This window comes from Aliiroseovarius conchicola (genome assembly GCF_041403445.1).
In the GTDB taxonomy this organism is placed as follows: Bacteria; Pseudomonadota; Alphaproteobacteria; order Rhodobacterales; family Rhodobacteraceae; genus Aliiroseovarius; species Aliiroseovarius conchicola.
Genome location: NZ_JBGEHL010000016.1, coordinates 1 through 52,086, shown reverse-complemented (window position 1 = coordinate 52,086; position 52,086 = coordinate 1). Strand labels below are relative to the sequence as shown.

The following is a 52,086-nucleotide window of genomic DNA, read 5'->3' as shown; positions in this document are numbered from 1 at the left end:
GCGCAACCCGCATCAAAAACCTCAAAACTTTCTCCGCGCTCCCTTGCCGCAACTCCGTCGCGCCGCCGTCCCGCGTCCCGTTGTGCGCCATCAGCGCCGCCGGTGAAGGGGGTTCTAGGCTTATGGCCGGGTGCCCGCAAGTCCTTTTTTCCGCAAATGCGAAACTTTTTGCAAAAACCAGATTTTCCGTTTGTTTTTGGTAGGTTGCGGCAATGAAATAGCATTGATGCGGCTGATTTGCGCAATATTATTTGCCTGCTCACAGCGCCAAAGAGGCCTAAACCGGATTTATCCACAGACTCGCAGGGTGTTCGGGGAGTGAATCGCTGCGATTCACGTGTGATTTGCTGTCGAACCACCCCGAATGTGGCGCGATTCACTCGAGTCGCGCGTTTAGGACGCGACTCGGTTTGGCATATTCGAAGGTGAACGCCGTTTTTTGGACTTCTTACGAGCCTCCCAAACGCGCCATCCAAGCAGGCTCAAGATAACGGCCATATAGATCAGGGCCTCAGACTCCCAGACTTTGCCAACCATGATGTAGTGGATGCCACCCAACAGTACAGTCGGATATACCAACTTGTGGAGCTTGCGCCACTTTGGTCCAAGCTTACGCACCGACCAGTTGTTCGACGTTACCGCCAGAGGGATCATCAACAAGAACGCCCCCATGCCGACGGTAATGTAAGGCCGCTTCAGGATGTCTTTCCAAATCTCAGAGAGTATCTGCACATCAAGCACCAGCCACACCAATAGGTGAGCCGATACAAAGTAAAACGTCAGAACACCTACCGCGCGGCGGAACCGGATTAGGTTCACGCCTGCAATGGCCCGCAAAGGAGTAATCGCCAATCCGAAAATCAGTGCCTGTAACGCAAGCTCGCCCAATTCATGTTCAAGCGTCTTTACCGGCTCAGGCCCCATCGCCCCGGTGGCCGCCTGATAGAACAACCAAACGGGCCACAGCGCACCTATTATATAAAGCGCCCAGACAGGCACCTTTCGCGCGGCGGTGTTAATGTGGTCAACAACAGCCATTAGTGATTCACCGCTAGGTCCATGCCTTCATAAAGGCTGGCGACCTGGTCTTCATATCCATTGAACATCAACGTCGGCTGGCGCTTGGCAAACAATCCGCCACCGATTGGTTTTTCATAAGCCTGCGACCAACGTGGGTGGCTGACTTCTGGGTTCACATTAGAATAGAAACCATACTCGCTTGGCTGCAGCATATTCCATGTGGTTTCTGGCTGCGTGTCCGTCAACGTAATCTTCGCAATCGACTTGATCGACTTGTAACCATATTTCCACGGCACAACGAGCCGGATCGGTGCGCCGTTTTGCTTGGGCATGGGTTCACCATACATCCCCGTCGCCATCAAAGTGAGCGGGTTCATGGCTTCGTCGAGACGAAGACCTTCACGATAAGGCCAATCCAAACTGTTGGTTTTCTGACCTGGCATTTCATCCGGGCGATAAACAGTTTCAAACGCCACATATTTGGCATCGCTTTGAACACCAACCAGATCAAGAAGCTGGCTCAGTTGAAATCCATCCCACGGCACAACGGCCGACCAAGTTTCAACACAACGGAACCGATAGATGCGCTCCTCGATGGTCATCTTACTGACGATATCTTCCAGACTATAAGAGCCTGGACGATCAACCATACCGCCAATCTCAATGGCCCAAGGAGAGGTCGTGAGGGTATGCGCGTTTTTCGCTGGGTCACCCTTGCCGGTGCCGAACTCATAGAAATTGTTGTACGATGTCACGTCCTCAAGCGACGTCGGCTCCAGATCGGACGAATACTCCGACGCGGCCATCGCAGGGCCAAACGCCATACCGGCAGCCAAACCTACAGCGCCGCTCATTAATTGACGCCGGTTCAGGAAATCGGCGCGTGGTGTGACGTCCGAGCGTTTCAACTCATTCTTATAAGCCATCTGGCGATCCTCGTTGCTTTGTCTCATCTTCACCTAAGACAGGTCGGGATGAAATCCAAAGCACATTGGCTCACGTCCTCGCCAGAGGATTGTAACATTCTGCGTAATTTACATGTTGTCTTAGTAAGAAAGACCTGCCCGGCGATACAGAAACCCCAATAGCCATGCCGGGCCAACCAGTAGAAATTGTAGGTCCTTAAAGAACGATGGCTTCTTACCTTCGACCTTATGGCCCCAGAACTGACCGATCCACGCCAACACAAACAAGATCGCCGCAACTTTCCATATCGTGAAGCCGGCCGCCTCAACTAATAGGATGATCACATAACAAAGTACGATGAACAGGACGAGGCCAACGGTCAGACGCGGCGACAGACTGACATAATATATAAGCGCCAACACCAACGCGACCAACAGCCACCCCATCGATCCAAATATCGCAGGTGCGGGCAAGGCATATAGGCCAGCCATCACGGTCCAGAAGATCACGGGCACGCAGATCCAGTGCACCAGCTTATTGGTCGGGTTTTGGTGGCTTTCGCCATATTCATTTAAAAGCGCATCGATCCGGCCCATCGCAATCCATCCCTTCGGTCGTTTTCGGTGATCCTAGCCACGGCTCGATCTCACCTCCAAGCCTAACTTTGCGTTAGGCATCGCTGGTTGCAGAGAATCAATCTGCGCCCAGCGTGATTTAGCCCACCCTCCTGCACGGGTTTTTTCGGCATACCCTCGCCAATATCGAAGGCCGCACAAAGCAGGCTTTCGCCGGACACCCGCAACACAGTTTGGACACGCAAAACTTCGCCTGAAGGTAGAGGCGATTCCCGCAAGGTTGCGCCGAAACCGACCAGTTTTCAGGTATTTGCATGAAGGGCGCCAATCCTCGTGTTCCTTATGTCCCTGCACCTCGTGTTTGGGTGCGAACAACTAATCTTGGAGTAATACGAATGAAAACCACATCCCTTGCAGGCATCCTTCTGATTGCCGGTTCGACTGCACTGATGGCTGACACTGCTGCTGTGGACGCCAACGAAGATGGCCAAGTCACGATGGACGAGCTGGTCGCGGTGTTTCCCGACGTGACCGCCGAGGTGTTCTCGGCTGCTGACGCGGATGCCAGCGGCACGCTGGACGCAGGCGAGTTGGCTGCGGCCCAAGAAGCCGGAGTGATCCCCGCCGAGGGTTGAGGGCTCCCCACCTCACACCACTCACGGCAAAAAAGCCCCGCCGGTTCATTCCGGCGGGGCTAATTTACTTTGGTTTTAGAGTGGCGCTTAGTGAACCACAGCGTCCGACGGCGGTTGTTGATTCGAGGTTGATAGCCGATCACCAATGATCAAACCCTCAGCCCCTGCCGTGACCGAAATGGTGTCACCATCCATCACATCACCAGCCAACAGCATCTCGGCCAACCGATCCTGCAACGCGCGTTGGATCACACGCTTCAAAGGACGTGCGCCGAACACAGGATCATATCCTTCATCAGCAAGCCACTTGCGGGCATCGGCGTCCAGCTCAAGCACGATGTTGCGTCGCGCAAGGCGTTTGGCCAGACGCGCCAACTGGATATCAACGATCCCGCCCATATCCTCGCGGTTGAGGCGGTCAAAGATGATCGTTTCATCCAAACGGTTCAGGAATTCGGGGCGGAAGTGCGCCCGCACCGCATCCATCACATCACGCTTCGCATCCGACGCATCCGCCCCATCTGGCAACTGGCTCAGCGCCTGCGCCCCAAGGTTTGACGTCAGGATGATCAGCGTTTGCTTGAAATCAACAGTACGCCCCTGCCCGTCGGTCAGAACGCCGTCATCCAGCACCTGCAGCAGCACGTTGAACACGTCGGGGTGCGCTTTTTCGACCTCGTCGAACAGGACGACCTGATAGGGCCGGCGCCGCACAGCTTCGGTCAGAACCCCACCCTCATCGTATCCAACATAGCCCGGAGGCGCTCCGATCAGACGGGCAACTGCGTGTTTCTCCATGAACTCCGACATGTCGATACGGACCATCGCGTTGTCGTCATCAAAGAGGTATTCAGCGACCGCCTTCGTCAGCTCGGTTTTACCCACGCCAGTCGGCCCAAGGAACAGGAACGACCCAAGCGGCCGGTTCTCATCATTCAGACCAGCACGCGCACGACGCACCGCATTGGACAAGGCCGTCACAGCTGACGCCTGCCCGATAACGCGTTTATGAAGCTCATCTTCCATGCGCAGCAGCTTCTCACGCTCGCCTTCCAGCATTTTCGAGGTCGGAATACCCGTCCAGCGCTCGACCACGCTCGCGATTTGCTCTGGCCGCACGGCTTCCTCAACCATCATGTCGGTCTCGGTGCCTTCTGCATCCTCAAGCTTTTTCTCAAGCTCTGGGATGACGCCATAGGAAAGCTCGCCAGCCTTGGCCAGGTTGCCTTCGCGCTTTGCCGAATCCAATTCAGCACGCGCCCGGTCAAGTTGCTCTTTCAAGCCACGCGCACCTTCCAGCTGATCACGTTCAGCTTGCCACTTGGCCGTCATCGACGAAGATTTCTCCTGAAGATCCGACAACTCGGCCTCAAGTTTCTCAAGGCGATCCTTCGATGCTTTGTCATCCTCAAGCTTAAGCGCTTCGGCTTCGATTTGCATCTGCATGATCTGACGATCCAGCGCGTCAAGTTCTTCGGGTTTCGAATCGACCTCCATCCGCAAACGGCTGGCGGCCTCATCAACCAAGTCGATGGCTTTGTCCGGCAGGAAGCGATCTGTGATATAGCGATGGCTCAACGTAGATGCCGACACCAGCGCACTGTCCGAGATCCGAACCCCGTGGTGAAGCTCGTACTTCTCTTTGATGCCGCGCAGGATCGAGATTGTGTCTTCGACCGTCGGCTCTTCAACCATCACAGGCTGGAAGCGACGGGCAAGGGCCGCGTCCTTCTCGACATACTTGCGGTATTCATCCAGCGTCGTCGCTCCGACGCAATGCAATTCACCCCGAGCAAGCGCAGGCTTGATCAGGTTGGCCGCATCCATCGCACCATCCGATTTCCCAGCACCAACCAGCGTGTGCATTTCGTCGATGAATAGGATGATTTCGCCAGCAGCGTCAGTCACCTCGTTCAGAACGGCTTTCAAGCGCTCTTCGAACTCACCGCGATATTTCGCGCCAGCAATCAACGCCCCCATATCCAGCGCCATCAGCTTCTTATTGCGCAGGCTTTCCGGCACATCACCATTGATGATGCGCAAAGCAAGACCTTCGGCAATCGCGGTTTTACCCACGCCGGGCTCACCGATCAAAACCGGGTTGTTTTTGGTGCGGCGCGACAGAACTTGCATCGTGCGACGAATTTCTTCGTCCCGCCCGATGATCGGGTCAATCTTGCCCGCTTCGGCCGCTTCGGTCAGGTCGTGCGCGTATTTCGACAGCGCTTCATAGCTGTCTTCAGCACTGGCGCTGTCAGCCGTACGCCCTTGACGGATCGAGTTGATCGCAGCGTTCAGTTTCTTGGCATCCACAGCACCTGCGTCCAATGCATCCCGTGCCTTGGACTTGATCATGGCAAGAGCCGTCAAAAGACGTTCTACCGGGACAAAACTGTCACCGGCTTGCTTGGCTAGTTTCTGCGCTTCGTCCAGCACTTTGGCGGTGGCATTGTCCATATAAACCTGTGCCGCGTCGCCCGTCACTTTCGACAGCTTCTCAATTGATGCATCAACGGCAGCACGCACATTTTCGGGCGACCCACCTGCCTTGCGGATCAGGTTGGCGCTCATGCCTTCCTCATCATCCATGAGGGCTTTGAGCAAATGTTCTGGCACCAAACGTTGGTGATTTTCGCGTAATGCGATGGTCTGGGCAGCTTGAACAAAGCCGCGCGACCGCTCAGTGAACTTCGATAAGTCCATGTCGTTCTCCTTCTAAAGCGCCCATATTTTGGATGCCCACCTGTGCGGCACATCCCTTGCTGGGCCTTGTTTTAAAGATGGGATTTACAGCGCCAAATGCAAGATGACCTAGACCGCAATTTCAGCAAAAATCGAACGATCTACGATCCGTTTCCCAAAGCTGTGATCGGCACATGAATTGCCTTTGTATCGGGCTGCGGTTAGGACGGGGCAACCAACTGCTAGGAGCCCCAAATGTCCGATGACCGCCTAATCGTCGCCCTTGATGTCCCGAATGCGCTAGACGGGTTGAAACTGGCTGAAACGCTTGGTGATGCTGTGAATTTCTACAAGATCGGATTGGGGATGCTGACAGGAGGCGGATTGGCATTGGCAAATGAGCTTAAAGACGAATACGGCAAGAAAATCTTCCTGGACATGAAGCTTTTCGACATCGGCAACACGGTCGAAGCCGCTGTTCGCGGCCTCTCGCAATTCGATTTGGATTTTCTGACCGTCCACGGTGACCCGCACGTGGTGCGCGCAGCGCAGGAAGGTAAGGGGGGCAGTGACATGAAAATCCTGGCGGTCACAATCCTGACATCGCTGGATCGTGCCGACCTTGATGCCAGCCTGATTAAACCCGGCGATATTCAGGATCTGGTGCTGGAACGCGCAGCGGTTGCACTTGAAGCCGGTGCCGACGGCGTCATCGCGTCACCCCAAGAAGCCAAACTGATCCGCGCCCTGCCCGAAGCCGAAGGCAAGTTGATTGTCACCCCAGGTGTTCGACCTGCCGGGGCTGATTTGGGGGATCAGAAGCGGATCGCCACGCCAGCCCAAGCCGTCGCCGATGGGGTTGATCACATCGTCGTTGGCCGCCCAATTCGCAACGCGGAAAGCCCGCGCGCTGCGGCCGAGGCTGTGCTGGCCGAGATGAACTCGCCGCAGGCCAAGCAAGCGAACGCTCACTAAACGCCCGCTTAACGCCCACCGGTAAATGTATGAACCGCAGTCATGCCCCGAACGCTTGCGCGTTTGGGCATAAGGAATGAACATGGCGGGAGCCGTGTAATTGGTTCAAAAGGTGAGGTGAAAATGATCGAGCAAGAGACATCAACGGACATGCAAACGATACGTCACCAGCGCCAGATGATCGGCGCCATTGGCCTAACGCTACCATTCGTTCTGTTGATCGGCGTCTGGGTGTTCGGTGTGCCCATGCAAAGCTCGATCTCGGCCTTTTTCTATACCGAAATGCGCGAGGTATTCGTGTCAGCATCAGCAGGTGTCGGGCTGTTCTTACTGACATACCAAGGCTATCCGCGCCGCAGCGGTGAAATCCTGACCGACCGGCTGGTTTCGGGAGTTGGCGGCATTGCCGTGTTTGCGACAGCCTTCATCCCGACACTTTGTACCCGTGGTGCCTGCGACGACGCGCCAACATTGCTTGACCGGTTGCTTCCTCCGGCATTGGATGGGGTGCAAGATGCGATCCATTTGGTCGCAGCAGGAGTATTCCTGACAGCGATGGGTGTCATTTCCATCCGGTTGTTCACACGCTGCTCGGTCAAATCACCGAAACTCCATAAACAACGCCGCAATCTATGCTACCGCATATTCGGTTGGACTATCTTAGGTATGGTCGCCTTGCTTGGCATCGTAAAGTTGGGTTTTCCGCAGCTTGGCCAAGTTTGGGATACGCGCTGGAATTTCACGTTTTGGGTGGAAAGCGTTGCCTTGTGGGCTTTCGGCCTTAGCTGGCTTCTGAAGGGCAGAACATTAGCACAAGAGATGCCGTATTTCTTTTATGCAGAGGCGGACTAAGCCGCCTTTGCTCCGGTTTTTCAGTGTTCGTTGATGTCCGTATCGAAGCTCTTCGACTGGCCTTTGCGAACACCTATTGCTTGACGCAACACCAGCCACGTCACCAACGAGACACCGCCAAATATCACCAACAGCCACGGAAGGCTTGGGGCCGCCCCGACCAAAAGGATCAGCCCCGCCACGGCTGCACCAACGGCAAAGCCAAGGAAGATGAAGCCGGGGGCGAGCATCTCGAAGATGCCAAGGGCAATTGCTCCCGCGACCCAAACCCACCACGTAGACCAAAGCATTATGGTTTTCCTTTCAGCAGTTTGAATGCATCTCCAAAGGCGTCCAGCGCTTGGGTCGGCAGAATGATGGTCTGCTTGCCCTCACCTGCGCCAACAGCCGTCAACGCCTCGACTTGCTTTAACGCAACCTGATATTGTGCGGCTTCCAACCCATTGTCCTTGATCGCCTTTGCGACGACCTCTGTGGCATAGGCTTCTGCGTCAGCCGATATGCGGCGTGCTTTCGCAGTCTGCTCTGCCGCATAAAGCTCGGCATCTGCAGCCAGTTCAACAGCGCGGCGCGTACCTTCGGCTTCAGTCACCTGTGCGCGGCGCGCCCGTTCCGCATTCAATTGCTGAAGCATTGCTTCACGCGTTGCGATATCCAAGTTCACGTCAAGGATCTCGGCGCGTGTGACCTCTATCCCCCAATCATCAACAGCGTCTGCCACTTGTTGCTTGATCTGGGAAATCAGCTGCTGGCGGTTGGATTGCACTTCGTCCAACTCCATCTCGCCAATGCCGGCACGCACGATCCCGGCCACAGTGGTCGCAATAGCAGCGTCGACGTCACGAATACGATACACCGTCTTTTCTGGTTCAAGGATGCGGTAAAACACGCTGGTTTCCACCTGCACCAACACGTTGTCCGAGGTGATCGCGTCTTGGCTGGCTGTTGGCAACTGACGCTCCAAGATCGAGACTTTGTGGCGCACGCGATCCAACAGCGGTACAATAAAATTAATCCCCGGTCCAAGTACAGATTGCAAACGCCCAAAGCGTTCAACCACGTATTTCTCACTCTGAGGGACTATTTTGACGCCCAGAAAAACGAGAACAATTAGGAACGCTGCAAACAACAGCAGCACACTGTTTCCACCTAGGAGTTCTGCGGGGATATCATTCATGTATTATACCTTTCACTATCTCTGTCTGATCAACTAGATGGGGTCATTTACCCTTAATTTCAATACCATGACGCGCCAAAGCATCAAGGGCCAACCGCAACCTTGGCTTAAAATGAGGGATCGCTTGCGGATCGGCAAACCATTCATCTGGGTGCATCAAGACCCACCTTTGTCCCTCGTCTCCTAGTGTTATTTCTTGCGCTCGGTGCGCCGGTAAAGAGGCCGCAAACCAATAAGATCTGGTGCCCGGTATCGACGGGTTATCCAACACTTTTCTCCAGATTAGGTCTTCGGGTGACACAACAATCGCAAGCTCTTCTTGGGTCTCTCGCAAAACACAGGTCTCGGGGCTTTCTTGGCCTTCGCGACCACCCCCTGGGAAATCCCACATGTTCGGAAACGGAATATCGGGCCGGTCATCCCTAAGAAGGGTCGCCACCCGTCCACCGATCAGCAAAACCAATTTCGCACCACTGAATTCCAACACTTTGCCTCCTTACTGCTATCCTAGTGTTTGAGGCCGCCCAACGCATAGGTTAAATAGTCTCCATGCCCGCACTATGCCGAGAATGCCTGACCCAATTCGATAACGGTCGCCGCTGCCCCAGTTGCCGTAGCCCTCGGGTTATGTCGCATCCCGAGCTTTTCGATCTGTCCATCGCGCATATGGATTGCGATGCGTTCTACGCATCAGTCGAAAAGCGCGATAACCCAGAACTCGCGGACAAACCCGTCATCATTGGGGGCGGTAAGCGGGGTGTTGTGTCGACGGCCTGCTATGTGGCGCGCATTCGTGGTGTCCGTTCAGCCATGCCGATGTTTCAAGCCTTGAAGTTGTGCCCAGACGCAGTGGTGATCCGCCCACGCGGGAGCCTATATGCTCAGGTATCAAAGCAGATCCGCACGATGATGGACGAACTTTCCCCGTCGATCGAACCGTTGTCCTTGGACGAAGCTTTTCTGGACATGACCGGAACTGAGAAGCTTCATGGTGCACCGCCCGCTGTCATGCTGGCAAAACTGGTCAAACGTATGAATGACGAACTTGGGCTGACGGGCTCTATCGGGCTTAGCCATAACAAGTTTCTGGCCAAGGTTGCCTCGGATCTCGACAAACCGCGCGGATTCTCGGTGATCGGCAAGGCCGAAACCGCACAGTTTCTGCACGACAAGCCCGTCAGCCTGATCTGGGGTGTCGGTGGGGTTACCAAGGCGGCACTAGAGAAGGCAGGCATTCGAACGTTTTCGGATCTTCTGCGTTGGGAAAAAGAGGATTTGACCGCGCGATTTGGCGGAATGGGTACCCGGTTGTGGCATCTGGCACGAGGCGAGGACCGGCGCCGTGTATCGGCCCATGCGCCAATCAAATCGATCTCGAACGAAACGACGTTTTTCGAGGATACCTCCAACACGGATATTCTGGACGGGCATCTGTGGCGGTTATCGGAAAAGGTCTCGGACCGGGCGAAGGCGCGGGACTTGGCGGGGCGCGTGGTGTCTTTAAAACTAAAGCGTGCCGATTTTCGGGCCATTAGCCGTCAAAGCAATCTTGGTGATGTAACCCAATCGGCGGACCGTATCTATCACACAGTTCGCGCGCTTTATGACACTGTGGCCGACCAAGGCCCTTTCCGCTTGATCGGCGTTGGCCTAAGCCATCTCGGAGCCTCAGAAGGCGCAGATTTGACCGATGATCTGTTGGACCCTCAAGCTGCACAGCGACGCGCGGCCGAACGGGCAACTGACAAAATCCGCGCCCGTTTTGGGGATGACAGCATCGTAAAAGGGCGTGGCATTCGCTAGGGCCTATTCTGCGGCCAACGCGTTTCGCCCCTGCCCAATGGCCGCAATGTCTTTGATCACCGCAGCAAGCCGCACCTGCATCTGCTTGAAATTGCTGTTGGGTTTCACCGAATGCTCTTCCAAATACAACGCGCGATCAATTTCGATTTGAACCACATGTTGGCGACGCGAAGGGCGACCGTAATGCTGCGCCATGTACGCCCCTGCAAAGGGCGTATTGCGCGCGGTCACAAAACCCGCGCGTTTGAACGCTGCCTCGACACGCTCCACAATTTGCGGAGAGGCCGACGCCCCGAAGCGATCACCCAAGACGATTTCCGGGCTGGGTGTTACGCCCTTCGCAAGGCTGGTCACCGCCTCATGTGGCATGGAGTGACAGTCGATCAAGATCGCTTCACCAAACAGCGCCGTACTTTCGTCCAGAAGCGTTTGAAGCGCGTTGTGGTAGGGGTGCCAGTGGCCCGCCAGACGGGCCTGTGCCGCGCTCAGCGTCATCTTGCCCCGATAGATCGCACGCCCCCCAGCCACCACACGTGGAATGACACCCAAACCGGACGAAACCCGCGGGTTATGATCCGTTCTGCGCAAACCGCGGATCAACGCCGGGTCAAGCTCATCCGCACCGCGGTTCAGATCAACATAGGCCCGCGGCGTGTTCGAGGACAGAAGTGGCGCTCCTTGCTCCGGAACCGTGTCATAGAGCAGGTCGACATACGCATCTTCAGACGATCGCACGGCGTCCTGATCCAAAATCGTGTTTGTTAGGAAATCGGTCGGATAATCGCGCCCGCTATGGGGCGACGCAAAGACCACGCTTGTTGTGCGTGCGGCAGGTTGTATCAACGTGTAAGAAGATGTCGACATGACCAGTCCTTTGAACCATTCCTACAAAGTATATAAAGGCAAAAATTCTCTGGTCAAAAGCTCTTGCGCACAACCACGACTCCTTTTATAGAACCGCGAACAGGCGCGGGAATTCCCGCGTCGCGTTGTTTGGATTGGTCAAATTGGCTGGTTCAATAGAATTTTCAGGGCGATTAGCTCAGCGGTAGAGCACTTCGTTGACATCGAAGGGGTCACTGGTTCGATCCCAGTATCGCCCACCATGAACCGCCAGATGACCGCAAGGTCAGACGGTAAAATGAAGCTTAGGCGCAACCGCAGCGCCGCGTTGAAGGAGAAAGAACATGAAAGTTCGTAACTCACTCCGCTCGCTGAAGAACCGCCACCGCGATTGCCGCGTGGTGCGTCGCAAAGGTCGCGTATACGTGATCAATAAAACGCAGCGCCGGTTCAAAGCCCGTCAGGGCTGATCGCATCAGCAGCGACAAAGAAATAGCCGCCCGATGGGCGGCTTTTTTCGTTTGGGGATATTGATACCCTAGACTTCTAAATCGAACACCATAATGCCCTCGGCTCCGCCATTGCAAAGCTCACAAAGCCGAGCACCCAGTTTTTGATGCGTGGGGTGTAAAGCATAGGCTTCGACCGCTTCCCGATCCGCAAATCGAATGACAAACCCGGCGTCGAAACGAGCAGATTTCCCTTCGAAATCACGGTTGGGACCAAAATCAAACCCAAGCACACCCTCCAACGCCTCACTGAACTGCGCAAGAGCTTCAAGAACGTCGTTTCTCTGTGCATCCGCCGCGTCGGCTCTAAAATCACAATAGACACTGTGAAGGATCATGGTCAGTTCCCCAAAGGTGTGAGGAGCTCACTCATACACCCGTTGATCATCAATGACGATGCCATCGTTCGGTAGACTGCCCAAAGCTACAATCTCTATGTTGCCCTTGAGCTTCAGAGACTCGGCGACAGATTTAGCATAGAGCGCAGGGTCGGTCGCGTCGCTTTCGATTTGTACGGTCATCGCGTCCATCTCTCCGTCGCGCGTCGCGATAACCCGCGCTTTCGAAATCTCGGAATGCTTGGCGACGAAATCGGCGACCTGCTCGGGACGGACAAACATACCTTTGATTTTCGCGGTTTGATCCGCACGGCCCATCCAACCTTTGATCCGCATGTTGGTTCGGCCACAGGAACTTTGGCCAGGCAACACCGCGGACAAATCACCAGTCGCGAAACGGATCAGCGGGTAGTCCGGGTTGAGCGTGGTCACCACCACCTCGCCAACCTCGCCGGCCTCAACAAGATCACCGGTACCGGGGCGAACAATCTCTACAATAACGCCTTCGTCGATAATCATGCCCTCCATCGCGTCGCTTTCATAGGCGATGTTGCCCAGATCAGCGGTCGCATAGCTTTGCAGGCAGGTCACACCGCGATCTGCATACTCCTGCCTCAGGCTCGGAAAAAGAGCGCCGCCGCCGACTGCGGCCTTTGTGATCTTCAATGCCACCCCGTCCGCATCCGCACGATCTAGGATCACTTTCAGATAATCCGGCGTCCCTGCATAAGCAGTGGTGCCTATGTCCGCCGCAGCACGCACCTGAAGCTCTGTTTGGCCGACGCCCGCCGGTAGAACCGAAGCCCCCACAGCCCGCGCGCCATTTTCAAAGATCATCCCAGCAGGCGTCAAGTGATAGCCAAAACAGTTCTGCACGATGTCGTTTTCGCCGATACCACACGCATGAAGAAAGCGCCCCATGCGCCACCAGTCATGGCTGATACCACCGGGTTCATAAATGGGTCCGGGGGATTGGAACACATGCGCAGGTTTCTTGACCGCAAAGCCCCCAAAGGGCGGTTGTGCCTTTTGCCACTTGGTCAGATCAGATTTTCGCAGGACTGGGTACCTTGCCAGATCGGACAGCGACGTGATGTCGGGGCCATCCAAATTGCACGCGTCCTTTCCCTGCCTTGCACGGATAATCTGCGCCCGCAAACCGCTAATCAGGTCGCTCGTGCGTTCGTCTTCGGATCGGGTTTCAAGCGCGTCAAAATACTTGGACATGAGTGGCCTCTTGTCTTCGCGGGCGTCAGCCCGGCGGGTTCAACTATTAATCTCGGATCGTGTACAGGATCACGCCAACCAGCGTTTGCGGCGACGATACGAACGCACGTCACGAAAGCTCTTACGGCCTTCATCTGACATGCCGAGATAGAATTCTTTAACATCCGGGTTTTCACGCAGCTCAGCTGCCGGTCCGTCCATCACAACGCGTCCGTTCTCGAGAATGTAGCCGTAATGGGCGTATCGCAGGGCCACGTTGGTGTTCTGCTCGGCAAGAAGGAAGGTCACGCCTTGCTCTTCATTCAACCGTTTTACGATTTCGAAAATTTGTTCAACAAGCTGCGGTGCCAACCCCATCGATGGCTCGTCCAGCAAGATCATCTCGGGCCGAGACATAAGCGCGCGGCCCATTGCGACCATCTGTTGTTCACCGCCTGACGTATAGCCCGCCTGCGATTTGCGGCGCTCCTTCAGACGCGGGAAATAGGTGTAAACCAAGTCGAGGTCTTTCGCGATCTCGGCCTTGCCATCTGCACGCGTATACGCCCCGGTCAGCAAGTTTTCTTCGACGGTCAGGTGCTCAAAGCAGTGCCGTCCTTCCATCACTTGAATGACGCCGCGCTTTACAAGAGCCGACGGGTTCAACTCGGCGACATCATCGTTCTTGTGCAGGATTGTGCCCTTTGTGACCTCTCCCCGCTCGGATTGAAGCAGGTTGGAAATGGCCTTCAGAGTGGTCGTCTTACCTGCGCCGTTACCCCCCAAGATGGCCGTAATGCCCCCTTTGGGCACCATCAGACTGACGCCTTTCAACACAAGGATCACGTGATTGTAGATCACCTCGATATTGTTGACCTCAAGCAAGGTCTCAGCGGTCTGATCGGGGGTCTTTGCAGCGTCCAGCATGTGGGCATCCAGTTCGAATTCGTTGTGGGTTTCGCCCGGACCGTTTGGCCCGGGCGAAAGCATCCCGCTTAGTTACAGCGTTCCGCGATGTTGTTTTCGGCAGCATAGGCGGCCGAGTCTTCGTCGATCAGCGGCTGAATCACTTCCATATCGGAATCACCGAAATCAGAAATTAGCTTCCACTCACCTGCGGCCGCGTCCCATTGCTGGATCGCACCGGTGCCGGGGCCGCCGTGGTTCTCACAGCTCACGCTGAAGCTTGGTCCGAAACCACCCATGCCCAACTCGGCCATACGCTCGTCCGAAATCTCAAGCGCTTCCATACCGTCCCGCATCATCGCAGGCGTGATCTGGTCAGTGCCGTGGATCTCTTGTGCCTTCTTGGCAGCTTCCGCCATCAACATCGCGGCATAAACACCACGGTTGTAGATCGCTTTCCCGATGTTGGAGCCATCGCCAGCGGCTTTGCCGGTATCCACAACATGCTTGCGAATGTCGTCAAACACTGGGTAATCGTCACCAACTGCATGAAAGGTGACAGCTTTATAGCCATTGGCTGCATCACCGGCGGGCTGAACGTCATGGTCACCACCTGACCACCAAACACCCACAAAGTTTTCCATTGGGAAACGGATGTTTGCGGCTTCCTGAATGGCAACCTGGTTCATCACGCCCCAGCCCCACATCAGAACGAAGTCAGGTTTTTCGCGGCGAATCTGAAGCCACTGGGCTTTCTGTTCCTGCCCGGGGTGATCGACGGGGATCAAGGTCAGATCGAAGCCATACTTTTCGGCCAGACCTTCAAGGGTGCGGATTGGCTCTTTGCCGTATGCCGAGTTGTGATAGACCAGCGCAACCTTCTTGCCCTTCAAGTCGCCGCCGCTAGCATCCAGCAAGTGGTTCACGGCCAGAGACGCCGCATTCCAGTAGTTAGCCGGGAAGTTGAAGACGTTGGCAAACACCTTACCATTCGCCGCCGAAGTCCGTCCGTAACCCGGAGTGTAGAGCGGAATGTTGTCCGCAGTCACTTTGGGGATCAGCTGATAGGTGATGCCTGTCGAAAGCGGGTTATAGACCAACGCACCTTCGCCTTTGGTGGCCTCATAACACTCAACACCTTTCTCGGTGTTATAGCCAGTCTCGCACTCGATGACTTTGGCGGCAACACCGCCGATGCCGCCATCGCGTTCGTTCAGCAAGGTAAAGTAGTCGGCATAGCCATCAGCATACGGAATACCGCCAGCAGCATAAGGGCCGGTCCGGTAGCTCAGCGATGGGAACACAAGGTCTGCAAGAACAGGTGTTGCCACCATCAGGGCCGTAACACTGGCCGCTGCAAGTTTCGAATATTTCATTTGCTTCCTCCCTAGATTAGCAAATTGATGTGCCCGATTTTGGGTCACGTTGCTTTGACCGTCTGAACCAGTTCCTCTCTGGCCCCGAAGATCGGTTGAATGCGCGGGCCCTAGTGCGGGAAGGGCCACAAACGCAGCTTTTCTTTGGTCAGACGCCAGAGTTGCGCCAGCCCGTGCGGCTCGAGGATCAGAAAGATCACGATCAAGCCGCCAACGATCATGAACTCTAAATGCGCTGCCAGATCGGTCGGCCATCCAAGACCGCCAACCAAAACGTTCTTCAACAAAACAGGCATCAAGACCATGAATGCCGCGCCTGCAAACGACCCGAAAATCGAGCCGAGCCCACCGATAATAATCATAAAGAGAACGCGGAACGATTTTTCGATCCCGAACGCCTCACCTGCCTCAGCTGCGCCCAAATAGACGGCAAAGAACAGAGCTCCGGCGACGCCCACGAAGAAGGACGAAACCGCGAAGGCTGTCAGTTTCGCCATCAGCGGATTGACCCCGATGATCTCGGCCGCGATGTCCATATCGCGGATACCCATCCATTTGCGGCCCATCATGCCACGCGTCAGGTTGCGGGCCACCCAAGCCAACACAACCACGAAGACCAGGCAAATAAGGTACTTCGCCCAAGCCTCGGTGTGTGGACCGGTGACAATGATGCCAAAGACACTGCGTTCAGGTGCGTTGATCTGGCCTGATGCAGAGTAATTGTAGAACCACGGCACCTTGTTAAAGACCCACACAAGGAAGAATTGCGCGGCAAGCGTGGCCACGGCCAAATAGAACCCCTTAATCCGAAGCGACGGCAAACCAAACAGGACGCCAACACAGGCGGTGATGCCGCCCGCCAGCAGAACGTGGATCACGATAGAGACCTCGGGGAATGCCACCATCAGCTTATAGACCGAGTATGCACCGACAGCCATGAAGCCCCCTGTACCCAGTGACACTTGCCCTGCATAACCGGTCAGAATATTCAGACCCAGCGCGGCGATGGCGTAAATCAAGAACGGCGCAGCCACCGAGTTTACCCAGTAGTCATTGATAAAGAACGGGACCACACAGAAGGCAACGATCATCAGGATATAGTAGCCCATCCGATCCAGCTTGATCGGGAAGGTCTGGTTGTCGTCACGGTAGGACGTTTTGAAGTCACCGGCTTCGCGGTAAAACATTGATCAGACCCTCTCGATGATTTTTTCGCCAAACAGGCCTTGGGGCCTGAAGATCAGGAAGATAAGTGCCAGCACATAGGCAAACCAGTTCTGGGTCGCACCGCCAATCAAGGGTCCGATTAGAAACTCGAACAATTGCTCGCCGACCCCAATGATCAGACCACCAATGATTGCGCCGGGGATCGAGGTGAAGCCGCCCAACATCAGGACCGGTAGCGCCTTCAGAGCGATCAGTGACAAAGAGAACTGAACCCCCGATTTTGCCCCCCACATGATGCCCGCAACCAGAGCCACGAAGCCCGCGATCGACCAGACCAGCACCCAGATGAAACGCAGCGAGATGCCGACCGACAGCGCGGCCGAGTGGTCGTCTGCCACCGCCCGCAATGCGCGACCTTGTTTGGAGTATTGCGAGAAGATCGTCAAAGCGATCACCAGAAGGGCGGCAATCACTGTTGCCACAATGTCCAGGTTGTCGATGAAGAACCCATAACCGAACCAATTATATGTTGTTTCGTCGATGGCCAGATTGATCCCCTGCGGCAGTCCCACATCAAGCTTCTTGATCTCGGACCCCCACATGATGTCGCCGAAACCCTCCATGAAATAGGCAAGCCCGATGGTTGCCATGAACAGGATAATATCCGGTTGACCGATCAGGTGCTGTAGAACGAACTTCTCGACCAGCCAAGCAAACAGCACCATAACGGCAGCGGCCAAAATGATCGCGATGATCGAGGGCACATGCCACGGAAAGTGGTGTATCTCGGTGCCAAATATTGCGTTGATCAAGTGAGCAAAGGGAATTTGCCCCTGCTGGATCCCTACCAGTGTGAGCGCGGCAAACAGCGCCATCACACCTTGTGCATAGTTGAAAATGCCAGAGGCCTTGAAGATCAAGACAAACCCCAGCGCGACAAGCGCATAAAGCACCCCGGCCATCAGGCCGTTCAGGGTAACTTCAATCGCAAATAGCAGTTGTTCAGGCATGATCTTCCCCTTAGTCGTGCGACACGCCGAGATAGGCGTCGATCACTGCTTGGTTGTTGCGCACCTCGTCCGGTGTGCCGTCCCCAATTTTCTTACCGTAGTCCATCACGACCACGCGGTCGGACAGGTCCATGACCACGCCCATGTCGTGTTCGATCAAGGCAATGGTGGTGCCAAATTCATCATTCATGTCGAGGATAAAGCGGGACATGTCCTCTTTTTCCTCGACGTTCATGCCCGCCATGGGTTCGTCCAAAAGCAAAAGCTCTGGTTCCGCAGCCAAGGCGCGCGCCAGTTCGACGCGCTTTTTAAGGCCGTAGGGCAGACGTCCGACGGGCGTTTTGCGGATATGCTGGATCTCAAGAAAGTCGATGACTTTCTCAACCTTCTCGCGGTTCTCAATCTCTTCGCGTTCAGCTTTGCCCTTCCAGATGGCTTGCTGAAACAGGTTGGCTTTCATCTTGTTCAACCGCCCGGTCATGATGTTGTCGAGCACCGACATCCCATCAAACAGCGCGATATTCTGGAACGTTCGGGCCAATCCCTGCTGCGCCACCTGATAGGGCCGCATGGGTGGGCGTTTTTTGCCGTGGAACCAAACTTCGCCTTCCTGTGGTTTGTAAAAACCCGAGATGACATTCAGCATCGAGGACTTTCCAGCCCCATTTGGTCCAATAATGGCGCGTATTTCACCTGCGCGGATATCAAAGCTGATGTCCTGAATGGCCACCACGCCCCCGAACCGCAACGTAATGTTGCGCAAATCCAGCACCACACCGCCGATTGTGCGGCCATCTGCAGTGACGTAGCTGTCGGGGCTGTCGGCGCTTATGTCGGTCGTCATCGTCATTCTGCCGCCATCTCCTGTGCATTGCCGACCACTGCCGCATCGCGGATTTCCAGCGTGGCGTTAATCGATCCTTTGCGACCATCCTCGTAGGTTACTTCGGTCTCGATATATTGGTCCGACTTACCGCTATAGAGCGCTTCGATCAGCGGGGCGTATTTCTCTTCGACGATCCGACGGCGTACCTTGCGGGTCCGGGTCATTTCGCCGTCATCTGCATCCAGCTCTTTATGCAAGATCAAAAAGCGATGGATTTGGCAGCCTGACAGCATCTCGTCCTCGGCTATCGAGCGGTTTACCGTTTCGACATGCTCTTGAATGGTCGACAGAACGTCAGGGTGTCCAGCGAGTTCCTGATAGGATGCGTAGGCTACGTTGTTCCGCTCGGCCCAGTTGCCGACTGCGGTCAGGTCGATATTGATGAACGCGGTACACATGTTGCGTTCGTTACCGAACACGACGGCCTCAAGAATATCGGGATAGAACTTCAGTTTGTTCTCGACATATTTCGGGGCAAACATCCGACCATCAGCCATTTTTCCCACGTCTTTGGCGCGGTCAATGATCCGAAGGTGACCGTTCTTCTTGTCAAAGAACCCGGCGTCGCCGGTGGCCACCCAACCTTCGGCGTCTTTGGTGTCAGCGGTGCTTTCCGGGTTGTTGTAATACTCAACAAACGTGCCGGGGCTGCGATAGAAAATCTCTCCATTGTCTTCGATGCGCAGTTCAACCCCGGGTGCAGGCACACCGACAGTGTCGTTGCGCACTTCGCCATCTGGCTGAACCGTGATAAACACAGTCGCTTCGGTCTGACCATAAAGCTGTTTCAGGTTGATCCCCATCGAGCGATAGAACTCGAAAATTTCGGGACCGATGGCTTCACCAGCAGTATAGCCCACGCGGATGCGGCCAAATCCCAGCGTGTCTTTCAAGGGACCGTAGACCAGCACATCGCCGCAACGATACTTGAAGTACTCGTACGCCTTACCACGGTAGATGCGCAGACCCAGCGGGTCTTTGGCCTTGAAGTGTTGTCGGGCGTTCTTGCCGTGGCGTAGTTTCGCAAAGATCAACCGGATCGAGTTCTCAATGATGGTTTCCGCGGCAAACCCGACACCCAGCGCATAGCGGAACCCGTGGCGCAATTTCTGCTCCAGCGTCTTTTTCTGCGTTGTAACTTTGCGGCGTGGCATGCCGAATTTCTCGCCAGCACCGTTCTTGGCAAAATCCATGAAGTGGTGAAACAAGGCGTATTTCAGATCGCCACTGTCTTCCATGCGGATCATAACGTTGGTCAGCTGGGTTTCGAAAACACGCGGCGGCGCAAAGTAATACGTTGGTCCAACCTCGCGAAGGTCGGTCATCATCGTGTCAGCGCTTTCCGGGCAGTTCACACAGAAACCGGTCCACATCGCCTGACCAAGCGAGAAGATGAAGTCACCAACCCAAGCCATCGGCAGGTATGCCAGAATGTCTTCGTTCACACCAAGGTTGTCGAACTCCGAGGTATTCTTAGCGCTTTCGATGATATTGCGATTGGACAGAACCACACCCTTCGGGCGCCCAGTGGTACCTGATGTGTAAAGCATCACGCATTTGCTGTCGTAAGTCAGCTCGGTCTCGCGTTTTGCCATCTCGTCTTCCAGACGCGCATGGGCCACGCGGCCTTCTTCCTGAATGTCATGATACCAGTGCAGGTGGCTGTGGTCGTATTTCCGCAAACCACGTTTATCGTAGTACAAAACATGCTCGATGTGGTGGATCTTGTCCTGGACTTCGATCACCTTGTCGACCTGCTCCTGATCGCCGCAGATCACGAAACGTGCGCCACAATGGTCCAGCACGTATTCCATCTCTTCGACAACCGCATCTTGGTAAAGCGGCACGGGCACGGCACCAACCTTTTGCGCCGCAACCATGGCCCAATAGTGCGCCGGACGGTTGCGCCCAATGATGGCGACGTGATCCCCGCGATCAATGCCTAGCGCCAAAAGCCCCAGCGCGAGATTCTGGATTTCCTCGGCAGCTTCGGCCCAGGTCCAGCTTTGCCAGATACCGAATTCTTTTTCCCGATAGGCCGGGCGATCCCCGTATTCTTTCACGTTCCGCGCAAGCAGCGCTGGAACCGAGCCAAATTCGCCCTGAGCGGCTAATTTTTGTGACAAGTTGTCCTCCCACCGTCGTTTTCGGCCGACGTTGCCCATATGCAGAGCGAATCTTGCCCGATCACCCTGACCTAAAAAATTTCGCCGTCAAAGGTTTCGGTACTTTTTCCCAAACCTAACGAATTGTTACACCGGGCAACCTCACACCTCCCGTGATGCCAAATCCCTTTTCATACGCCAGCACAGGTGCTAGCGAATGACACGGAGGGGACGATCTGTTGGTACAGGATTCATCAGAAATTGCAGCGCTGACTCAGGCCGGTTTGAACCTTATCCAACAGGCTCTTTCGATCTATGATCGCAAGTTGCAACTGGTTGTTGGAAACCGCCAGTTTCAGGAAATGTTCGGTCTGCCTGACCACCTGCTTGCCCCCGGTGCACAATTTTCTGACACCATCAGCTTTTTAGCGAAACGCGGTGATTATGGTGCCGTTGATGACATCGATGCCTTCGTGCAGTCCCGTGTTGAACAGGCGAAAGCCTTCGAGCCACATTACATGGAGCGCACCCGCGCCAACGGACGCGTCATCTCGGTCGAAGGGCATCCGCTGTCGCAAGGCGGGTGGGTCACGGTCTATACGGATATCACCCCAATCAAACGGCAAGAGGCGCTTTTGCGTGCCCGTTCAGAAGAACTGTCAGATCAGGTTTTGGGGTATACCGAGGAGCTGACCCAAACCAACCGCGCGCTAGCCTCGGCCAACACGGCGCTGGAAGAAACCAAGCGCGAGCTGACCGAGATGGAAAGCCGCACCCGCCTGACCGCTGAAATGATGCCTGCCCATATCGCTCGGATTGATCATGGCCGAAAATATACATTTTCAAACAGGCGTTTAGGGTCGGTAATACCTGGGCGCCCCAGTGACCTGATCGGGCTTCATGCCAGTCAGGCCCTAGGCGATGAAGCCTACAGGCATATCGCGCCGTACTTCGCCCGCGCTTTCGATGGTGTGCCCAGCGTATTCGAGTTTTCGCATGATGGATCAGGGCGCAGGATCCGGGTGGCGCTGACACCAGATCCGACCGAGGACGGTATCTCGGGCGTCTACATCCTGTCGATGGATGTCACCGAAGAGGCGCAGGCCCGCGCCGCGCTGGCCCAGACCCGCAAACGCGAACTCGCAGCGCAGCTTACATCGGGCGTTGCCCATGATTTTTCCAACCTTCTGACCATTATTCTGGGATTGCAAAGTAAGCTCGCCCGGATGCCGTTGGGAGACAATGCGCAGGAAATGGTCGCGGCCACGACCGCCGCTGTCAGACGCGGTGGCACGCTTTTAGATCGCATCGCATCAATCTCGGGCCGGCGAGAGCTGCATTTCGAGCCGACCGATGTGCCAGACATGATGAAGGGGTTAGAGACACTTGCCCGCCCAACTTTACCCGAAAGCACCGAGCTGCTCATCGACGTAACTGATCTTGATGACCCTGTTATTCTGGATGCGGGCGCGGTGCAGGACGGACTTTTGAACCTAATCCTCAACGCAAGTCACGCCATCGGCACGGCCCCCGGCACCATCCATCTGACCGCCCGGCCCATTCGCGAAACCTGGGTCGAGTTCCGCGTGACCGACACCGGTCCCGGTTTTCACCCCGATGCGCTGGAACATGCCCTTGATCCGTTTTTCACTACAAAAGGCGGCGAGGGATCGGGGTTGGGGCTGTCCATGGTCTATGATCAGACCAAGGTTGCGGGCGGCCAAATCAAACTGTTCAATGCCGCTGACATTGGGGGGGCGGTTGTCTCGATCCGGCTGCCGTTGCGCAAACCCATGCACCCGATCTCGCCAAGGCTGGTGCTGTTGGTGGAAGACAACGAAGATATTCGCATGTCGGTGCGCGAGATGTTGACCGATATGGGGCATCAGGTGATCGAGGCAACCTCGGCAGAGGAAGCCCGTGCGTTGGCCAATCTTGATGGCTTGGGTCTAATCCTAAGCGACATTGTCCTTGAGGGCGTGCAGACAGGTCCTCAGCTTTTGAAAAATCTGAAAAAGGATGACCTATCCGTGCCAATGCTCGTCATGACCTCCCTGCCCGCAGACGATCCCCGCCGCGCCAAGGCCGGTTTTCCGGTGCTGTCAAAGCCGTTCACGTCAGGTGAACTCGCCACTTTCCTGTCCAACGAGGTATCCGCATGAACCAGCCACTGGTTGCTATTCTGGATGACGAACCTGAAATCCGCCGGATGCTGTCGGATGCCTTAGAGGACGCCGGATTTCGCACGGCAAGCTTCGCCCGTGCAACCGAGTTCGAGGCCGCCCTAAACACCATGTCACCCGACGTGTGCCTTGTCGATCTGGGTTTGCCGGATCGCGACGGCCTGACCTTGGTTCACCGATTGGCGTTGGAAAGCGGGGCGTCGATCATCATCATTTCAGGCAGAGTACAGGTCCAAGACAGAGTGACCGGACTGGAATTGGGGGCGGATGACTACATCGTCAAACCCTTTGAACCAGCCGAGGTGGTCGCCCGCGTCCGCGCCCGCCTACGCGAACAAAAACCCGGCCCGAAACTGTCTCAGACAGCCACATTCAACGGTTGGATCGCCCATTTTGACCGGTACATGCTGGAAGACGAAACCGGAGAGGAAACGGCATTCTCTCATGCCGAAGGCGAGGTTCTTCGCCTGTTCCTTGACGCCCCCAAACGCCTGATCTCTCGCGCGCAAATGCAGGAAACTCTTGGCGGCGTTGCTGGTGAAAGCTTTGACCGCGCCATGGACGTCCGCATCTCGCGCCTGCGCACTAAGCTGAAAGAAGACCCAAAAAACCCGCGGCTGATTAAGACGATCTATGGGGCGGGGTACATCTTCTTGGGGGATGTGAGTTGGGGGTAGCGCTATGTGCGACGAATGCCGGCAAGACACGCGCGTTTCGGCTGCCCAACGGTATCTTTGGCAGTGTTCAAACCGCTACCACCCCACGTGTTCGTCGACAATTGGGCATAAACAGTTATGGATGCAGCGGGGGTGGCGATCGGCTTAGTCTTGGTTCTGGGCATCTATGATAACGTAAACATCTCTTCAAACTCAGATATTGCCGCCAGAGTGCTTGCTGCAACTCCGGCATACTCAGGATTCTCGGTTGCGAACTTACCCACCGAGATTTTCAAGTCCTTAGCACCAAAAACAGTTCTTCGCGATTGCATAAATGCTTCAATTGCGTCCAACGCCAGCAGCTGAATGTCTACTTCCCTCTCGGTCAAAACTCTCCTTAGGATGCGCACAACCGCTGCTTCGTCCAGATTGTAGACTGCGGCATAAACCAGATGGCCTTGCCCTTCTTTTGGCATACCCGCTCCAAATAGACCTGATTCGATTTGATCAGCACTGAGCGCCGGAATTTTTTCATATCTCAGATTCAAATTCACCACCCCGCTGGACTTTATCATGAAAATAGAGTGTTGCTGATATTCAAGCGACGCGCCAGTATTCAAACAGTATCGGTGACAATTTTGAGTCGTAAAATCGCCCACCCAGTAGCGGTGGAGGGTAACCGCCCGACGCGTCGCGTTTGCACAGCGCTTGTCTCTACCCTTTCCCGATCGGCACCACGTTTTCGGCACCATCGGACAATTCCTCAAAATCGAAGTTATCCAGTCGAGCGGCGCGTTTGCCTGCGCGTTCGGCAGCAGTCGTAATCCCTTCAACATCACGACGCGCCTGATCGAAGTGGCTTTCCAGCTTGCCTGCGCGCTCCACCACAAGCTCCACATCCCGATGCAGGTTCTTCAGCATCTTGCGGATTTCTCCGGCCTGTTCGCGCATCCGTGCATCTTTCAAAATCGCCCGCATAGTGTTCAGCGTGGCCATGCAGGTGGTGGGCGAAACGATCCAGACGCGTGCCTCGAACCCTTCGCGGACCAATTCAGGGAAATTGGCGTGAAGTTCAGCATAGACAGCTTCCGACGGCAGAAACATCAACGCACCATCAGCGGTTTCGCCCTCGATGATGTACTTTTCGGATATCGCCTTGATATGCCCCTTCACGGCGACCTTCATCGCCTTGGCAGCCTCGTTCAATTCATATTGAGTGTCAGCTTTGCGCAAGGCCTCGTAGGCCTCGAGCGGGAATTTTGAGTCAATTACAATCGCGCCCGGAGGGTTCGGTAGATCAATCAAACAATCCGCGCGCTTGCCGTTAGAAAGTGTTGCCTGCAGCGAGTAGCTGTCGGCGGGCAGCGCTTTCGACACAATATCATTCAGCTGAATTTCCCCAAACGCTCCACGCGTTTGCTTGTTCGACAGAATGTCCTGCAGGCTCAACACATCGCCGGACAGCCGTGTGATATTGTCCTGTGCCTTGTCGATCACCGCCAGACGCTCTTGCAACTGCGTCAGGCTTTCGGTGGTCTTCACCGAGTTGCCTTGCAGGCTTTCCCTCATGCGATCCTGCAACTCGGACATCGCGCGGGCGGACTTCATTGCGTTGTCGTGTAGGCGATCATTCATTTGCTGTTGTACGTGGGCCAGTCGGGTCTCCATCGCCTGCAAAACCTGTGTTTGGCCCGTTGCCTGCGCGTCGGACACGGTGCGCAGCCCACCTGAAAGCTGATCCTGCCCAGCCCCAAGAACTTGCACCGCTTGCCCCAGCCCGCCCATCTGGCGCGCAAGGTCTTCGTTCACTTGAGCCGAGCGCCCAGCCCGGCGCAATACGACGACCAGCAGGATGAACATCAATACCGCAAGCACGATACCCCCGAGGGTCAGCAGCACCAGCGGGTCAGACAGGTCGTAGGTTATTTCACCGATCTGGATCATGTGCGCCCAAACAGCCTTTCGATATCAGCAAGCCTTAGTTCGACATAGGTGGGTCGCCCGTGATTGCACTGGCCGGAATGGGGCGTGGCCTCCATCTCGCGCAGAAGGGCGTTCATTTCTTCAGGCCGCATCCAGCGGCCAGACCGGATCGAGCCATGGCAGGCGACGCGGGACAAGACAGCCTCGATTTTGGCTTGCACCATGTTGCTGTCGCCCAAATCGGCTAACTCGTCCAGTACGTCTTTGATCATGTCGGTGGCGTTGATCTCGCCCAGAATGGCCGGAGTTTCGCGCACGGCAACCGCGTCGCCTCCGAAAGGTTCGATGACAAGCCCCATGGTCGCAAGGTCGTCCGATACATCCAGCAAGCGCGCCACATCCCCGGCAGAAAGTTCCACAATCTCAGGGATCAAAAGCGCCTGACGCGCGACCCCGTTCTCTGCCATCTGGTGCTTGAGCCGTTCATAAACCAACCGTTCATGCGCCGCGTGTTGATCGACGATCACCATCCCGGTTTCAGTCTGCGCGATGATATAGTTTTCATGCACCTGCGCGCGTGCAACCCCCAGCGGCAGAGCCTCTTGCGGGGTTTCCTGTTCTGCCTCAACCACCGGGTCGAAACGGGCCGATGGAGCAGACATCTCGGCAAATCCCGGTGCATCCATCGTGGGAGCCTGTGCCGCATAGGCCTGCTGCACAGCACCCGGATTCGGTCGGTCCATCTGATATACGCGCGGCTGCGTTGGTTCGGGTCGCATCGCACCCAAAGTCGCCCCGGCCACAGTGGTCGAAGCCCGGTGCCCCGCATTTGCCAGCGCATGCCGCAAGCCCGAAACGATCAGGCCGCGTGCAATACCGGGATCGCGAAACCGAACCTCGGATTTCGCGGGATGCACATTCACATCGACTAGATGTGGGTCACAAGAAATGAACAACGCCGCCGCCGGATGCCTATCCCGGCTCAGGAAATCAAAATAGGCGGCCCGAAGCGCGCCGGTCAGCAGTTTGTCTTTCACGGGACGGCCATTGACGAACAGAAACTGCGCGACCGCAGCCCCGCGCGAATACGTGGGCAGAGCCGCATATCCGGTCAGACGCAGACCTTCACGCTCTGCATCAATCGGGATCGCGTTTTCGGTAAAGTCGCGCCCAAGGATCGATCCCAGCCTCCCGGATAGCGCATCAAACATATCGCCAGTTTCAGGATCTGCCCTGAAGGTCACACGCCCCTCGCCGCCGCCCGAGACATCGCGCAGTGTGAAACCAATATGCGGCTCGGCCATCGCAAGGCGCTTTATCACATCCGAGATGGCCTGCGCCTCGGCCCGGTCCGTTCGCATGAACTTCAGTCGGGCAGGTGTTGCGTAAAACAGATCACGAAGCTCGACCACCGTGCCCGCCGACAACGCCGCTGGTTTCACAGCACTTGTTTCACCTCCGGCGACACGGATCGTGGCCGCATCAAATCCTGATGCGCGCGACGTGATGGTCAACCGACCCACCGCTCCGAGCGATGGCAGAGCCTCACCCCGGAACCCAAACGTGCTGATATCAAGCAGGTCCGATCCGTCGATCTTCGAGGTCGCATGACGTGATAGGGCCAACGGCAAATCATCAGGCGCAATGCCACAGCCATTGTCCGTCACACGGATCAGCGTTTTACCACCATCGGCATAGGCAACCTCGATCCGTGTGGCACCTGCATCTATTGCATTTTCGACCAGTTCTTTCACGACGGAGGCGGGCCGTTCCACCACTTCGCCCGCCGCAATCCGATTGATTGCAGCGTCATCCAATTGGCGGATAACGGGACGGAGCACCGGGTGTTCCGGGCTTATTTGGGGGTTATCCTCGGGCATACCACAAAACTTAGCATACACAGCGCCGATTCGACCATTGTGAAAACAGGCAAGAATGCGCGCGAAACCAGATCAATTCGAGACAACACCGTCCGGCTCGCCAACCACAACAATTTGAAGCGCATCCGGATCGAACAACCGTTGGGCAACACGTTTGGCATCATCCAAGGTGACCGCCATTACCTTGTCATTTCGAGTGGCGCTGTAGTCAATCGGAAGACCCTCCATCTGCATGGACACCATGATGTTGGCAATATTAGCGTTTCCGTCAAACCGCAAAGGATAGGAACCCGTCAGATAGGTCTGTGCAGTTGCAAGCTCATCTTCGGTGATGGCATCTTCGGCGATCTTCGCCCACTGAGCGCGAATGATCTCAAGCGCCTGGCCCATCGACGCATTTTGGCTGGCGAACTTTCCAACAATCGTTTCCGACAGATCAGACGGAGCCAAGAAAGTCCCGATGCCATAGGTCAGTCCACGCTTTTCACGCACCTCATCCATCAATCGCGAATTTGACCCGCGCCCACCCAGAACCTCATTCAATACAAACGCCGCGAAGAAATCTGGATCGTCCCGAGCGATCCCTGCATGCCCGAACACGGCAACAGACTGGGGCGTTTCAAAGGGGACCACTTTCGTGCCACCGCCTTTGGCAAACTCAATTCGATCGGGAAAGTCCGCCCCTTTTTGGGGTAGCCCGTCAAACAGATTGTCGATCAACACACTTAGCTCATCAGCCGTGATGTCACCAACCGCAGCGACATATATGCGATCAAGCGCGATTGCATCGTGGAATGCGTTAACCAAGTCTTCGCGGCTAAGAGCCCCTACGCTGTCTTTGGTTCCGGCATCATAGGTCCCATAAGGATGGCCGCCAAACGCCATAGCGTCCCATGTCTCGCTTGCAATCGCGCTGGGATCAGTGATGCGGGACGACAGATGAGACATCACCTGATCGCGCACGCGTTCAATTGCACCCTCGGCAAAACTGGGCTCGGTCAACGCGTCATGCAAAAGCGCCGTGGCCTCGTCTCGGTTTTCAGTAAGAAACTGGGCCGATACCGATATTGCGTCACTGTAAGAATCAAACCTGAAAGAGGCCGCCAAACTCTCGCCTGCTTCGGCGAAGGCGCGGGCGTCCATGTCCGCCGATCCTTCTTCAAGCAACCCAACCATCAGATTGATTGCACCGCGCTTGTCAGGACGGTCTAGCGATGTGCCACCACGGAATCGGATTTCAAGCGCAGTGAACGGTAGGCTGTGCTCTTCAACAAGCCATGCGTTAATTCCTGCGGGCGTGGTAATGTCCTGAATGGAAATATCTGCACGCGCTGGTATGGCCGCGATGACGAGCACAGCAAGGGTTGATAAAAGTCGCATCATTTCATTTCCTCTCCGCCCTCAGGAACCAGCCAACCGGTCACCGACTTTCGGTCATCAAACACTCGGCGCGCTGCGTCCATCACTTGATCGGGTGTCACCGCCTGCAAAACATCCGGCCAAGCCTGCACATCTTCAATCGTCAGCCCTGACGTTAATGCGCGACCATAGCGTTGCGCACGTTCCATAGTGTTATCCAACGCATAGATTTGATCGGCGCGGATTTGGAATTTGATCCGTTCGAATTGTTCGGGATCGATTCCCGTTTCAAGGAATTCGGCAATTTCACGATCCAAGGCCGCCTCTGCCTCGGCAAGGGTGACATCAGGTTTGGGGTAAACCGCCAAGGACAACGACGTATCATCAAGCGATACCGAACCATACCCCGCCCCTGCATAGACCGCGATTGGGTTCTCAAATTGCAGCGCGTTGCCCAGAATCGACGTTGCGCCATTACCGCCTAGGATTTCTGCCAAATAGACCATCGCTGCTGCCTCTTCCTGCGCCCCTGCGTCGCGTTCCGGCGCGGAATAGCGGCGAAACACATAAGGCTGAGACACCCGAGGATCTTCGAAACGAATACGACGCTCAGCCAACTGGGGTGGTTCGACCAAGCGTTCGGGCCGGGTCAGATTCGGGGTGGGTTTTAGCGGGCCGTAGTATTCCTGCGCGAGCGCGCGAACGTCTTCCGGTGTTACATCGCCTGCAACAATCAAGATGGCGTTGTTGGGCGCATAGAATTTCTCATAGAAGGCAAGCGCATCTTCCTGCGACAGGTCCTCCATCTCATGACGCCAACCGATGACTGGGGTGCCATATGGGTGATTAATATAGGCAGCGGCATTGACTTGTTCATGAAATAGGGCGGAGGGAGAGCTGTCCGTCCGCTGTGCACGTTCTTCTAAAATAACGTCCCGCTCAGTGACGATGTCCTCTTCGGTCAAGCGCAAATTGCGCATCCGATCGGCCTCCATCATCATCATCAAACCAAGTCGATCCGCAGCGACACGTTGAAAATACCCGGTGTAGTCATACGAGGTGAACGCGTTGTCCGAGCCACCATTTTCGGCAACGACGCGACTTAGCTGGCCGGATTCCATGTTGTCGGTGGCCTTGAACAGCAGGTGTTCTAGAAAATGGGCGATGCCCGAAACGCCAGGCTGCTCATCGGCGGCCCCTGCCCGATACCATAGCATATGGACCACGACCGGTGCGCGGTGATCCTCGATCACGACGACCTCAAGTCCGTTTTCCAACGTAAAGTCGGTGACGCCATCCTTTGCCTGCGACGGAAAGGCTATGCCGATCGCAAACAACGCTGCAACGAATAAACGCATTCAAAACTCCTGTCTGTTCCCGCACAAGTTACGACCCTTTGCGTGGTCTTCAAGGCAAGGCAACGGATATGTGATCTGAGCAGGCCGAAAATTTAGATGATCACGAAAAAGGGGGCCGGTTGGCCCCCTGAACTACTGCTCCAACGCCGGGTCGGGCGGCGCTGCAGGTGTCCAAACACCTAGTCGACGGAATCGTTCAAGCTCGCGATATTGATCCAGCTCCTGTGCTTCGTAGGAACTGTAGTACACATTGACGTTAAACAACCGCTCAAGCAGTTTTCCACGGTTTTCCTTGCGCCACTTCAGATCAGCGGCAGCCAATTCAGTGCGAATACCTGGCGAGACACCATACCGGCTGGCCGCCGTTACAAGTGCGCCTTCACCACCGCGCAGCCCCGTATTGCGCAACTGCCCACCGAGTGCAGCAATCGCGTCAGCATTAGGCGTCGGGTCGGTAATATTGGTGCCGCCCGGGGTTGGCGTCGGCAACTCGGCATAGTTCTTGGGTTCTTCCAACGGCTTGGTCGGCAGAATCGAGAACTCGTCTGGGCCGGATTGGGTCGACCTAAGGTTCATCAACTCGGGATCACCGCTGGAACAAGCGGTCAAAATGAGACCTGCAAAAATCGCAGGCACTAACTTTACGGATGAAAATCTCATGTGACGAAAAACCCTCGTGTCCTACCGCTTCTTAGCCCATCTGGAAACGCGCGTCACGGGGTCTTCTTCGATGACGAGAAGAGAACCAGCCCAATGGCCCCCGTAAAGACGAAAATGTCGGCGACGTTGAAGGAATATGGGTTCATAATCCCGCAGCACGACATGTTAAGGAAATCAACAACCGCCCCGTAATAAACACGATCTGCAACATTCCCCAACGCCCCTCCGACCAAAAGACCCGCCGAAATCTGTGCCATCAAACCCAGACGCTCTTTACGCACCCAAGCCACGACCCATGCAGAGATCAGAAGGCCAAGCGCCACAAGCACCCAGCGCATGGTCGCGCCATCTGACCCGAATAATCCGAAATTGACGCCGGTGTTCCAAGCCATCTGGTAAACCAGATAAGGCGGCCAAATCTGAACCAGGCCGACCTGGTTCAGATCAAGTACGTACAACGCATGATATTTGCTGCCTTGATCAATGGCGAAGGCCAAGAGGGCCGTTATCAAAATCACGCGCATCAGTTATTAGTGCCTGAAATGGCGCATACCAGTAAAGACCATGGCAAGTCCGGCTTCGTTCGCGGCATCAATTACTTCGTTGTCGCGCATGGACCCACCCGGCTGGATCACGCATGTGGCGCCGGCAGCTGCGGCCTCAAGCAATCCATCGGGGAAGGGGAAGAACGCATCCGACGCCACGGCTGAGCCTTTCGCCAGGCTTTCGCCCAACCCCAATTCGTCCGCCATACGCTGCGCTTTGGCGGCGGCGACATTGGCACTGTCCAACCGGCTCATCTGGCCAGCACCGACCCCGACTGTCGCCATGTTTTTCACATAGACAATAGCGTTCGACTTGACGTGCTTGCCGACCTTCCAAGCGAAAAGAAGGTCCTGCATCTGGTCTTCAGTCGGTGCCTTTTCGGTTACGACCTTCAGGTCGTCCATACCAATATATCCCACGTCCTTATCCTGCACGAGCAAACCGCCTGCGACCTGTTTGTAAGCTGTCAAAGGTGCTCGCGCGTCAGGCAATCCATCGGTTAACAGCAGGCGCAGGTTTTTCTTACCCGCGAAGATTTCACGCGCCTCGTCCGACGCTCCGGGCGCAATCACCACCTCGGTGAAAATCTCGACGATTTTTGTGGCAGTTTCGGCGTCCAATGGCTGGTTCAACGCCACGATTCCACCAAAGGCCGAGGTGCGGTCGCAATCGAACGCCTTTTGATAGGCCTCAACAAGTGTGGCCCCCTGTGCCACACCACATGGGTTGGCGTGTTTGATAATGGCGACTGCTGCGGTCTCAGCCGGATCGAACTCGGCCACCAGTTCAAACGCCGCATCCGTGTCGTTGATGTTGTTGTAGCTCAGCTCTTTGCCCTGCAATTGCTGGGCCGTTGATACACCGGGACGTTCAGATCCATCGGTATAGAACGCGGCGTTCTGGTGACTATTTTCGCCATAGCGAAGCGTCTGTTTCAACTCCCCGGCAAAAGCGCGGCGGCGCGGTGCTTCAAGCTCCAGCGCGTCTGCCATCCAAGTGGACACGGCGGCATCATACGCTGCAGTGCGAGCATAGGCGCGCTGTGCCAGCTTCTTTCGAAATTCCGGGCAGGTCGCACCATCGTGCTGGTCCATATCACCCAACAGCGTGTCGTAGTCTTGCACATCAACCACCACGTTCACGAAGGCGTGGTTCTTGGCTGCCGCGCGGATCATAGCGGGGCCGCCGATATCGATATTCTCAATACAGGTGTCATAACCAGCACCCTTGGCGACAGTTTCTTCGAACGGATACAGGTTCACGACCAACAGGTCGATCGCACCGATCCCGTGGTCCTTCATCGACGCCAAATGAGCGTCGTCATTGCGCAGCGCAAGCAATCCACCATGAACCATTGGGTGCAGCGTTTTCACGCGACCATCCATCATTTCGGGAAAGCCTGTCACATCGGCCACATCCTTCACCGCAACGCCCGCGTCGCGCAGCGCCTTCGCTGACCCCCCCGTGGAAAGAATTTCGACCCCTCGGGCCTCTAACGCTTTACCCAGATCAATCAGACCTGTCTTGTCAGATACGGAAATCAGCGCGCGGCGCACGGGATGAAATTCGGTCATGTTGTTTGGCCCCCCAAGGCCTGAAAGTTCTTAACTTGGCAGCTCGTGCCGGTCGCCCGTTTCAAGGTCGCGCAAAACCGTTGGGGTGTCTTGTGCCTTGGCCAGCGTCCAGCGGATGCGTGTCGCATAATCCATTGCGACGCCAGATAGAACCACTTGTTTGGTTTTTCGCGGCTTAAGACGTGTTTTTTCCAAGTAAACGCTGCTTTCTAACGCCAATACGCCCCGGCCTTCAAAACGGAAAACCCAAACCTCGCCTGACCTGAGCGCCATGGATACTGCGGTGCCTCCCAAGTCGAGCGCCGCGTCCACCTCGGGATGCAAGTGGAACCGGATGCTGAACGGAATTCCTTGAAGCGCCACTTGATCCATGGCGCGGTCAAAACACGCCTGATCCGCCTCGGCCACCGCCGCCAGTGTATCCTCGCCCGCGATGGCGCGCCCATCTTGATCCACATCGATCCGCCGCATATGCGTCAACCCGTGGCTTCGGATGTACCCGTCATGCGCAGCCGTAAGGCTTGTCCCATCCGTTCGATCCTCGCGTTGAAAATGAACATTTGAAGGCGTCGAGGTCAAAAAAACCTTGGCACCACCGCCATAGTTGCGCGCAGCCCCAAGGCGTGAAGACGAGATACCAGCCAGCCCCAATACAGAATGCGAGGGCGTGGCCCGACCCGCCTTATGCCATTCCTCGCCAAAATGCGCACCGGAACCGCAATTCACAATCAAGGGACGGCGACCAGATGTCAGTTCAAACGCCAGTGTTGACGCATGTGCATTGGCCGAGGCCATGCCCCGCGGTGGTATAGCCGTATCAAGGATCAAACTCGTTCGACCGGCGCTAAGCCGCGAATATCCCATCGATAGACCCGCATTCGGAGCGGCTCGCACGCCAGACGTCGCCAAAGCGTGATCCAGCCGGCCCTCAAGACCGCGTCCGCCACCGTGGAAACGCGCCAACCCGCCATCAGCGTGTCGCAACGCACGCAGCGTCGGCGCAATGCGTTCAATCGCAGAGATATGCGCCTTCTCTGCCTGCCGCCCACTTTCGGAAAGCGCCAGTGCGGCCCAATTTAGAAGTGTGAAGACATCCAGTAACTCTTCGGGGTTGCGGGTGGGAATACCGCCTTCGTCGCCTATCTGGTCGGCGCATTCGCGCGCCAGGGCTTTGACCGCAGGGGCAACGTGGCGCTCCATCCCTTCCAAGCCAAGCCCAGCATAGATCAGACCTGTTAGCGCTTCGAACCGTGGCAATCCGGGCGTCGCCACGTGCCATCGACGCGATAGAAAGATTGTCTGCTGCCCGAGCGAGCGGAAAAACGCGTGACTTTGGTCCGCGTCCATCCCCGCCATGATGAAAATCGCGTGGTTGATCCAACGGATCAGGCGGCGGCCCGTCAGGTCTGGCGTCCAGCCGTCGCCATCGCCTTTACCAAACCTGTCGATCCAATCCAGAACCCAGCTTTGTGCCCTTTTGCGTGCTTCGACATCGCCAACGCTGGCAAGATCGTCCAGCCAAACGAACCCTTGCGCCTCTTCCGAAAAACCCAGACTAGGCGGGCGGATTGTCCATAACTCTGTGCTGGGCGAGTTCACCAAATGACCCGCAAACAAATAGTTGCCTGCAATCAACTGCTTGCCCCGCGCGTAGGACCCGATGGTGCGTGGTTCAGGTTGAGACACAAATCCGGTGGCCGGTCGCGCTCGCGCCGCACGCTTTGCATGCCAACGGTTCGCAAAACGGGTCCGAAACCCTCTTAAGCCATCTTGATGCACCACGCGGACGCCTCGCCTCATATATTCAACAGTGTTGAACGATCGCCCCTCTAACCGGGGGCTTTATGCAAAGCATACATGCACCAGTTGCACGTGTCATCGGTGAATTGGATTACACCGTCAGTCCTTGCGTAACGCAGAGATAAAGAAACCGTCCATACCCCCAAGTTCGGCCCGATAACTTGGCATAATCCGCAAACCCTCGGGACCGATCCAATCGGCCTCGACCCCGGGAAGGCGCAAGGCATCTAAGTCGACGCGAAGGTTCGAATGGCGCCCAAGCGCGTCGCGAATTTGCTCCTCACCTTCATCAATCAGCAGGCTACATGTGCAAAACACAAGGCGCCCCCCTGGCTTAAGCAGACCAAGAGCACGGTCGATCATGTATTCTTGCAATTCAAACAATCCGGGAAATTCACTGCCATCTTTGGCATGAGGCAAATCCGGGTGCCGTCGAATGGTTCCAGTGGCCGTACATGGCGCATCCAACAAAACAGCATCAAATTGCGGGACATCATACTCCAACGCATCGCCGACGACCAACTCTGCCGATAATCCTATGCGCGTGAGGTTCTCATCCACCCGTTTCATCCGGGTCTCCGAGATATCAAGTGCCGTCACCTGCGCCCCTATAGCCGCCAGTTGCATGGTCTTGCCGCCGGGTGCCGCACACATGTCCAAGACACGATCCCCAGCGTTCGGTGCCAATACCTGCGCTGGCAACGCGGCCGAAGCATCCTGAACCCACCAATCGCCCGTGTCATAACCGGGAAGCCCGGTGACTTGACCCGCATCGTGAAGACGAACCGAACCCGTTGGCAACAATGTGCCGCCCAAGCGTTCAGCCAAAACAGACGCGTCACCTTTCGCGGTCAGATCCAGTGGGGGCGCAACGGCCAGGACTGCCTCAATCTCCTCAACCCGCGCTTTGCCATAATCCGCAACCAACGGTTTGCGCAGCCATTTCGGCAGCCGAGGGACCGGCAAACCATCCCATTTTTCGGCGTCCTGCGATATCTTGCGCAGCACGGCGTTCACCAAACCCGCCATGCGTTCGGTTTCCCGGTGGCCCCGAGCTGCCTCAACGCATGAGTTCACGACACCATGCGCAGCCCCACCGGCGCAAATCTCGGCGACACCCAGACGCAATATGTTCAAAACGCGCGCCGGTGGCCGCTTCTTCAAATGTGGGCCTAACATTCGATCTGACCGATCCATGTTCCGCAATGCCAGCATCGTCAATCGCTGGCTTCGTGCGCGCTCCTCCGGGGCCAGTTTAGATAGCCGCTTGGGCATCGCCTCTGACAGCAACCGATGTTCATCCAGAACATCCCCCAACAAATCGACCGCGATATGTCGCGGATCCACAGCCTTGCCCATCAGCATCCCTTTGCGTTTCGCACCTGCGCGACCTATATCATGCTACGACAACCCACAAGGATCAGGCACATGCCCGAGAACACGAACCGTCCGCTGCCGCCCGCTGCCCAGCGCGCCCTTGCCGAAGCTGAAGAGCGCCGCAAGAAAGCCGCTGCCGAAGCAAAAGCCAAACCAAAAGAATACGGAGGCCGCGACGGTCCCGAGCCCGTCCGATACGGCGACTGGGAGAGAAAAGGCATCGCCGTCGATTTCTGACGCTTTTTCTTGTCCCAAATATCCAGGGGTGAATGCGCGCAGCGCAGGGGGGCAACGCCCCCAAACGTTACAGCCCCAGTACATCGACCATATCATAAGAACCGGGCTTCTTCCCCTGCCCCCAAAGCGCCGCCTTCACGGCCCCTCGTGCAAAAATACCGCGATCCGTGGCCAGATGGCGCAATACGATCCGCTCTCCGGGGGCTGCAAACATCACGTCGTGCTCGCCAACAATGTCGCCACCTCGCACCGCATGAAACCCAATGTCACCACGCTCTCGCGCACCGGTCATACCGTCACGCCCACGATCCGAGACGTCTGCCAATTCAACGCCACGCCCCTCTGCGGCGGCATCACCCAGCATCAAGGCCGTACCTGACGGAGCATCCACCTTGTGATGATGGTGCGCCTCGATGATCTCAATATCGAAATCTTCGTCCAATGCTTCGGCCACTTTACGCGTCAGTTGAACCAGCAGGTTTACCCCAAGGCTCATGTTGCCAGCGCGGACAATCGTCGCGTGACGGGCCGCCAACGCGAGCTTCGCAATGTCATCCTCAGACAGCCCCGTCGTGCCAATGACATGCACAGCCCGTGCTTGGGCCGCAATCTCTGCCATGGCGACCGTCGCAGCGGGAGCCGTAAAGTCAATGACCGCCTGAGCTTTCGCCATAACCTCAAGCGCGTCATCAGAAACGAGAACGCCCAGTGGCTGCCCGCCCATGCAGACACCGACATCTTGCCCGACCCAATCATGTCCCGGGCGTTCCAACGCACCGGCCAGTCGCGCCTTGTCGTTGGCTTCAATCTCTCGGATCAACATCTGGCCCATCCGGCCCGATGCGCCCATCACAACAATGCCTGGCAATTCGCTCATTTCCGTCTCCTTCAACTCCTTGCTATCTAGCGTGCCTTCCAGTTCTTGGCAAAGCCCTGTTGCGAAGTTTGGTAATCGGGCATAAATGGCCCCCATGGCAAAGAACCGATTTCAAGACACCGCCGGCCCGACGCAGCGACAGCTGCGCATCGCCGAGCTTATCCGCCGGACCCTGTCCGAAGCCCTGATGCGTGGTGACGTGCATGACCCCGACCTTGGGCGCATGTCGATTACCATTGGCGAGGTCCGCGTGACCCCCGATCTGAGCATCGCGACTGTCTTCGCCCTACCCTTGGGTGGCAAGGACGGCGATCTGGCAATCAAAGCGTTGGCCCGCAACAAAGGCGAGCTTCGGCGCATTCTTGGCAAGGCGCTCAAGATCAAGCACACACCCGACCTGCGATTCATGGTGGACGAGACTTTTGATCAGATGGATCACACCAACCGACTTTTGCAACAGGAAGATGTGCAACGTGACTTGCGCCGACCTGATACCGAGGACGGGCCGGAGGAGAGCTGATGGGACGTCGTAAAAAAGGGCGCGATATCCACGGCTGGCTGGTCGTGGACAAACCTGCTGGTGTCAGCTCGAACGCCGTTGTGAACAAAGTACGCTGGGCAATGGACGCCAAAAAGGCGGGCCATGCGGGCACACTTGATCCCGAAGCGACTGGTGTTCTGGCCGTTGCTTTGGGCGAGGCGACGAAAACCGTGCCCTACATTACTGACGCGCTGAAAGCCTACGTCTTCACCGTACGCTTGGGGCAAGCCACGAATACCGACGACCAGGAAGGCGAAGTGATCGCTGCTTCCGACCTCCGACCAAGCGACGAGGATATTCAAGCAGCACTCGGTCAGTTTGCCGGTCAGATCATGCAAGTGCCGCCCAAATTCTCGGCCGTTAAGATCGACGGCGAACGGGCATACAAACTCGCCCGCGACGGCGAAGATATCGAACTCGCTGCACGCCCCCTTTGGGTCGAAGAACTGATCATGTTAGACCGCCCTGACCCGGATCATGTCACGTTAGAAATGACCTGCGGCAAAGGCGGCTATGTGCGTGCCATCGCGCGCGATCTGGGCGAGGCATTGGGCTGCCATGGTCATGTCCGCGAACTGCGACGCATCTGGTCTGGCCCGTTTGATGTCGACGATGGGGTCAGCCTTGAACTGATCGAAGAGAACGCGAAAACTGGCAATATCGATACCTATCTTCGCCCGCTGGAAGAAGGCCTGGCCGAACTGCCTGAACTTCGCGCAACCGAAGAAGGCGCCACACGATTGAAGTTCGGAAATCCCGGCATGGTGATCGCATCGGACGTTGAATACGGCGACGAGGCTTGGGCGTCCCATGATGGAAAAGCCGTCGCCGTCGGCATCTATCGGGCGGGCGAACTGCACCCATCACGTGTGTTTAATCAGTAGCACGCTTCTTCAAGCGGCAATCTGCCAGTTTACGTTCGGAATGACCGCGCCGCGGCAGCGCCACTTCACGCTCACGCAATGATCTCACGAACAATTGGCGCAGGATCTGGCTTTTCGCCCAACGTGTAAGCCGCTAGAACTTGCGCCTTCGCGAGCTCGGCGGCGTCTTGACTGTCGGCATGGATGATCGCCATCGGGTCTCCCACGCCGAGATTTGCACCAATCGGCGCCAAACCAGTTAGTCCCACCGACGGGTTAACCGTGTCTGACGACACACGGCGCCCGCCGCCAAGCTCAACGACCGAAAGTCCAATATCGCGCGTTTCAATTGCCGTCACATGGCCTGCAGTCGGGGCAGGAACTTCAAACACCAGATTTGCTTGTGGAAGGTAGGATTGATGCTTCTCTATAAAGTCCGTTGGACCGCCCAGCGCCGCCACCATGCGACCGAAACGCTCTGCGGCGCGCCCATCTTCAAGCGCGGTTTGCGCCTTTGCGCGCGCTTTGTCCCGCTCTGTCTCAATGCCTGCAGTCAAAAGCATTTCACCACACAGGCCGACAACGACTTCGGTCAACCGGCCCTCGCGCTTGTCACCGGTCAGAAACTCGACAGCATTCACCACCTCAACAGCATTCCCCGCTGCATCCGCAAGCGGTTGGTTCACATCTGTTAACAACGCATGACAGGGCAATCCCGCAGCCTCTGCAACCTCCGTGATCGACACAGCCAGCTCGCGAGCCTTCTCAAAACTGGGCATGAATGCGCCGTTTCCGAACTTCACATCCATAACGAGTGACCCAAGGCCCGCTGCAAGCTTTTTGGATAGAATCGATGCCGTGATCAGCGGGATACTTTCGACGGTCGCAGTGACGTCTCGGATGCCGTAAAATCGCTTGTCTGCAGGTGCTAATTGGGCGGTTTGCCCGATTATCGCGCAGCCCACCTTGTTCACGACGTCGGAAAACAGCGCGTTGTCGGGCGTCGCCACGTATCCTGGGATCGCCTCCATCTTGTCCAAAGTTCCGCCTGTATGACCCAACCCACGCCCCGAGATCATGGGTACATAAGCCCCACACGCCGCCACGATCGGGGCCAGCATCAGGCTGACGTTGTCGCCAACGCCGCCGGTAGAGTGTTTGTCCACTACCGGGCCGGGTAGGGTCGACCAATCGAACACATCGCCGCTGTCACGCATCGCCAATGTTAGTGCCGCAGCCTCTTTGCGGTTCATCCCGTTCAGCAAGACAGACATGGCAAATGCAGCGATCTGGGCATCACTTGCACTGTTGTCGGCAATGCCTGTGACCATGGCCTGAATCTCATCGGCGTCCAGCACATTTTGGTCCCGTTTCTTTCGGATGATTTCGGCTATCAGCATGGCTTGTCCTTCCAGTAAACGAACAGTCTGGTTCCAAACGAAGCGCTATGCAAGGGCTTGATAAAAGCGGGGGGTGCAGTCACAAAGCGGGGCATGATTATCAGAGAGTTTCAGAAGGGCGATGCCCACTCCACCGCAGTCTATTCCGATTGCGAAAAGTACCGTTACCAATTGACACGTGTTTGGGAACCGGATGGGCGCAAGGCGCTGTTTATCATGCTCAATCCCTCGACCGCGACCGAGGTGCAAAATGACCCGACCGTGGAACGGTGCGAGCGTCGAGCGCGCACGCTGGGTTTCGGCGCATTTCGTGTAACCAACATATTCGCCTGGCGTGACACCGACCCGCGCGCCATGCGTGCCGCGGCCGATCCGGTTGGCTCAGAAAACGATGCGGCGATTCTGGATAGCTGTCCTTGGGCAGATCAAATCATCTGCGGGTGGGGCACGCACGGTGCCCATCTTGAGCGTGGCGCGGAGGTTGAGACTTTACTTCGGAAAACCGGGCGCCCGATCCACCATTTGGGACTGACCAAGGATGGCCATCCGAAACACCCGCTCTACATCGCCTATGCTCAGCAACCAGAGCGTTGGGGCTGACACGCCAGCCGCGTCATACTTAGACAAATGCTTCCTGAGTGACCTCGACATAGACATCATGCGTCGTCGCACCGGGGGCGCCCTTCAAGATCGCTACCACTTCGCCGTTAACGGTCACGACGCCATCTTCGCCCGAGGCCGAAGGATGGACGTCATATTCCAGGCTGTCAGGGTCCTGTTCTGGGTTCAGTGAGACGCGTAGAAAATCCTGACCAGGGACAAAATCTGTAACTTCGGCGCTTTCGTCACCCGCATCTGCATCGGAATACACCCAAAACACATCCTCGCCTGCGCCGCCGGTCGCCGTGTCGGCGCGATCCATAATCAGAGTGTCGTTGCCATCGCCGCCATCAAGAAGATCTGCATCACCGTCGATGTGCCAATCGAAATCGTGACGTTCTGCGCTGCTGCGCTCCATCGCGTGGCCCAGGTGGTTGATTACGTCATCACCGTCACCACCCGACAGCGTGTCCGCCCCGTACCCGCCATAAAGCGTGTCGTTACCGTCACCACCGCGCAGTTCGTCATTGTCGGTGATCTCGCCAGACGATGCATCAAGGTGGTCATGTTGCCCGCCAAACAATTGATCGTCACCATCGCCGCCTTGCAAGATATCATTGCCCGCACCACCGTCCAAAAAACTATCGATGCTCTGGGTCGCATCCAGCAAATCATCGCCAGCACCACCAAAAGCGGCAACTGCACCGTCCCCTGACTGAATACCATCATCGCCGTCATTACCGAATACATAGCCAGCTTCATCCCCAAGTTGGATCGTGTCGTCGCCCGACCCTGCATCAAGGACGAAAATCTCGTCGTCTTCATCCGCAACAACTGGGGTGCCATGAAAATCTTCGATCGTTCCGACGCCGTCATCCCCATCCGCCATGGCATAGTCATCATTGCCACCGGTCAGCATCGTATCATCCGTTGAGCTCAGAAAACTTGGTAAGTCTTCGCGCCCATAGTGCTGGTCCGTTTCAGTGGCAAGCAATTGGTCAAGCAGCGTATCAGTTCGATGAGGTGACGGCCCGTCGCCCAATCCATCATTCGGGTCCAGAACCTGTGTCGGATCACCAATATCTGAACCGGGAATCACGGGATCATCGGTCACGGGCAACAGCACGTCTGGATCAGTTCCGTCATTAACGTCGTCTTTTATGAAATCACCGGGCCCTGTGGGCGGCGGTTGTGTTCCGTGCCCCACATCATCTTCCACATCGTCTTGAGATGTATTGGAAAAGCTTTCCCCGATGAAAGCCACCGGAACGAGGCTAAGAAACAGTAACGAAAACAACATTTAACCGCTCGCTTTCCTAAAGCGTACAACAAGACGCGTCTGCGAAAGTTGTGACGCAGACAGAGACAACCGCTTGCGATTGTAGAGCGCTGACCGCAAACTCCTAGATAATTATAGTTACAAACTTAAGTTAATGGATGGTTAACAAATGGTTAACGAAACGGCGTCGGAGAATGGCGACATGGCAGATGACAAGTTGACCGAGCGCGAACGAGTCCTGTCCTTCGAGGTTCGCGCCCTACGGGCCGAAGTCGAACGTATGAACAATCATCGCTTCATTCGCCTGCATGACAGCTTGTGGAAACTGGGATTGTTTCAGGTTTTTCGCGGGTTGGCTTTTGGTTTGGGGTCGGTTCTTGGAGCCACGCTATTGGTCTCGGCACTGGCGTACATGCTTGCGTCCATCGACTTCGTTCCGGTCCTCGGCGATTGGGCCAAACAGATTCTCGAAGAAATCCAGAGCAAATAGATCAAATCAAGGGTTTTTCCTTTGCTTTCTTGGGGGAATCCTCCTATACGCCCCCATCCGCTGGCAGTCTGCGAGCGGTCTTCTCCATGGGCCTTGCTGGACGACATCCCGGCCTGCGCCATTCACTCTAACCTTTAAAGGAGACCCCGATGTCGATTACGCCCGAAGAAAAAACACGTCTGATCAAAGAGTTCGGCACCAAAGACGGTGACACAGGTTCGCCCGAAGTACAGGTTGCTATCCTGTCCTCGCGCATCGCGACCCTGACCGAGCACTTCAAAACCCACAAGAAAGATAACCACGGTCGCCGCGGTCTTCTGAAAATGGTTGCTCAACGTCGTAAACTGCTGGACTACGCCCGCGCAAAAGATGAGGCCCGTTATCAGGACCTGATCAAACGTCTCGGCCTGCGCCGCTAATTCCAGACTGATTTGAAATTTAGACGCCCGTCTCTGTCAGAGGCGGGCGTTTTTCGTTTTGCCCGCAAGCTCCAACATTAATTTTAGTTAAATTTTACCAAAGGCTGACAACAAGTCGGCGCGCTAGCGTTCCCCCGACAACACCTTCAAAAGCACAGGGAACGAAGACATGAAGCTTTCATCAAAACACACAGCGACCGCCGCATTGGGTCTGATCACAATGGTTGGGTTCGGCACCGCAGCGATCGCGTCGGGCAACCACACCGATGTAGATGACAGCACGATTGCTGAACAGCGCGCTATGTTGGCAAAGAACACGGAAGACAAAGGTTTCGGACCGCAAGCACCCCGCGACATCGGCCAGACAGCAGGCAACAACGATGTCGTGTTCACGACTGCACCGGCATTCGGAGAAATGAACCTTTGCAACATCCACTTCCACGAAAGTGCTGAGCATAAGGGTGGCCAGTTCACCAAGTCCGCTGGCAACGGTGACGGCGAAGGCAACGGAGGCGGATTCGAATACAATGGCGCATTCACCGAGGCCGAACTTGCCCCCATCCCTGCCCCCATTGGCGTAAGCGATCACGGCGAACTTGAACCCGGTGATACGATCGAAGTGCACTATGTTTATTCCACCGCCCAGATCGAACCGGGCCCAACGTTGAAATCGTGCTTGAGCGATGCGATCAATAACCCGCAACTGCGAGTCGTGGCGCAAGTTTTCGCCTTGGTGAATGACTCTGCAGCCTTGAATTTCGAAGACCTGACAACACTGGGCGTCGTCAACGGATATCACCAGGCCACCGGCATGATCTCGGGCCTGGGAACCCCGGTTGAATATGCCGGATCCACGACAGGACCCAAATACAACGAAGAAGCCTCTCCCTTCCAAGTGACCTGGAGCGTCCACCCCGAAGTAGCAAAACTGGACATCAACTCGGTCGGGAAATGGTTAGAGAACAACGAGTTTGACGAAGACCACGCCCACGGCATTCGCAATCTGGTGACGAATCTCGAGCTGTTGTCACCTATCGCGAACTAACGCGTTGACCAGATGGTCGAGCGTTGGGAATCTGCCTCCTGACAGTGCGCCCCAATTGCCCGGCCTTGCGCCCGTCTCATCCAGAGGCGGGCGCTTTACGTTGCGTTTCACTTGATTGCACACCCAGGTTTTGCCCATTCTCTCGCAATGATGGCCCTTCGTCATGGGAGAACGACATTGAAAGCAACGCTTGGCATATTGCTCAACATGGGAAGCCTACACAGGTTATTTCCACTTTGGCTCATTGGGATTGCGACTTTTTTCTACTGGTATTCACCTTGGCTAATTCTGGCTATCGCCTATGGAATGCTGGCCCAGTTCTTTGTCGAATACGCCATGCACCGGTTCTTGCTCCACCGCGAACCACCCACCGATCAAGGCGTTTTCAACGATCTATACCGCAGCCATATTGGGCATCATGAATTTCCAAACGATGCTGAATTCTTCACCGGTGGTGATCATTGGTATCCCGTCCGGTTCGGGCTGATTTCCGTGGTGATTCACAGCCTTGTTCTTTGGCCGTTCATTGGATTGGGGCCTGCTGTTTTGTTCGCCACTGTTGCGTTGTTTGTTGGGTCAATCAGCGCATTCACCTTTTATGAGTACTGCCATACGCTGGCTCATGTGAATGTGCCAAAGGGCTGGTTCGGTCAACGTGTGACGCGTAGCCATTTAGCGCACCATTTCCAGGACCACGACGCCACCTACCACGTCAGTTTTGGCATGAATTGGATCGACCGCCTGTTTGGTACGAAACACGACGCCGCCACGGCACGAGAGCGCTATGATCGCGACACGATCCTGTCCATGGGTATGGACCCCGAGGACCTGCGCCTTGTCACCGCTCGCAAGGCTTTTGGCATCACCAAGGTCCCACGCGGAAAAATGACACGCAAACAAGCACCACAAACACAATAAGTGGACAGGTCACGCGCCTGTCCAACTGACATCTATCGCGTTTCATGCTGGCCCTCTGTGCCAGGGTCGGCATGAAACGGATTATTTGTTTCCAAACCCCTTCTTTTCCTATATGGACCGCCCATCTGAGACGTGCGCTTCGACCCCGGCGCATGAAACGATAGAGGGGTCGGTGGCAATGGGGCCACCATGACAACGGAAGACCCGGAGGGCCGGGAGTGCTTCCAACTAGGAAAACATAATGTTTGACGAAACTAAAAAATCGATCGAGTGGGGCGAAGAAACCCTCACTCTGGAAACGGGCAAAGTTGCCCGTCAGGCCGACGGTACAGTAATCGCCACTCTGGGCGAAACATCTGTCATGGCCAACGTGACCTTCGCGAAGGCTCAGAAGCCCGGTCAGGACTTCTTCCCGCTGACAGTTCACTACAACGAGAAATACTACGCCGCCGGTAAAATCCCAGGCGGCTTTTTCAAGCGCGAAGCGCGTCCGACAGAAAAAGAGACGCTGACATCGCGTCTGATTGACCGTCCGATCCGCCCGCTGTTCGTCCCCGGCTTCAAAAACGAAGTTCTGGTGATCTGCACCGTGCTGAGCCACGACCTTGTTAACGATCCCGACATTGTTGCGATGATTGCTGCCTCGGCTGCTTTGACCATTTCGGGCGCACCGTTCATGGGTCCAATCGCCGCTGCTCGCGTGGGCTATGAAGACGGCGAATACGTTCTGAACCCAACTTGCGACGACATGCACCAGCTGCGCAACAACCCAGACCAGCGTCTGGACCTTGTTGTCGCCGGTACAAAAGACGCCGTGATGATGGTGGAATCAGAAGCTTACGAACTGACCGAAGCCGAAATGCTGGGCGCTGTGAACTTCGCCCACCAGCAAATTCAGCCGGTGATCGACCTGATCATTGATCTGGCAGAAGAAGCCGCAAAAGAGCCGTTTGAATATCAGCCTGCTGACTACTCAGACCTCTACGCTGCTGTGAAAGCCGCTGGCGAAGACAAAATCCGTGCCGCCTACGGCAACACCGACAAACAGGAACGCGTTGCCGCCCTGTCGGTTGCCAAAGAAGAAATCGTCGCTGCCCTGACTGAAGAGCAGCAAGAAGACGAGAACCTCGGTTCGGCACTGAAGAAACTGGAAAGCTCGGTTGTCCGCGGCGACGTCGTGAAAACCGGCAAACGTATCGACGGCCGTGCGCTGGACACAGTGCGCCCGATCGTATCGGAAGCAGGCATCCTGCCCCGTACGCACGGTTCGGCCCTGTTCACCCGTGGCGAGACCCAAGGTCTGGTTGTGACCACTCTGGGCACTGGCGACGACGAGCAGATGATCGACGCGCTGACCGGCACCTACAAGTCGAACTTCATGCTGCACTATAACTTCCCGCCCTACTCGGTCGGCGAAGTGGGCCGCTTTGGTTTCACGGGCCGTCGCGAAATCGGTCACGGCAAGCTGGCGTGGCGTGCGCTGCAGGCGGTTCTGCCGTCGGCCACCGACTTCCCCTACACCATCCGCGTTGTGTCCGAGATCACCGAGTCGAACGGCTCGTCCTCGATGGCATCGGTTTGTGGTGGTTCACTGTCCATGATGGACGCAGCTGTTCCGCTGAAAGCACCGGTTGCCGGTGTGGCCATGGGTCTGATCTTGGAAGATGACGGTTCTTACGCTGTTCTGACCGACATTCTGGGTGACGAAGATCACCTGGGCGACATGGACTTCAAAGTGGCTGGTACCGAAGACGGCATCACGTCGCTGCAGATGGACATCAAGGTCGCAGGCATCACACCCGAGATCATGGAGAAAGCCTTGGCACAAGCCAAAGAAGGCCGTCTGCATATCCTGGGCGAAATGAACAAAGCGCTGTCTTCGGGCCGCGAAGAGTTCTCGGCCCACGCGCCACGCATCGAGACCATGAACATCCCAACCGACAAGATCCGTGAAGTGATTGGCTCGGGCGGTAAGGTCATCCGAGAGATCGTGGAAACTTCGGGCGCCAAGGTCGACATCAACGACGACGGCGTGATCAAGATTGCATCGCCCAACGGTGAAGCCATCGCTAAGGCATACGAGATGATCCACGCGATCGTCGCAGAGCCAGAAGAAGGCGCAATCTACACTGGTAAAGTTGTGAAGATCGTCGACTTCGGCGCCTTCGTGAACTTCTTCGGCAAGCGTGACGGCCTTGTGCATGTCAGCCAGATCGAAAACCGCCGCCTGAACCACCCTTCAGACGTTCTGAAGGAAGGTCAGGAAGTGAAAGTTAAGCTTCTGGGCTTTGACGACCGCGGTAAAGTTCGCCTGTCGATGAAAATCGTTGATCAGGAAACTGGTGAAGAAATCGCGCCAGAGCCGAAAAAGAAAAAGGATGGCGACGACGACTAAGTCGAAACCGTTTGACACAGAAAGCCCCGGTGGAAACACCGGGGCTTTTTTGCCTCGAACAGACCCATCCTATCTAATTTGGTTACCGCTAAGTGCGACCCGCCCCGCCCAAAAATCGCCTTTTAGTCACGTTAATAGTGCCTTAACTTGCTGTTCAAATTGATGGCAACTTTGAAGATCGAGCGGATACAAGTGCTCGGATACAAGAGGGAGCGGCTTATAGCCGGGTAAAGAATGGCTCTACGTAGTGTAACCCCCACCGAATTCTCACTTCAGCTGACCCACGGGTTTGCGGAACATCATGGCGCGCCGAAAGGCGCAGCTTTCGACGTCGGAAGTAACCGTACGTTAAGCTACAATGTCACCGGACTTTCGAACGCAGGGAAATGGTTCGCTGAGCAAGCATTTGGGGCATGGTCGGCTGTCACTGGCATCACCTTCGTTGCGACAAGCTCGGCATCTTCGGACATCAGATTCTCCGAAGCCGACGCGGGAGCCTATGCATATAGCCGCTATAATTTCTCAGGTGAAATTATCCAGTCGACTGTCAACATTTCAACGGCGTGGATCAGAGGTGATGAAAACAATCTGAACTCGTACAGCTACCAAACTTACCTGCATGAAATCGGTCATGCGCTAGGGTTGGGCCACGCCGGGGATTACAACGGAAGCGCGACGTTTCCGCAAAGCGCCAAGTTTGCAAATGATAGTTGGCAAATGAGTGTGATGTCTTATTTTGCCCAAACGGAAAACCCCTATGTCAACGCATCATTTGCCTATGTTCTGACCCCGATGGCAGCCGATATCATCGCCATGAACCGTCTTTATGGCGTGCCGACTGGCGACGATCGGGTAAACATTGGCAACACAGTTTGGGGTCATAACTCAAATGCCGAAGGGCCCGCGGGTTCATTTTCATCACTACAGCCAGCGATGACCATGACGGTGTACGATCAAGGCGGTATCGATACGCTCAATTTTGCCAACACCTACAGCTCTCAGGTCATCGACATAAGGGCCGGTCATTTCTCGAGTGTCTATGGCAAAGTCAACAACATCTACATTGACGGGTCCACGCTCATCGAGAACGCAATTGGAGGACACGGTACCGACAAACTGATCGGAAACAATACTGCCAATCGACTTTCAGGTGAAGGCGGCAATGATGTGATTTACGGTGGCGCGGGAAATGACGACTTACTGGGCGGAGCTGGTAAGGACGTTATTTATGGCGAAACCGGTAAAGACACGATCTCGGGAGGCGCCGGCTGGGACATCATCCGTGGCGGCGTTGGGGACGACAATGTCCAGGGCGATGACGGTAACGATGCCCTAATTGGCCAAGAAGGACATGATCTGATCCAAGGTGGCGAGGGTAACGACACTATTTGGGGCGGTACTGACAACGACACCATAATCGGAGGCAACGGCAGCGACACGCTTTACGGTGAACATGGCCTGGACACAATCTCCGGTGGCACCGGCTGGGATATCATTCGGGGCGGCGGCGGTGATGACAATATCCGCGGGGATTTCGGGAACGACGCCCTTCTGGGCGAACAAGGACATGATTTCGTCCAGGGCGGTGATGGCAACGATACGATTTGGGGCGGCGCCGACAATGACACCATAACAGGGGGTGCTGGCGGCGACACGCTTTACGGTGACCACGGTCTCGACACCATCTTTGGTGGTGCAGGGTGGGATGTTATCCGAGGTGGCGGCGGTAACGATGATCTCAATGGTGACGCCGGGAACGATGCGTTGCTGGGCGATCACGGGCATGACTTCTTGAAGGGCGGCGACGGAAACGACACCATTTGGGGAGGCTTCGACAACGACACCATTGTCGGGGATGCCGGTGGTGACACGCTTTACGGTGATCATGGTCTCGACACGATCTACGGTGGTGCCGGATGGGATATTATCCGGGGTGGCGACGGCAACGATGACCTCAATGGTGGCGAAGGGAACGATGCGTTGCTGGGCGATCACGGGCATGACTTCTTGAAGGGCGGCGACGGAAACGACGATATCCGCGGTGGATTCCACAACGATACTCTTGTCGGTGGTGCAGGCAATGATGTCATGATTGGTGGACCTGGCCGAGACACATTCATTTTTAGCGAGGGAAATGACACTATTCAGGACTTCTCGGACGCCGCGGGCGACACGTTGAAAATTGAAAAAAGCTTGGTATCAACGTTGGATAGCGCCAGCTTAATCGCGAACAACGCCACGAGCGACGGTCGCAACACCACGATTAGCTTCGACAGTGGTGACACCCTCTTGCTTCTGGGAGTTTCTGACCCAAACGTTCTTGTGGACGACATCTTTTTCATCTGAGTTGATACGGAAAGCCCCGGTTGCAATACTAGGGCTTTCCCAATTGTGGGCCTGCGCAACAAGCTTTGGTCCCAAAATAAATGTTGGCAGTACTCATTCTTTTGGCACTGGAGAAGCCTAGCCGCCGATCGTTTTCTTGGTCGGTACTGATGATGCTCCGGATAACGCTAAACTACCCTTCGAGGGAAACAGATCCCGAGGGGTTATTGCAAGAGTCCGTAGAACAAGAAAATCGGACGGGACTATGATCTCCACAGACTTGACAGTCAAACGCCACATGGAGAGCCAAGCCGCAACTAGGGGCGTACAATCGTAAGCAAGCAACCATGATTGCACAAGCATGGAACATCGCTTGGTATGGCTGGGTTAGCTCGCTCGCACCAGAGAGTGACTAGTCCTTCCGCACCACTGCCGTTAGTCCTCAGTTCTAACATGGTGTCTGCATTTTTGCCGGAGCAGAAAACTTGGAAATATCGCCGTAAATCACTACGATCGCAGCGCCTTCAGCAAAGTCGTGGCTGCAAGTCTTCCGAAGTTATTGGCCGCTTTTGGGCTGGCGCCTGACACTAAGCGGCGATCAACATGACACGAGGTATCTGCCTTGTTGTTGATGATCTCAACTCCTAAGGAGTTCAACTTCCGGCCAAATTCCCAAGGCATATGGCCGGGCATGTAACCGATCAACGGGGTTTGCTTGTCAACCGCGTCAGGGAAAGCCGCGATCTTGTAGCCGTGATAGATGAATTCGCCGCCATTGTCTGCGGCCAACAAAGCGGCAGGACCATGACAGATAGCCAATGTAAAGAGGCCCTGGCCATCTGCCCAACGCAACAGTGTTCCCAGATCCTTGTTGCTTGGCAACCCGAGCATGGCACCATGCCCGCCAGGCAAATACACGGCGACGTATGGCCCATTGTCAGACATTGATGAGGCGACAAATTCAGCAAGGCTGCCAGGTTTTTTGAAAGCGTCCGCATAGTCGCGGAACAGCTTTAGCAGATCAGCGTCCTCGTCTGGCATAGCCCACTCTTCGATAACAACCGGTGAGCCTGTTGGTGTTACAATATCAATCTCAAACCCTGCAGCAAGCAGATGCAACATGGGTAAACCCATCTCGACCGGATGGTTGCCTGTCGAGAACTTCTTGCCGTTTGCCATCGTCATGTTGCGTTCTTCGGTACAGACCATCAGCACGCGATTCTGCTCGCCCTCAATACGCTCGGAATAGACCCCGCCGTCGTAGTCCGTCTTGGACGACGTCGCCAGTTTGAGCGCCAGCGGGGACGGCTCATATGCTCCGTCAGGGGTGGGTATCGGAGCAACTCCAAGCAGTTTGCGAATTACGTTCATGATCTCTAATCCTAACTAGCGGGGGTGATCGACCAGCAAGTGGTACTGACGGCGGGAATGGCTAGCTGTCATGCGCTAGTCGACATGCGTAACCATGGTGTCGCGCGCCTTGCGTACTTTCTTCATCGGAAGCAGCCAATCGCCCGCTGGGTCCCGATAGCCTAGCGGCATCAAAACAACCGAACGTAGACCACGGTCCTTCAATCCAAGGATTTCATCAACTTGTTGGGGGTCAAAGCCTTCCATAGGGGTACTATCAACTTCCTGCTCGGCCGCTGCGACAAGCGCCACGCCAAGAGCAATATAGGCCTGCCGGGCAGCATGGGAATAATTCACTTCTGCATCTCGTGGCAGGTAGTTACCCTTCAGGTTCTCGTAGTAGCTGTGAAGCATTGGCAGGTCGCCTCGTGCCTCAACATTCAACTTTACCACGTCATCGATACGTTTAGCTGTGTAGTTGTCCCAAGCTGCAAATACCAATACGTGCGAGCCCTCGACAATCTGAGCTTGGCCATTGGCTGCCTTCGCAATAGCTGCGCGCACGTCTGGGTTTGTCACAATGACAACCTCAAATGGCTGCGTGCCGCTGGACGTGGGCGCTAAGCGGATCGCCTCTAGAATTGCATCCACCTTGCCTTGCGGCACAGATCTGCAAGTATCCATTTTCTTGGTTGCGTAGCGCCAGTTCAGGTGATCCAGCAAAGTTTTCTCAGTCATGTTTTGGTCCTATTGTGGGCGGCCATGCGCTTTGGTATACATTAGTTACTTAATATCTATTGAGAACCGCCAGTTACTACAAGAAGGCACATTTCCGCGCCTCGGTTACATCAAAGGAACTGCATGCAAGACTCTGATCAATGCCCGGACTGTAGGCGTATAAACGAGGTACTATCTCGTGTAGGGGATCGCTGGAGTGTACTAGGGCCTGTTAACACTTAATCATATCGACGATTAGGGCGAAATTCAGGAAAGCGCGGTACATGACGTCCAGCTTTTCGAACCTTGAGAAGATGCGCCGGTATCCTTTCAGCCTTCGAAA

General features: G+C 55.8%; 48 protein-coding genes, 1 tRNA gene and 1 pseudogene. 18 read left to right on the top strand and 32 right to left on the bottom strand.

Translation table 11 applies throughout. The annotated features are described in order from the left end of the window. Positions 1 to 393: 393 nt before the first annotated feature. The 3 genes from msrQ to V6N04_RS17205 form a co-directional block, all read right to left on the bottom strand. On the bottom strand, positions 394 to 1,038 hold the full coding sequence (gene msrQ / locus V6N04_RS17215; RefSeq protein WP_371171432.1) for a protein-methionine-sulfoxide reductase heme-binding subunit MsrQ: 645 nt from the start codon (positions 1,036 to 1,038) through the stop codon (positions 394 to 396). Then, positions 1,038 to 1,946: a protein-methionine-sulfoxide reductase catalytic subunit MsrP gene (gene msrP, locus V6N04_RS17210; RefSeq protein WP_371171431.1), complete on the bottom strand. Its 909-nt coding sequence runs from the start codon at positions 1,944 to 1,946 to the stop codon at positions 1,038 to 1,040. Before msrP ends, msrQ begins: the two co-directional genes overlap by 1 nt. 120 nt (positions 1,947 to 2,066) lie before the next feature. Then, complete coding sequence (locus V6N04_RS17205; protein WP_371171430.1) at positions 2,067 to 2,522, bottom strand: Mpo1 family 2-hydroxy fatty acid dioxygenase; 456 nt, start codon at positions 2,520 to 2,522, stop codon at positions 2,067 to 2,069. Positions 2,523 to 2,896: 374 nt separating this feature from the next. Here V6N04_RS17205 and V6N04_RS17200 point away from each other — a divergent pair, with 374 nt between their 5' ends. Further along, the gene (locus V6N04_RS17200) at positions 2,897 to 3,136 is read left to right on the top strand and encodes an EF-hand domain-containing protein (RefSeq protein ID WP_371171429.1); all 240 of its coding nucleotides are present in this window, start codon (positions 2,897 to 2,899) and stop codon (positions 3,134 to 3,136) included. An 87-nt stretch (positions 3,137 to 3,223) separates the two neighbouring features. Here V6N04_RS17200 and clpB read toward each other — a convergent pair whose 3' ends face one another. After that, positions 3,224 to 5,839 carry an ATP-dependent chaperone ClpB gene (gene clpB, locus V6N04_RS17195; protein ID WP_371171428.1) on the bottom strand — a complete coding sequence of 872 codons (2,616 nt, stop codon included), beginning with the start codon at positions 5,837 to 5,839 and terminating at the stop codon, positions 3,224 to 3,226. A 234-nt stretch (positions 5,840 to 6,073) separates the two neighbouring features. Between clpB and pyrF the strand changes: the two genes are divergently transcribed. Both pyrF and V6N04_RS17185 read left to right on the top strand, forming a co-directional pair. Beyond that, on the top strand, positions 6,074 to 6,793 hold the full coding sequence (gene pyrF, locus V6N04_RS17190) for an orotidine-5'-phosphate decarboxylase (RefSeq protein ID WP_371171427.1): 720 nt from the start codon (positions 6,074 to 6,076) through the stop codon (positions 6,791 to 6,793). Positions 6,794 to 6,916: 123 nt separating this feature from the next. Then, positions 6,917 to 7,645, top strand: a complete 729-nt coding sequence (locus tag V6N04_RS17185) for a hypothetical protein (protein ID WP_371171426.1) — start codon at positions 6,917 to 6,919, stop codon at positions 7,643 to 7,645. Positions 7,646 to 7,665: 20 nt separating this feature from the next. Here the strand turns inward: V6N04_RS17185 and V6N04_RS17180 are convergent, their stop codons facing one another. The 3 genes from V6N04_RS17180 to V6N04_RS17170 are packed head-to-tail and all read right to left on the bottom strand — an operon-like array spanning position 7,666 to position 9,309. Further along, complete coding sequence (locus tag V6N04_RS17180; RefSeq protein WP_371171425.1) at positions 7,666 to 7,935, bottom strand: NfeD family protein; 270 nt, start codon at positions 7,933 to 7,935, stop codon at positions 7,666 to 7,668. Further along, positions 7,935 to 8,822: an SPFH domain-containing protein gene (locus tag V6N04_RS17175; RefSeq protein ID WP_371171424.1), complete on the bottom strand. Its 888-nt coding sequence runs from the start codon at positions 8,820 to 8,822 to the stop codon at positions 7,935 to 7,937. The genes V6N04_RS17180 and V6N04_RS17175 overlap by 1 nt, the downstream gene beginning before the upstream one ends. A 43-nt stretch (positions 8,823 to 8,865) precedes the next feature. Beyond that, positions 8,866 to 9,309: an NUDIX hydrolase gene (locus V6N04_RS17170; RefSeq protein ID WP_371171423.1), complete on the bottom strand. Its 444-nt coding sequence runs from the start codon at positions 9,307 to 9,309 to the stop codon at positions 8,866 to 8,868. Positions 9,310 to 9,371: 62 nt separating this feature from the next. On the opposite strand from V6N04_RS17170, the gene V6N04_RS17165 reads away from it, so the two are divergent. Continuing rightward, a complete protein-coding gene (locus tag V6N04_RS17165) occupies positions 9,372 to 10,625 on the top strand; it encodes a DNA polymerase IV (RefSeq protein ID WP_371171422.1) in 1,254 nt (417 codons plus the stop codon). Positions 10,626 to 10,628: 3 nt separating this feature from the next. Here the strand turns inward: V6N04_RS17165 and V6N04_RS17160 are convergent, their stop codons facing one another. Beyond that, positions 10,629 to 11,489, bottom strand: coding sequence for an N-formylglutamate amidohydrolase (locus V6N04_RS17160; RefSeq protein ID WP_371171421.1), 861 nt, complete (start codon positions 11,487 to 11,489; stop codon positions 10,629 to 10,631). 167 nt (positions 11,490 to 11,656) lie between these two features. On the opposite strand from V6N04_RS17160, the gene V6N04_RS17155 reads away from it, so the two are divergent. Together V6N04_RS17155 and ykgO are read left to right on the top strand one after the other, a co-directional pair. Next, positions 11,657 to 11,731, top strand: a tRNA-Val gene (locus V6N04_RS17155). Between the two features lie 81 nt (positions 11,732 to 11,812). Next, the gene (gene ykgO / locus V6N04_RS17150) at positions 11,813 to 11,938 is read left to right on the top strand and encodes a type B 50S ribosomal protein L36 (protein WP_005850168.1); all 126 of its coding nucleotides are present in this window, start codon (positions 11,813 to 11,815) and stop codon (positions 11,936 to 11,938) included. Between the two features lie 68 nt (positions 11,939 to 12,006). Here the strand turns inward: ykgO and V6N04_RS17145 are convergent, their stop codons facing one another. From V6N04_RS17145 to V6N04_RS17110, 8 genes are all read right to left on the bottom strand, one after another. Next, the gene (locus tag V6N04_RS17145; protein ID WP_371171420.1) at positions 12,007 to 12,315 is read right to left on the bottom strand and encodes a Dabb family protein; all 309 of its coding nucleotides are present in this window, start codon (positions 12,313 to 12,315) and stop codon (positions 12,007 to 12,009) included. A gap of 27 nt (positions 12,316 to 12,342) precedes the next feature. Beyond that, a complete protein-coding gene (locus tag V6N04_RS17140) occupies positions 12,343 to 13,542 on the bottom strand; it encodes a phenylacetate--CoA ligase family protein (RefSeq protein ID WP_371171419.1) in 1,200 nt (399 codons plus the stop codon). A gap of 69 nt (positions 13,543 to 13,611) precedes the next feature. Beyond that, positions 13,612 to 14,448 (bottom strand): ABC transporter ATP-binding protein, encoded by an 837-nt coding sequence (locus V6N04_RS17135; protein WP_371171418.1) that lies wholly within the window; start codon positions 14,446 to 14,448, stop codon positions 13,612 to 13,614. Positions 14,449 to 14,516: 68 nt separating this feature from the next. Then, positions 14,517 to 15,803, bottom strand: coding sequence for an ABC transporter substrate-binding protein (locus V6N04_RS17130; protein ID WP_371171417.1), 1,287 nt, complete (start codon positions 15,801 to 15,803; stop codon positions 14,517 to 14,519). 110 nt (positions 15,804 to 15,913) lie between these two features. Next, complete coding sequence (locus V6N04_RS17125) at positions 15,914 to 16,990, bottom strand: branched-chain amino acid ABC transporter permease (protein ID WP_371171416.1); 1,077 nt, start codon at positions 16,988 to 16,990, stop codon at positions 15,914 to 15,916. Positions 16,991 to 16,993: 3 nt separating this feature from the next. Beyond that, the gene (locus V6N04_RS17120) at positions 16,994 to 17,980 is read right to left on the bottom strand and encodes a branched-chain amino acid ABC transporter permease (protein WP_371171415.1); all 987 of its coding nucleotides are present in this window, start codon (positions 17,978 to 17,980) and stop codon (positions 16,994 to 16,996) included. A gap of 10 nt (positions 17,981 to 17,990) precedes the next feature. Further along, positions 17,991 to 18,824, bottom strand: coding sequence for an ABC transporter ATP-binding protein (locus tag V6N04_RS17115; RefSeq protein WP_371171433.1), 834 nt, complete (start codon positions 18,822 to 18,824; stop codon positions 17,991 to 17,993). A 2-nt stretch (positions 18,825 to 18,826) separates the two neighbouring features. Continuing rightward, positions 18,827 to 20,992, bottom strand: a complete 2,166-nt coding sequence (locus V6N04_RS17110) for an AMP-binding protein (protein WP_371171414.1) — start codon at positions 20,990 to 20,992, stop codon at positions 18,827 to 18,829. A 218-nt stretch (positions 20,993 to 21,210) separates the two neighbouring features. Here V6N04_RS17110 and V6N04_RS17105 point away from each other — a divergent pair, with 218 nt between their 5' ends. Both V6N04_RS17105 and V6N04_RS17100 read left to right on the top strand, forming a co-directional pair. Then, the gene (locus V6N04_RS17105; protein ID WP_371171413.1) at positions 21,211 to 23,133 is read left to right on the top strand and encodes a hybrid sensor histidine kinase/response regulator; all 1,923 of its coding nucleotides are present in this window, start codon (positions 21,211 to 21,213) and stop codon (positions 23,131 to 23,133) included. Then, positions 23,130 to 23,831, top strand: a complete 702-nt coding sequence (locus V6N04_RS17100; RefSeq protein ID WP_371171412.1) for a response regulator transcription factor — start codon at positions 23,130 to 23,132, stop codon at positions 23,829 to 23,831. Before V6N04_RS17105 ends, V6N04_RS17100 begins: the two co-directional genes overlap by 4 nt. A 164-nt stretch (positions 23,832 to 23,995) precedes the next feature. Here V6N04_RS17100 and V6N04_RS17095 read toward each other — a convergent pair whose 3' ends face one another. The 10 genes from V6N04_RS17095 to V6N04_RS17050 all read right to left on the bottom strand — a co-directional run bounded on the left by V6N04_RS17095 (position 23,996) and on the right by V6N04_RS17050 (position 36,269). Then, a complete protein-coding gene (locus V6N04_RS17095; protein ID WP_371171411.1) occupies positions 23,996 to 24,430 on the bottom strand; it encodes a hypothetical protein in 435 nt (144 codons plus the stop codon). Positions 24,431 to 24,524: 94 nt separating this feature from the next. Next, entirely contained in the window at positions 24,525 to 25,754 is a 1,230-nt protein-coding gene (locus tag V6N04_RS17090; protein WP_371171410.1) for a DNA recombination protein RmuC, read from the bottom strand. Then, a complete protein-coding gene (mutL, locus tag V6N04_RS17085) occupies positions 25,751 to 27,613 on the bottom strand; it encodes a DNA mismatch repair endonuclease MutL (RefSeq protein WP_371171409.1) in 1,863 nt (620 codons plus the stop codon). Before mutL ends, V6N04_RS17090 begins: the two co-directional genes overlap by 4 nt. A 72-nt stretch (positions 27,614 to 27,685) precedes the next feature. Further along, positions 27,686 to 28,996, bottom strand: coding sequence for a M16 family metallopeptidase (locus V6N04_RS17080; protein ID WP_371171408.1), 1,311 nt, complete (start codon positions 28,994 to 28,996; stop codon positions 27,686 to 27,688). Beyond that, the gene (locus V6N04_RS17075; protein WP_371171407.1) at positions 28,993 to 30,330 is read right to left on the bottom strand and encodes a M16 family metallopeptidase; all 1,338 of its coding nucleotides are present in this window, start codon (positions 30,328 to 30,330) and stop codon (positions 28,993 to 28,995) included. The genes V6N04_RS17080 and V6N04_RS17075 overlap by 4 nt, the downstream gene beginning before the upstream one ends. A 132-nt stretch (positions 30,331 to 30,462) precedes the next feature. Continuing rightward, positions 30,463 to 30,990 (bottom strand): DUF3035 domain-containing protein, encoded by a 528-nt coding sequence (locus V6N04_RS17070; protein WP_371171406.1) that lies wholly within the window; start codon positions 30,988 to 30,990, stop codon positions 30,463 to 30,465. A gap of 53 nt (positions 30,991 to 31,043) precedes the next feature. Then, positions 31,044 to 31,514, bottom strand: a complete 471-nt coding sequence (lspA, locus tag V6N04_RS17065; protein ID WP_371171405.1) for a signal peptidase II — start codon at positions 31,512 to 31,514, stop codon at positions 31,044 to 31,046. Positions 31,515 to 31,520: 6 nt separating this feature from the next. Continuing rightward, complete coding sequence (purH, locus tag V6N04_RS17060; protein WP_371171404.1) at positions 31,521 to 33,110, bottom strand: bifunctional phosphoribosylaminoimidazolecarboxamide formyltransferase/IMP cyclohydrolase; 1,590 nt, start codon at positions 33,108 to 33,110, stop codon at positions 31,521 to 31,523. Between the two features lie 30 nt (positions 33,111 to 33,140). Further along, the gene (locus tag V6N04_RS17055; protein ID WP_371171403.1) at positions 33,141 to 34,910 is read right to left on the bottom strand and encodes a heparinase II/III family protein; all 1,770 of its coding nucleotides are present in this window, start codon (positions 34,908 to 34,910) and stop codon (positions 33,141 to 33,143) included. Between the two features lie 99 nt (positions 34,911 to 35,009). Next, positions 35,010 to 36,269, bottom strand: coding sequence for an RsmB/NOP family class I SAM-dependent RNA methyltransferase (locus V6N04_RS17050; RefSeq protein ID WP_371171402.1), 1,260 nt, complete (start codon positions 36,267 to 36,269; stop codon positions 35,010 to 35,012). A 69-nt stretch (positions 36,270 to 36,338) separates the two neighbouring features. Between V6N04_RS17050 and V6N04_RS17045 the strand changes: the two genes are divergently transcribed. Further along, complete coding sequence (locus tag V6N04_RS17045) at positions 36,339 to 36,524, top strand: DUF1674 domain-containing protein (protein ID WP_371171401.1); 186 nt, start codon at positions 36,339 to 36,341, stop codon at positions 36,522 to 36,524. A 67-nt stretch (positions 36,525 to 36,591) separates the two neighbouring features. Here the strand turns inward: V6N04_RS17045 and dapB are convergent, their stop codons facing one another. Then, on the bottom strand, positions 36,592 to 37,401 hold the full coding sequence (gene dapB / locus V6N04_RS17040; RefSeq protein WP_371171400.1) for a 4-hydroxy-tetrahydrodipicolinate reductase: 810 nt from the start codon (positions 37,399 to 37,401) through the stop codon (positions 36,592 to 36,594). A gap of 94 nt (positions 37,402 to 37,495) precedes the next feature. Between dapB and rbfA the strand changes: the two genes are divergently transcribed. Continuing rightward, complete coding sequence (gene rbfA / locus V6N04_RS17035; protein ID WP_371171399.1) at positions 37,496 to 37,921, top strand: 30S ribosome-binding factor RbfA; 426 nt, start codon at positions 37,496 to 37,498, stop codon at positions 37,919 to 37,921. Then, positions 37,921 to 38,826, top strand: coding sequence for a tRNA pseudouridine(55) synthase TruB (gene truB / locus V6N04_RS17030; RefSeq protein WP_371171398.1), 906 nt, complete (start codon positions 37,921 to 37,923; stop codon positions 38,824 to 38,826). The genes rbfA and truB overlap by 1 nt, the downstream gene beginning before the upstream one ends. Before the next feature lie 71 nt (positions 38,827 to 38,897). Here the strand turns inward: truB and deoA are convergent, their stop codons facing one another. Next, positions 38,898 to 40,205 (bottom strand): thymidine phosphorylase, encoded by a 1,308-nt coding sequence (gene deoA / locus V6N04_RS17025; protein WP_371171397.1) that lies wholly within the window; start codon positions 40,203 to 40,205, stop codon positions 38,898 to 38,900. Between the two features lie 93 nt (positions 40,206 to 40,298). Here deoA and V6N04_RS17020 point away from each other — a divergent pair, with 93 nt between their 5' ends. Then, the gene (locus V6N04_RS17020; protein ID WP_371171396.1) at positions 40,299 to 40,805 is read left to right on the top strand and encodes a DUF1643 domain-containing protein; all 507 of its coding nucleotides are present in this window, start codon (positions 40,299 to 40,301) and stop codon (positions 40,803 to 40,805) included. Positions 40,806 to 40,824: 19 nt separating this feature from the next. Here V6N04_RS17020 and V6N04_RS17015 read toward each other — a convergent pair whose 3' ends face one another. Then, the gene (locus V6N04_RS17015) at positions 40,825 to 42,105 is read right to left on the bottom strand and encodes a calcium-binding protein (protein ID WP_371171395.1); all 1,281 of its coding nucleotides are present in this window, start codon (positions 42,103 to 42,105) and stop codon (positions 40,825 to 40,827) included. Positions 42,106 to 42,253: 148 nt separating this feature from the next. Here V6N04_RS17015 and V6N04_RS17010 point away from each other — a divergent pair, with 148 nt between their 5' ends. From V6N04_RS17010 to V6N04_RS16985, 6 genes are all read left to right on the top strand, one after another. Further along, positions 42,254 to 42,574 (top strand): DUF5665 domain-containing protein, encoded by a 321-nt coding sequence (locus tag V6N04_RS17010; protein ID WP_371171394.1) that lies wholly within the window; start codon positions 42,254 to 42,256, stop codon positions 42,572 to 42,574. A 149-nt stretch (positions 42,575 to 42,723) separates the two neighbouring features. Further along, the gene (gene rpsO, locus V6N04_RS17005) at positions 42,724 to 42,993 is read left to right on the top strand and encodes a 30S ribosomal protein S15 (RefSeq protein WP_242114301.1); all 270 of its coding nucleotides are present in this window, start codon (positions 42,724 to 42,726) and stop codon (positions 42,991 to 42,993) included. Positions 42,994 to 43,162: 169 nt separating this feature from the next. Next, positions 43,163 to 44,038: a delta-class carbonic anhydrase gene (locus V6N04_RS17000; protein WP_371171393.1), complete on the top strand. Its 876-nt coding sequence runs from the start codon at positions 43,163 to 43,165 to the stop codon at positions 44,036 to 44,038. A gap of 177 nt (positions 44,039 to 44,215) precedes the next feature. Further along, positions 44,216 to 44,956 (top strand): sterol desaturase family protein, encoded by a 741-nt coding sequence (locus V6N04_RS16995; protein ID WP_371171392.1) that lies wholly within the window; start codon positions 44,216 to 44,218, stop codon positions 44,954 to 44,956. Positions 44,957 to 45,197: 241 nt separating this feature from the next. Further along, complete coding sequence (pnp, locus tag V6N04_RS16990) at positions 45,198 to 47,351, top strand: polyribonucleotide nucleotidyltransferase (protein ID WP_371171391.1); 2,154 nt, start codon at positions 45,198 to 45,200, stop codon at positions 47,349 to 47,351. Between the two features lie 234 nt (positions 47,352 to 47,585). Continuing rightward, positions 47,586 to 49,697: a M10 family metallopeptidase C-terminal domain-containing protein gene (locus V6N04_RS16985; protein WP_371171390.1), complete on the top strand. Its 2,112-nt coding sequence runs from the start codon at positions 47,586 to 47,588 to the stop codon at positions 49,695 to 49,697. Between the two features lie 486 nt (positions 49,698 to 50,183). Here the strand turns inward: V6N04_RS16985 and V6N04_RS16980 are convergent, their stop codons facing one another. The 3 genes and pseudogenes from V6N04_RS16980 to V6N04_RS16970 form a co-directional block, all read right to left on the bottom strand. Beyond that, a complete protein-coding gene (locus V6N04_RS16980) occupies positions 50,184 to 51,047 on the bottom strand; it encodes a type 1 glutamine amidotransferase family protein (RefSeq protein WP_371171389.1) in 864 nt (287 codons plus the stop codon). Positions 51,048 to 51,122: 75 nt separating this feature from the next. Further along, complete coding sequence (locus V6N04_RS16975; RefSeq protein WP_371171388.1) at positions 51,123 to 51,764, bottom strand: nitroreductase family protein; 642 nt, start codon at positions 51,762 to 51,764, stop codon at positions 51,123 to 51,125. A gap of 211 nt (positions 51,765 to 51,975) precedes the next feature. Then, positions 51,976 to 52,086 (bottom strand): annotated as a pseudogene (locus V6N04_RS16970) (IS5-like element ISCARN85 family transposase); the annotation flags it as partial.

Coding starts and splice junctions, on each gene's coding strand:
- V6N04_RS17070 (WP_371171406.1), bottom strand. CDS start 30,990: ATGAGATTTTCATCCGTAAAGTTAGTGCCTGCGATTTTTGCAGGTCTC.
- V6N04_RS17125 (WP_371171416.1), bottom strand. CDS start 16,990: ATGTTTTACCGCGAAGCCGGTGACTTCAAAACGTCCTACCGTGACGAC.
- dapB (WP_371171400.1), bottom strand. CDS start 37,401: ATGAGCGAATTGCCAGGCATTGTTGTGATGGGCGCATCGGGCCGGATG.
- msrQ (WP_371171432.1), bottom strand. CDS start 1,038: ATGGCTGTTGTTGACCACATTAACACCGCCGCGCGAAAGGTGCCTGTC.
- V6N04_RS17175 (WP_371171424.1), bottom strand. CDS start 8,822: ATGAATGATATCCCCGCAGAACTCCTAGGTGGAAACAGTGTGCTGCTG.
- msrP (WP_371171431.1), bottom strand. CDS start 1,946: ATGGCTTATAAGAATGAGTTGAAACGCTCGGACGTCACACCACGCGCC.
- V6N04_RS17090 (WP_371171410.1), bottom strand. CDS start 25,754: ATGATCCAGATCGGTGAAATAACCTACGACCTGTCTGACCCGCTGGTG.
- deoA (WP_371171397.1), bottom strand. CDS start 40,205: ATGCTGATAGCCGAAATCATCCGAAAGAAACGGGACCAAAATGTGCTG.
- V6N04_RS17115 (WP_371171433.1), bottom strand. CDS start 18,824: ATGACGACCGACATAAGCGCCGACAGCCCCGACAGCTACGTCACTGCA.
- V6N04_RS17045 (WP_371171401.1), top strand. CDS start 36,339: ATGCCCGAGAACACGAACCGTCCGCTGCCGCCCGCTGCCCAGCGCGCC.
- lspA (WP_371171405.1), bottom strand. CDS start 31,514: ATGCGCGTGATTTTGATAACGGCCCTCTTGGCCTTCGCCATTGATCAA.
- V6N04_RS17055 (WP_371171403.1), bottom strand. CDS start 34,910: ATGAGGCGAGGCGTCCGCGTGGTGCATCAAGATGGCTTAAGAGGGTTT.
- ykgO (WP_005850168.1), top strand. CDS start 11,813: ATGAAAGTTCGTAACTCACTCCGCTCGCTGAAGAACCGCCACCGCGAT.
- V6N04_RS17140 (WP_371171419.1), bottom strand. CDS start 13,542: ATGTCCAAGTATTTTGACGCGCTTGAAACCCGATCCGAAGACGAACGC.
- pyrF (WP_371171427.1), top strand. CDS start 6,074: ATGTCCGATGACCGCCTAATCGTCGCCCTTGATGTCCCGAATGCGCTA.
- rpsO (WP_242114301.1), top strand. CDS start 42,724: ATGTCGATTACGCCCGAAGAAAAAACACGTCTGATCAAAGAGTTCGGC.
- V6N04_RS17020 (WP_371171396.1), top strand. CDS start 40,299: ATGATTATCAGAGAGTTTCAGAAGGGCGATGCCCACTCCACCGCAGTC.
- V6N04_RS16985 (WP_371171390.1), top strand. CDS start 47,586: ATGGCTCTACGTAGTGTAACCCCCACCGAATTCTCACTTCAGCTGACC.
- mutL (WP_371171409.1), bottom strand. CDS start 27,613: ATGCCCGAGGATAACCCCCAAATAAGCCCGGAACACCCGGTGCTCCGT.
- V6N04_RS17010 (WP_371171394.1), top strand. CDS start 42,254: ATGGTTAACGAAACGGCGTCGGAGAATGGCGACATGGCAGATGACAAG.
- V6N04_RS17050 (WP_371171402.1), bottom strand. CDS start 36,269: ATGGGCAAGGCTGTGGATCCGCGACATATCGCGGTCGATTTGTTGGGG.
- V6N04_RS17145 (WP_371171420.1), bottom strand. CDS start 12,315: ATGATCCTTCACAGTGTCTATTGTGATTTTAGAGCCGACGCGGCGGAT.
- V6N04_RS17100 (WP_371171412.1), top strand. CDS start 23,130: ATGAACCAGCCACTGGTTGCTATTCTGGATGACGAACCTGAAATCCGC.
- purH (WP_371171404.1), bottom strand. CDS start 33,110: ATGACCGAATTTCATCCCGTGCGCCGCGCGCTGATTTCCGTATCTGAC.
- V6N04_RS17200 (WP_371171429.1), top strand. CDS start 2,897: ATGAAAACCACATCCCTTGCAGGCATCCTTCTGATTGCCGGTTCGACT.
- V6N04_RS17075 (WP_371171407.1), bottom strand. CDS start 30,330: ATGCGTTTATTCGTTGCAGCGTTGTTTGCGATCGGCATAGCCTTTCCG.
- V6N04_RS17015 (WP_371171395.1), bottom strand. CDS start 42,105: ATGTTGTTTTCGTTACTGTTTCTTAGCCTCGTTCCGGTGGCTTTCATC.
- V6N04_RS17120 (WP_371171415.1), bottom strand. CDS start 17,980: ATGCCTGAACAACTGCTATTTGCGATTGAAGTTACCCTGAACGGCCTG.
- V6N04_RS17160 (WP_371171421.1), bottom strand. CDS start 11,489: ATGTCGACATCTTCTTACACGTTGATACAACCTGCCGCACGCACAACA.
- V6N04_RS17135 (WP_371171418.1), bottom strand. CDS start 14,448: ATGCTGGACGCTGCAAAGACCCCCGATCAGACCGCTGAGACCTTGCTT.
- V6N04_RS17080 (WP_371171408.1), bottom strand. CDS start 28,996: ATGATGCGACTTTTATCAACCCTTGCTGTGCTCGTCATCGCGGCCATA.
- V6N04_RS17185 (WP_371171426.1), top strand. CDS start 6,917: ATGATCGAGCAAGAGACATCAACGGACATGCAAACGATACGTCACCAG.
- rbfA (WP_371171399.1), top strand. CDS start 37,496: ATGGCAAAGAACCGATTTCAAGACACCGCCGGCCCGACGCAGCGACAG.
- truB (WP_371171398.1), top strand. CDS start 37,921: ATGGGACGTCGTAAAAAAGGGCGCGATATCCACGGCTGGCTGGTCGTG.
- V6N04_RS17165 (WP_371171422.1), top strand. CDS start 9,372: ATGCCCGCACTATGCCGAGAATGCCTGACCCAATTCGATAACGGTCGC.
- V6N04_RS16975 (WP_371171388.1), bottom strand. CDS start 51,764: ATGACTGAGAAAACTTTGCTGGATCACCTGAACTGGCGCTACGCAACC.
- V6N04_RS17205 (WP_371171430.1), bottom strand. CDS start 2,522: ATGGGCCGGATCGATGCGCTTTTAAATGAATATGGCGAAAGCCACCAA.
- V6N04_RS16980 (WP_371171389.1), bottom strand. CDS start 51,047: ATGAACGTAATTCGCAAACTGCTTGGAGTTGCTCCGATACCCACCCCT.
- pnp (WP_371171391.1), top strand. CDS start 45,198: ATGTTTGACGAAACTAAAAAATCGATCGAGTGGGGCGAAGAAACCCTC.
- clpB (WP_371171428.1), bottom strand. CDS start 5,839: ATGGACTTATCGAAGTTCACTGAGCGGTCGCGCGGCTTTGTTCAAGCT.
- V6N04_RS17180 (WP_371171425.1), bottom strand. CDS start 7,935: ATGCTTTGGTCTACGTGGTGGGTTTGGGTCGCGGGAGCAATTGCCCTT.
- V6N04_RS17000 (WP_371171393.1), top strand. CDS start 43,163: ATGAAGCTTTCATCAAAACACACAGCGACCGCCGCATTGGGTCTGATC.
- V6N04_RS17130 (WP_371171417.1), bottom strand. CDS start 15,803: ATGAAATATTCGAAACTTGCAGCGGCCAGTGTTACGGCCCTGATGGTG.